This window comes from Okeania sp. SIO3I5 (genome assembly GCF_010672085.1).
Lineage (GTDB): Bacteria > Cyanobacteriota > Cyanobacteriia > Cyanobacteriales > Microcoleaceae > Trichodesmium.
On sequence record NZ_JAAHHT010000031.1, the window covers coordinates 1 to 57,671 of the forward strand.

The 57,671-nt window shown below is 37.5% G+C and carries 44 protein-coding genes and 3 pseudogenes (1 of these 47 running past the window's edge); 21 read left to right on the forward strand and 26 right to left on the reverse strand.

The features are described 5' to 3' along the window. Window positions 1-255 precede the first annotated feature (255 nt). A complete protein-coding gene (locus F6K40_RS09710) occupies window positions 256-768 on the reverse strand; it encodes a hypothetical protein (protein WP_293134764.1) in 513 nt (170 codons plus the stop codon). 996 nt (window positions 769-1,764) lie between these two features. Here F6K40_RS09710 and F6K40_RS09715 point away from each other — a divergent pair. The 5 genes from F6K40_RS09715 to F6K40_RS09735 all read left to right on the forward strand — a co-directional run bounded on the left by F6K40_RS09715 (window position 1,765) and on the right by F6K40_RS09735 (window position 10,660). Beyond that, window positions 1,765-2,829, forward strand: coding sequence for a glycoside hydrolase family 24 protein (locus F6K40_RS09715; protein WP_293134766.1), 1,065 nt, complete (start codon window positions 1,765-1,767; stop codon window positions 2,827-2,829). Between the two features lie 365 nt (window positions 2,830-3,194). Continuing rightward, complete coding sequence (locus tag F6K40_RS09720) at window positions 3,195-4,106, forward strand: GUN4 domain-containing protein (protein ID WP_293134768.1); 912 nt, start codon at window positions 3,195-3,197, stop codon at window positions 4,104-4,106. Window positions 4,107-4,239: 133 nt separating this feature from the next. Continuing rightward, window positions 4,240-5,223: a caspase family protein gene (locus tag F6K40_RS09725; RefSeq protein WP_293134770.1), complete on the forward strand. Its 984-nt coding sequence runs from the start codon at window positions 4,240-4,242 to the stop codon at window positions 5,221-5,223. Window positions 5,224-5,572: 349 nt separating this feature from the next. Next, entirely contained in the window at window positions 5,573-6,388 is an 816-nt protein-coding gene (locus F6K40_RS09730; RefSeq protein WP_293134772.1) for a hypothetical protein, read from the forward strand. Window positions 6,389-6,604: 216 nt separating this feature from the next. Beyond that, window positions 6,605-10,660, forward strand: a complete 4,056-nt coding sequence (locus F6K40_RS09735) for an nSTAND1 domain-containing NTPase (RefSeq protein WP_293134774.1) — start codon at window positions 6,605-6,607, stop codon at window positions 10,658-10,660. Window positions 10,661-10,687: 27 nt separating this feature from the next. On the opposite strand, the gene F6K40_RS09740 is transcribed toward F6K40_RS09735, so the two are convergent. Further along, window positions 10,688-10,867 (reverse strand): hypothetical protein, encoded by a 180-nt coding sequence (locus F6K40_RS09740; protein ID WP_293134776.1) that lies wholly within the window; start codon window positions 10,865-10,867, stop codon window positions 10,688-10,690. Between the two features lie 913 nt (window positions 10,868-11,780). Here F6K40_RS09740 and F6K40_RS09745 point away from each other — a divergent pair. Beyond that, window positions 11,781-11,972, forward strand: a complete 192-nt coding sequence (locus F6K40_RS09745; protein WP_293134778.1) for a hypothetical protein — start codon at window positions 11,781-11,783, stop codon at window positions 11,970-11,972. A gap of 15 nt (window positions 11,973-11,987) precedes the next feature. On the opposite strand, the gene der is transcribed toward F6K40_RS09745, so the two are convergent. Next, entirely contained in the window at window positions 11,988-13,349 is a 1,362-nt protein-coding gene (der, locus tag F6K40_RS09750) for a ribosome biogenesis GTPase Der (protein WP_293134780.1), read from the reverse strand. Between the two features lie 711 nt (window positions 13,350-14,060). After that, a complete protein-coding gene (locus F6K40_RS09755; RefSeq protein WP_293134782.1) occupies window positions 14,061-14,483 on the reverse strand; it encodes a GUN4 domain-containing protein in 423 nt (140 codons plus the stop codon). 549 nt (window positions 14,484-15,032) lie between these two features. Here F6K40_RS09755 and F6K40_RS09760 point away from each other — a divergent pair. Beyond that, window positions 15,033-16,166: a redoxin domain-containing protein gene (locus tag F6K40_RS09760; protein ID WP_293134784.1), complete on the forward strand. Its 1,134-nt coding sequence runs from the start codon at window positions 15,033-15,035 to the stop codon at window positions 16,164-16,166. Window positions 16,167-16,745: 579 nt separating this feature from the next. Beyond that, the gene (locus F6K40_RS09765; RefSeq protein ID WP_293134786.1) at window positions 16,746-16,883 is read left to right on the forward strand and encodes a hypothetical protein; all 138 of its coding nucleotides are present in this window, start codon (window positions 16,746-16,748) and stop codon (window positions 16,881-16,883) included. Between the two features lie 48 nt (window positions 16,884-16,931). Here the strand turns inward: F6K40_RS09765 and F6K40_RS09770 are convergent, their stop codons facing one another. Then, entirely contained in the window at window positions 16,932-17,267 is a 336-nt protein-coding gene (locus F6K40_RS09770) for a hypothetical protein (protein WP_293134788.1), read from the reverse strand. Window positions 17,268-17,430: 163 nt separating this feature from the next. Here F6K40_RS09770 and F6K40_RS09775 point away from each other — a divergent pair, with 163 nt between their 5' ends. After that, window positions 17,431-18,660 carry a NupC/NupG family nucleoside CNT transporter gene (locus F6K40_RS09775; protein WP_293134790.1) on the forward strand — a complete coding sequence of 410 codons (1,230 nt, stop codon included), beginning with the start codon at window positions 17,431-17,433 and terminating at the stop codon, window positions 18,658-18,660. A 607-nt stretch (window positions 18,661-19,267) separates the two neighbouring features. On the opposite strand, the gene F6K40_RS09780 is transcribed toward F6K40_RS09775, so the two are convergent. Beyond that, complete coding sequence (locus F6K40_RS09780) at window positions 19,268-19,966, reverse strand: MBL fold metallo-hydrolase (RefSeq protein WP_293134792.1); 699 nt, start codon at window positions 19,964-19,966, stop codon at window positions 19,268-19,270. Window positions 19,967-20,287: 321 nt separating this feature from the next. After that, entirely contained in the window at window positions 20,288-21,733 is a 1,446-nt protein-coding gene (locus F6K40_RS09785) for an adenylate/guanylate cyclase domain-containing protein (protein WP_293134794.1), read from the reverse strand. 1,087 nt (window positions 21,734-22,820) lie between these two features. Between F6K40_RS09785 and F6K40_RS09790 the strand changes: the two genes are divergently transcribed. Further along, entirely contained in the window at window positions 22,821-24,569 is a 1,749-nt protein-coding gene (locus tag F6K40_RS09790) for an ABC transporter ATP-binding protein/permease (protein WP_293134796.1), read from the forward strand. A 443-nt stretch (window positions 24,570-25,012) separates the two neighbouring features. Beyond that, window positions 25,013-25,270, forward strand: coding sequence for a hypothetical protein (locus F6K40_RS09795; RefSeq protein ID WP_293134798.1), 258 nt, complete (start codon window positions 25,013-25,015; stop codon window positions 25,268-25,270). Between the two features lie 156 nt (window positions 25,271-25,426). Here F6K40_RS09795 and F6K40_RS09800 read toward each other — a convergent pair whose 3' ends face one another. The 3 genes from F6K40_RS09800 to F6K40_RS09810 form a co-directional block, all read right to left on the reverse strand. Then, the gene (locus F6K40_RS09800; RefSeq protein WP_293134800.1) at window positions 25,427-25,711 is read right to left on the reverse strand and encodes a hypothetical protein; all 285 of its coding nucleotides are present in this window, start codon (window positions 25,709-25,711) and stop codon (window positions 25,427-25,429) included. 268 nt (window positions 25,712-25,979) lie between these two features. Next, window positions 25,980-26,120 (reverse strand): hypothetical protein, encoded by a 141-nt coding sequence (locus tag F6K40_RS09805; RefSeq protein ID WP_293134802.1) that lies wholly within the window; start codon window positions 26,118-26,120, stop codon window positions 25,980-25,982. Window positions 26,121-26,156: 36 nt separating this feature from the next. Continuing rightward, complete coding sequence (locus F6K40_RS09810; RefSeq protein ID WP_293134804.1) at window positions 26,157-26,414, reverse strand: hypothetical protein; 258 nt, start codon at window positions 26,412-26,414, stop codon at window positions 26,157-26,159. A gap of 214 nt (window positions 26,415-26,628) precedes the next feature. On the opposite strand from F6K40_RS09810, the gene F6K40_RS09815 reads away from it, so the two are divergent. The 3 genes from F6K40_RS09815 (at window position 26,629) to F6K40_RS09825 (ending at window position 30,244) form a co-directional block, all read left to right on the forward strand. Beyond that, window positions 26,629-27,585 carry a hypothetical protein gene (locus F6K40_RS09815; RefSeq protein WP_293134806.1) on the forward strand — a complete coding sequence of 319 codons (957 nt, stop codon included), beginning with the start codon at window positions 26,629-26,631 and terminating at the stop codon, window positions 27,583-27,585. A gap of 123 nt (window positions 27,586-27,708) precedes the next feature. Further along, window positions 27,709-29,952, forward strand: a complete 2,244-nt coding sequence (locus tag F6K40_RS09820; RefSeq protein WP_293134809.1) for a CHAT domain-containing protein — start codon at window positions 27,709-27,711, stop codon at window positions 29,950-29,952. A 16-nt stretch (window positions 29,953-29,968) separates the two neighbouring features. Beyond that, complete coding sequence (locus F6K40_RS09825) at window positions 29,969-30,244, forward strand: hypothetical protein (protein ID WP_293134812.1); 276 nt, start codon at window positions 29,969-29,971, stop codon at window positions 30,242-30,244. A gap of 780 nt (window positions 30,245-31,024) precedes the next feature. On the opposite strand, the gene F6K40_RS09830 is transcribed toward F6K40_RS09825, so the two are convergent. After that, complete coding sequence (locus tag F6K40_RS09830) at window positions 31,025-31,750, reverse strand: ComF family protein (protein WP_293134815.1); 726 nt, start codon at window positions 31,748-31,750, stop codon at window positions 31,025-31,027. A 940-nt stretch (window positions 31,751-32,690) separates the two neighbouring features. Between F6K40_RS09830 and F6K40_RS09835 the strand changes: the two genes are divergently transcribed. Beyond that, window positions 32,691-35,285: a putative PEP-binding protein gene (locus tag F6K40_RS09835; protein ID WP_293134818.1), complete on the forward strand. Its 2,595-nt coding sequence runs from the start codon at window positions 32,691-32,693 to the stop codon at window positions 35,283-35,285. A 61-nt stretch (window positions 35,286-35,346) separates the two neighbouring features. Here F6K40_RS09835 and F6K40_RS09840 read toward each other — a convergent pair. The 3 genes and pseudogenes from F6K40_RS09840 to ggt form a co-directional block, all read right to left on the reverse strand. Beyond that, window positions 35,347-35,557 (reverse strand): annotated as a pseudogene (locus tag F6K40_RS09840) (DUF433 domain-containing protein). Window positions 35,558-36,084: 527 nt separating this feature from the next. Next, a complete protein-coding gene (locus F6K40_RS09845; protein WP_293134821.1) occupies window positions 36,085-36,273 on the reverse strand; it encodes a hypothetical protein in 189 nt (62 codons plus the stop codon). 4 nt (window positions 36,274-36,277) lie between these two features. Further along, window positions 36,278-38,050 (reverse strand): gamma-glutamyltransferase, encoded by a 1,773-nt coding sequence (gene ggt / locus F6K40_RS09850; RefSeq protein ID WP_293134823.1) that lies wholly within the window; start codon window positions 38,048-38,050, stop codon window positions 36,278-36,280. A 1,102-nt stretch (window positions 38,051-39,152) separates the two neighbouring features. Here ggt and F6K40_RS09855 point away from each other — a divergent pair. Continuing rightward, complete coding sequence (locus F6K40_RS09855) at window positions 39,153-39,923, forward strand: DUF1350 family protein (RefSeq protein ID WP_293134890.1); 771 nt, start codon at window positions 39,153-39,155, stop codon at window positions 39,921-39,923. A 23-nt stretch (window positions 39,924-39,946) separates the two neighbouring features. Here F6K40_RS09855 and F6K40_RS09860 read toward each other — a convergent pair whose 3' ends face one another. Both F6K40_RS09860 and F6K40_RS09865 read right to left on the reverse strand, forming a co-directional pair. After that, the gene (locus F6K40_RS09860) at window positions 39,947-40,447 is read right to left on the reverse strand and encodes an ATP-binding protein (protein WP_365670876.1); all 501 of its coding nucleotides are present in this window, start codon (window positions 40,445-40,447) and stop codon (window positions 39,947-39,949) included. 385 nt (window positions 40,448-40,832) lie between these two features. Beyond that, window positions 40,833-41,363 carry an ATP-binding protein gene (locus tag F6K40_RS09865; protein ID WP_293134827.1) on the reverse strand — a complete coding sequence of 177 codons (531 nt, stop codon included), beginning with the start codon at window positions 41,361-41,363 and terminating at the stop codon, window positions 40,833-40,835. Between the two features lie 688 nt (window positions 41,364-42,051). On the opposite strand from F6K40_RS09865, the gene F6K40_RS09870 reads away from it, so the two are divergent. The 3 genes and pseudogenes from F6K40_RS09870 (at window position 42,052) to F6K40_RS09875 (ending at window position 44,736) form a co-directional block, all read left to right on the forward strand. After that, window positions 42,052-42,411, forward strand: a complete 360-nt coding sequence (locus F6K40_RS09870; protein WP_293134829.1) for a hypothetical protein — start codon at window positions 42,052-42,054, stop codon at window positions 42,409-42,411. Between the two features lie 402 nt (window positions 42,412-42,813). Beyond that, window positions 42,814-43,104: pseudogene (locus F6K40_RS40745) on the forward strand (zinc ribbon domain-containing protein); the annotation flags it as partial. Window positions 43,105-43,602: 498 nt separating this feature from the next. Further along, window positions 43,603-44,736: a PP2C family protein-serine/threonine phosphatase gene (locus F6K40_RS09875; RefSeq protein WP_293134893.1), complete on the forward strand. Its 1,134-nt coding sequence runs from the start codon at window positions 43,603-43,605 to the stop codon at window positions 44,734-44,736. 1,233 nt (window positions 44,737-45,969) lie between these two features. On the opposite strand, the gene F6K40_RS09880 is transcribed toward F6K40_RS09875, so the two are convergent. From F6K40_RS09880 to F6K40_RS09895, 4 genes are all read right to left on the reverse strand, one after another. Continuing rightward, complete coding sequence (locus F6K40_RS09880) at window positions 45,970-46,320, reverse strand: STAS domain-containing protein (RefSeq protein ID WP_293134831.1); 351 nt, start codon at window positions 46,318-46,320, stop codon at window positions 45,970-45,972. Between the two features lie 152 nt (window positions 46,321-46,472). Beyond that, window positions 46,473-46,676: a hypothetical protein gene (locus F6K40_RS09885; protein WP_293134833.1), complete on the reverse strand. Its 204-nt coding sequence runs from the start codon at window positions 46,674-46,676 to the stop codon at window positions 46,473-46,475. A 171-nt stretch (window positions 46,677-46,847) separates the two neighbouring features. Next, a complete protein-coding gene (grpE, locus tag F6K40_RS09890) occupies window positions 46,848-47,474 on the reverse strand; it encodes a nucleotide exchange factor GrpE (protein WP_293134836.1) in 627 nt (208 codons plus the stop codon). 623 nt (window positions 47,475-48,097) lie between these two features. After that, window positions 48,098-48,637, reverse strand: coding sequence for a thermonuclease family protein (locus F6K40_RS09895; protein WP_293134839.1), 540 nt, complete (start codon window positions 48,635-48,637; stop codon window positions 48,098-48,100). A gap of 1,250 nt (window positions 48,638-49,887) precedes the next feature. Here F6K40_RS09895 and F6K40_RS09900 point away from each other — a divergent pair. Further along, entirely contained in the window at window positions 49,888-51,513 is a 1,626-nt protein-coding gene (locus F6K40_RS09900) for a SpoIID/LytB domain-containing protein (RefSeq protein ID WP_293134842.1), read from the forward strand. Between the two features lie 111 nt (window positions 51,514-51,624). On the opposite strand, the gene F6K40_RS09905 is transcribed toward F6K40_RS09900, so the two are convergent. From F6K40_RS09905 to F6K40_RS09915, 4 genes and pseudogenes are all read right to left on the reverse strand, one after another. Beyond that, window positions 51,625-51,930 carry a 2Fe-2S iron-sulfur cluster-binding protein gene (locus tag F6K40_RS09905; RefSeq protein WP_293134845.1) on the reverse strand — a complete coding sequence of 102 codons (306 nt, stop codon included), beginning with the start codon at window positions 51,928-51,930 and terminating at the stop codon, window positions 51,625-51,627. 434 nt (window positions 51,931-52,364) lie between these two features. After that, a pseudogene (locus F6K40_RS09910) lies at window positions 52,365-52,475 on the reverse strand (2Fe-2S iron-sulfur cluster-binding family protein); the annotation flags it as partial. 431 nt (window positions 52,476-52,906) lie between these two features. Further along, window positions 52,907-53,023 carry a 2Fe-2S iron-sulfur cluster-binding protein gene (locus tag F6K40_RS40750; RefSeq protein WP_365670896.1) on the reverse strand — a complete coding sequence of 39 codons (117 nt, stop codon included), beginning with the start codon at window positions 53,021-53,023 and terminating at the stop codon, window positions 52,907-52,909. A 648-nt stretch (window positions 53,024-53,671) separates the two neighbouring features. Beyond that, window positions 53,672-53,962 carry a ferredoxin gene (locus F6K40_RS09915; RefSeq protein ID WP_293134848.1) on the reverse strand — a complete coding sequence of 97 codons (291 nt, stop codon included), beginning with the start codon at window positions 53,960-53,962 and terminating at the stop codon, window positions 53,672-53,674. Between the two features lie 308 nt (window positions 53,963-54,270). On the opposite strand from F6K40_RS09915, the gene F6K40_RS09920 reads away from it, so the two are divergent. Next, entirely contained in the window at window positions 54,271-55,254 is a 984-nt protein-coding gene (locus F6K40_RS09920) for a Gfo/Idh/MocA family protein (protein ID WP_293134851.1), read from the forward strand. Window positions 55,255-55,703: 449 nt separating this feature from the next. On the opposite strand, the gene F6K40_RS09925 is transcribed toward F6K40_RS09920, so the two are convergent. Both F6K40_RS09925 and F6K40_RS09930 read right to left on the reverse strand, forming a co-directional pair. Further along, complete coding sequence (locus F6K40_RS09925) at window positions 55,704-56,243, reverse strand: hypothetical protein (RefSeq protein ID WP_293134854.1); 540 nt, start codon at window positions 56,241-56,243, stop codon at window positions 55,704-55,706. 539 nt (window positions 56,244-56,782) lie between these two features. Next, a protein-coding gene (locus tag F6K40_RS09930) for a HEAT repeat domain-containing protein (protein ID WP_293134857.1) crosses the window boundary here: on the reverse strand, window positions 56,783-57,671 show its final stretch. 2,144 nt of this gene lie beyond the right edge of the window; only the last 889 of its 3,033 coding nucleotides appear in the window; its start codon lies off the right edge, out of view; it ends in the stop codon at window positions 56,783-56,785.

Sequence of the window (57,671 nt, forward strand, 5' to 3'; positions counted from 1 at the left end):
TGCGGAAATTTTACATCCCGAATTGTTTAATTTTGGTTATCAAGGGATAGGTTGGGAGCAGTTAATAATTAATAATTAATAATTACCTAAAAATTGAAAAATTAAGGTATAAAGTCTCCCCTTTTAAGGGGATAAAAAAAGAGAATATTCCTTACGTAAAGCCTCATTATTGCAGAGGTACTGATAACTGGGAACTGATAACTGATAACTGAAATTACCTTTTCTCCCATATATAAATTCTGATTTGGTTAAAATTTAATCCCACCAATAAGAAATAACAACAGCATCTCGTTGGTAAGGTTTATTTTCACTCATTAATCCTTCTGTTAATCGAGCTTTAAGACACCGTTGAAGTCGGAAAGCATATTCTTCATTTATACCATCAATAATATCTACAGCATCAGCACGCCATTTTTTCCCCAAGTCTAAAAGTGACGATACTATTGTTGCTTGATTTTCAGTAAGAATATAAAGTGTATCAGCAGGATAATATACAAACTGAATTATATTTTCACGTGACATAGGGCGATAGTTAGCCATTGCTAAAAGTGTATCGATTAAACCACTAAAACTCAAGCCATTTTCATCGGGAGCAAAAATCGGTTTTGTGAATAAAAAACTTGCCCATAAAGTAGAATTTTTTTGCAAATCTCTAATTACTTCTTCTCCATAAAATTGATTAAACTGACGTTGCCAAACAAGTGCAGCAAAAAGTTCTTGTGGGGAATAAGATTTGGCAATGAATTGGATTTTTTCGATTTGTAACATAAATTTTTATGAGTTAAATTACTTGGTTGAAGAACTTAATTTTTTTATTTTATCTCATATCAAAACCTTGATAAGACAATAGTTTCGGGTAATTATATCATGTCCGGTAGCATCGTTTGTGTATAGAGTTAAGTCACAACTGGAAGAAACCCTCCTGACTCCTGTACGGACGTTGCATAACAAAAATGCGTTTCATGTCGCGCAGCGAAACGTCCCTACCTCCTGACTCCTCCCTCCTTATTTATAATTATTCAACCGGACATGATATTATTTGAGATTTGAAGTTGGAAACTATTTGTGATACCAATTCTCCATGAAGTTGCGCTTAATAAAAGATAACAGATATTAGTAAAATTCAAGTCTGGGGAAGAATTATTAAGCGCATTGTTACAGAGAAATGGTATGACAACTGATAACTGATAACTGAAATGACATACCTACAGTGAATTGCTATGAGTGTGCACAGATTTCATTCTAAATTCTGTAGGTGGTAAACTTCATAGTGGTACTTAAATATTTTCTGCTCAGAAAAATGCCTCAAAGTCTATCTAAATAAGGGAATTACGTCAATGCCCTAAAAATGTCTAGAACCGTTGGTAATTCAAGATTTATGCCTTTTTGACGTAAAAGCCTCTGCCTGTCTATATTTGAGCCTGTTTTTTGGGTTGATTTTGTTTAAGTCCCGATAGTAGTTATACCATTTCTCATGCATGAATGCTATATATGATTGGGTAGAGAAGTGTGGGAGGTGTGGGAGGTGTGGGGAGAGGAAAAGTAGGAAAAGTATATACTAACTTACCTTAAATTGTCAAAAACATACTTTAAATCTTGGTAAATATTTAATTATTGAAGTGTAGCTGAAGTATAGCATTACTTTTGGTAATTGGTATTATACCCTGGATAAATTCTAAATTCTAAATTCTAAATTCTAAACTCTCTAGGTGGTAAACTTCATAGTAGTTATACCCTGGATAAATTCTAAATTCTAAATTCTGTATGTATAACCAACAAACAAAACAAAGAAGTCAACCTAGAAAAATTTCAGACCTTGAGTTAATAAATATCTGGTTACAACAAATTCCTCCTATAGAGCAATCTTCTCATTTATATATAGCTCAAATGTTTCTGAATTTTGTCAGAAAACCACTAGAAAAAGTAACTTCAGCAGATATTATAGCATTTGCAAATGTGCGGAGTGTTGATTCTCACCATAGGGAATCTGATGAACAAAAACGACTAGAAACTATTAATTCTCTACTCAAATTTTGTCAGCAAACTGGTATACTTCCTACTACTCAAAAACAACCTACTACTCAAAAAAAAACATTGTCTGTGATGACTACAAACTTTAAAAAATCAGCTTCCTCTGAAGACAAAATTAAGAATTACCGCACTACTCGAAAAATGCAGAAAAAGCCCTTAAATTGGTATAAATTATTGAACCTACAACTAGCTTCCTTCCTATTAATTATTTTCGTATTATTTATGGCAATCTCACAACTATTTCGACAAGTGGGTAGGAGTGCAAATGGCGATGAAAATGAGTCAGTAACATCAGCAGTTATGCCTAAAATCGATCCAACTAAAAATTGGGCTTATCCAGTCAATGTTCCCAGAATCAGAGCTTTTCTGGATACAATCTCTGTCACAGAAGGGACAACAGGGCCTCAAGGTTATTATCGTCAATATACAGGTAGTCATTTTTCTAGTTTTGAAGACCATCCGAGAGAACTAAAATGTGCCCTTAGCAATGGCAAGGAACTTTGTTCTGATGCGGCAGGTAGATATCAGTTTTTGAGTACCTCCTGGGATAGGTTTGCTCCTGTAGTTGAGGCTAAGAATTTTAGTCCTATCTATCAAGATCGTATAGCTATAGAATTGATTCGAGAGAAAAATGCTCTGAAAGATATTGAAGAAGGGAGAATAGAAGAAGCTTTTAGAAAGTTATATATGGTCTGGCCTTCATTTGGGGAAACGGAAATAGATGTGGAACGACTTATGCCTAAACTTGTAGCAACTTATGAAGAAAAATTGGCTCTATATAAATCAAATAGGGAGTAGGGAATAGGGAAGTTCAGCAATTAACAATTAATAATGAGCAATTAATGTAAGTATTCAGCTATTAGCAGTCAGCAAGAGCGCAAATAATGAATAATTCTTTCTCTGGTTAAAAGAGTATATTGTAGTAGTAACTTTGAGTTCTCCTTGAAGACTAATTTCTGCTTCCAAGATAATGAGATAATGAGATAATGAGTTAATAAATTATAGCTGATAGCTGATAACTTACAGCTAAATACTTACCAATTAATAATGCAAGAATTCTTTGATTATTAATTATTAATTATTCGGTAAAGTAGGGATTTTGCATACAATTTCCCTACAAGGTTATCATTTTTTTAAACTGATTTTGTATTAAGAAAAAAATTATGTTATGTCCTATTTGCGGTGCAGAATATGTTGAAACAGTGCCAGAGTATTGCTCTATTTGTGGCTGGAATTTAACGTCTGAAGCGGCTTTTTTTGCTACAGCAGAAATTTACCAACAAAAAGAACAAGCAAAATTAAACTGGGCGAGAAAAATGTGGCAAATTGTACAAGCTGCAGAAATTTCTAGTGATCAGAATAGCAATTCTGGTTTACCAACTGCACCTGCGGATGGGGTAAATGACAATCAAAATTATAGAGACTTAAAAAAGCAACTGGATGAAATACAAGCTCAGTTACATCAGGCAACAATAGAACGCTTTCAACTTAACTCTCAACTACAATGGGTACTTTATCATCTGGAACAACTTAACCCGGAGACGTTGGCAGAAACTCTATATAATATTAATGAAAAGTTGAATGCTATGCCAACTCCGGAACCACCAATGTCGGAAGTGGGAATAGATTATAATCCGCTGATTAATCTTTTGGCTGCTGGAAAATGGCGAAAAGCGGATGAACTTACCTGGGAGTTGTTGCTGCAAGTTACTCTCAGGGAGGAGGAAGGTTGGCTACAGTTGACAGATATTGAGAATTTTCCTTGCACAGACATTTGTACTATTGATTGGCTTTGGGAATATTATAGTCATGGGTTGTTTGGCTTGAATGTGCAACAACGTATATGGGAAAGTGCGAGTGGGGAATATGGAGAATTTTGCGATCGCTTGGGATGGCGAGATGGAGAAAATTGGAAATATTATGATGAATTGTCTTTTAATTTGGAAGCTCCGGAAGGTCACTTACCGATAATTATCTGGCGCCGACGTGCTTGTTATGGGGTAGGACAAATGATGGCAGCGGAAACTTTTTTGGCTTTGAAAGCGCGACTAACAATTTGTGGTGGTAGTAGATAATAGATAAATGATAGCTGAAATGATAAGGTAGATAGCTCACTCCTGGAATAAAATTATCCGGTTTTTAGAGTTAGGTCATTGTAAATATTAGGTATTGACAAACCATTACTCTATAAATTAAGGGAAAAATCAAATGTCTGAAAAATTTTCTCATGGTTATGCTTTACTCATTGGTGTGGGAGAATCTGCATATCCACGTTTATCTTTACCTGTTACTGTTAAAGATACTCAAGCTATTTATGCTGCGCTGGTTGACCCTAAATTATGTGGTTATCCAGAAGGCAATATTCGAGTATTAAATGACAAAGATGCAACACGGGACAATATTTTAGAGGGGTTAAAATGGTTAAAAGAGCAAGCAGAAGCAGATCCTAAAGCTACGATATTTATATACTACTCTGGACATGGTGATTTGAATGTGGCAGATAACCAATACTATTTGTTGCCCCATGATATTGATCCACGAGATATTCCAAATTCAGCACTTGGGGCTGACAGTTTTATTGAAGCTTTACGAAAAATTACGGCAGAAAAACTCCTAGTTGTTATTGATAGTTGTCACGCTGCAGGAATGGCTACTTCAAAAGATCCGGCAGATATTTTAAGTGCGGATAAAGCAATGTTAGAAAAGTTAAAGGGATTAAAAGCAGTTTCTCTAGAGCCAAGTTTGCTGAAAAAATTTATGGAAAGTAAAGGTCGTGTGGTATTAGCTTCTTCTCGTGGGGAACAGAAATCTTGGATACGCTCGGATAAAAAGTTAAGTATCTATACTCACCATTTTCTAGAGGCTTTGCATGGAGCTAGTAATAAACCGGGTGATACAGAAGTTACAGTCTCTAATCTTATTCAACATTTGGGTAAAGCTGTTCCTAATAGTGCAATGGAACAGTATAAACAAGAGCAAATTCCTATTGCTGATATGACCAATGCTGAAGATTTTGTAATTGCTAAACTTATGGGTGGAAAAGGTTTACCAAATAAAGGGTGGTCAGAGATTCAACCTCAAGCAACTCAAAAAATTAACAAAATTGCTGATAATATTGAGCAACATGGCAAATTTATTATCAATATTGATAAAGCAAGAAATATGCACATCGGTGATGTTATTCAAAAATAATGGTGCTGCCTATTTATATCATGTCCGCTGGTATCGTTTGTGTAAAACAAAGGGTGAATATCTACAGGAAATTTTAAGTTGTTTCGGGGTTAATACCCTTAATTCCAAGATAAATCAAGCCTTCATCCCAAATTTATGAATTCTTACCCTTTTACAATACCGATGCTACCGGACATGATATTACGGGGTGAATTATGGGTTGGAGAAAAAGAAAATAAAAGAGTTGATTTACTAACTTTTGTATAGGAATTTACCTTTTTCCAAAAAAATTTATCCCTTCATTTAGCAACACCAAAATAGTTGTTATAATTTGTCACAAAAAACTAATTAATAACAAAAAATTGATCCAATGATTACTACAGAGGAAATAAAGGCTATTCTTGGTAGAATTGCTGAAGACAAAGAAACGCCATCGGATCTGAAGCAGCTAAAAAAGGCTATTTCTAGCAATGAGAAAATGGAGTTTCAGCTAGGAGAAACCATTGTTAATGTCGGTAAAGGGCAAGGAATTCATATCGGCAATCAAGTTATTCAGCAATTTGATTTAGATACTATTCGAGAGATTCTCAAAGAGAAGAAAGCCAGTCAAACAACTAGAATGGGTTTTATTCTTATTGTTATGGTTCTATTGTTGGGTATGATCTATATTGTTTACATGGATCAAATAAAGGAACATGATCAACTTAACCCGCAACCATCTATCAATCAAACGCAGCCCAAAATCCCTAAGTATCCAAATGAATTTCCTGAGAATGCTACTTTATTAGTCACCAAACTTAATAATGCTCGACTACAAGGAGAAGAAGGCGATCGCCAAACTGGAAGCTTTTATTCCTATAACGTTTGGTTAGAAGATGTATCTCTAGAAAGTCCCCATGACTCTACTGAAAATAATCGCCATGTTCAACAATATACTATCATTGGAAAATGGAGTTCAAAAGTTTACAAAGAAATTAATACTTTTGGTTTAAGAGTCGATACACCTTGGGGAAGTAATAAAACACCGTATGGAAACTTTACAGTTAAATTTGAAATGATTAATGAACGAGTTACTAATATTCAACTTGATGTAGCTCGACATGATGATAGTGCAAATAATTATGCAGCAGAGAAAGCTAAACAGTTAATTCAGTCAAAAATAAGTGAGGTATTGCAAGTTTTTTAACTAGGACTTACGCAGAAACCGGGTTTATCAATTTCGCCGTTTGAAAGACAATGTTCGGGGCAATAAACCCGGTTTCTTATAGCAATTTGTTGAAGATCTGGAGGAGTTTAATCCCCCCAAACCCCCCTTTGAAAGGGGGGCTTAAGAATTGCTTTGTGTAGGTCTTATTAACTCTAATGATTGATGTTCTGCTAATAAATAATAGTTAGATAAAAAATGGCAATTTCTAATAATCCTAATGATATTATAAATCGCATTCAATCGGGTAATTGGAATAATTCTGACCTGGAATCTTTGCGTCAATTACTCCTAAATAATGATCAAGAAACTCTACAACAATTGGGGAAATTTAATGTTTCTATTGATGAAGGTAGAGAAATTCATATTGGCGATCGCTACTACCTCAACTGGAACAATGAAGCTATTCAAGCTGTTGTGGAAGTTCTTCGACAGGGGAAAGCTGTTGCTGTTTTTAATCCCACTGGAAAAGTTACTATCTACAACTACTACAATTATTATCGAGAGGAAACAACAACTGCCTCTGTTAATACCACAGAAGAAACTGATAATTTACCCTGTCCCTATCGAGGATTATTTAGTTTTGGTCCTGAAGATGCCGAATATTTCTTTGGGCGAGATGTATTTATTGAAGAACTTTATGAAGCTACTCAAACTAACAATTTTATTCCGGTTCTTGGTGCTTCTGGAAGTGGTAAGTCTTCTGTGATTTTTGCTGGATTAGTGCCGAGATTATTAACAGTAGGAAATTGGAAATTTACCCATTTTCGTCCGGGAACAGACCCTTTTCATGGTCTTGCTAAAGCATTAGTTCCGCTCTATGCGACAAATCTTGATGAAACTGACCGTATAGCTCAAGCTCGGAAATTAGCTGGTTATTTTCAAGATAATTCTGTTTTATTATCTGATGTTTTTGAGCAAATACAACATAATTATCCCCAAAGTCGGACTTTATTAATTGCTGACCAATTTGAGGAAATTTACTCTCTTTGTAGGGACGAACAAATCCGCCGGAATTTTCTGGATCTTCTCTTAAATACTTTTCAATCTTTACGGGAAAAATCTTCTTTATCTACTGTATTAGTTGCCACGATGCGGGCGGATTTTTTAGGGAATGTTTTGGCTTATCCACCATTAGCTGAGGTATTACGAAATGATGTTAAAATTCGTTCTATGAATTGGCAGGAATTGAGAGAAATTATTGAAAAACCAGCCGAAAAATTGGGGGTAAATTTTGAAGCAGGATTAGTTGAACGTATTCTCAAAGATGTTGATAAACAACCGGGCAATTTACCTTTATTAGAGTTTGCTTTAACTGAACTTTGGCAAAAACGTCTAGGTAAAATTTTAACCCATAATTCTTATGAGGAAATAGGAGAAGTTTCAGGGGCATTAACTCGTTATGCAGATGACAAGTTTGACAAACTTAATTCAGAAGAAAAAGAACGAGTCCGCCGAATTTTTATTCAGTTAGTGCAACCAGGGGAGGGAACAGAAGACACTCGCAGGGTTGCCACGAAGGCAGAATTAAATGAGAGCAACTGGGAGCTAGTCAGAAAATTAGCTGATGCACGGTTGGTTGTCACCAGTCGTGCTGTTATTGTCGGTGCCACGGAAAATAATTCTGAACAAGAAACGGTTGAGGTAGTCCATGAAGCTTTGGTTAAAAATTGGGGGCGGTTGAGAGAATGGATGGAAGTAGATCGAGAATTTAGGTCTTGGCAAGAACAATTGCGATCGGCGATGAGACAATGGGAAGCAAATGGTCGGGATCAGGATTTGTTGTGGCGCGGTGCAGCTCTGGCAAAAGCAGAAGAGGAGTTGCAGGAGCGATCGGAGGATTTGGGAGTTGAGAAATTATTTATTTTGGAGAGTGTTGGAGAGCGCGATCAACTTCAACAAGTGGAGGCGGAACGAAAGCGGCGAGATTTGGAAACTGCACAGCAATTAGCAAAAGCACAGGCAAAAGCTCTGGAAGAATCGAAAGCCAGGGAAGTACAACAAAAGCAAGCCAATAAAAAGCTGCTTGTAAGAGCAATATTTCTTGGTGTTGCATCTGTCATCGCGATTATTGCTGCTGGATTGGCGTGGAATCAGACAAAATTAGCCTGGAATCAGAGAAAATTAGCCCGGAATCAGAGAAAATTAGCCCGGAACCAGAAAAAAGAAGCACAACTGAATCTAGCAAATTCTCGCGCCCGAAATTCTATGTCTCTGTTGAGTCAAGGAAAAGATTTAGATGCTTTTTTGGAGGCTATTCGAGCAGGAAAAATCTTGCAAAAATACCAAGCAAAAGACCCACAGGTTTTAGGTGCCCTAATAGGCAATATTTATGAAGGCAGGGAGCGGGAGCGTTTGCAGGGACACGATAGCAAGGTCAAAAGCGTCAGTATCAGCAACGATGGCAAAACTATTGTTTCTGGCAGTTATGACAACACCATCAAAGTCTGGAATCTGGAAACGGGAGAGAAAATCCGCACTCTCACAGGACACGATGACGGGGTCAATAGCGTCAGTATCACTAAGGATGGTCAAACAATAGTTTCTGGCAGTGATGACAAAACTATCAAAGTCTGGAATCTGGAAACGGGAGAGGAAATCCGCACTCTCACAGGACACGATGCCTGGGTCAAGAGCGCCAGTATCACTAATGATGGCACAACCATTGTTTCTGGCAGTTATGACAACACCATCAAAGTCTGGAATCTGGAAACGGGAGAGAAAATCCGCACTCTCACAGGACACGATGACGGGGTCAATAGCGTCAGTATCACTAAGGATGGTCAAACAATAGTTTCTGGCAGTGATGACAAAACTATCAAAGTCTGGAATCTGGAAACGGGAGAGGAAATCCGCACTCTCACAGGACACGATGGCTGGGTCACAAGCGCCAGTATCACTAATGATGGCACAACCATTGTTTCTGGTAGTTATGACCAAACCATCAAAATCTGGAATCTGGAAACGGGAGAGGAAATCCGCACTCTCACAGGACACGATAGCTGGGTCAAGAGCGTCAGTATCAGTAATGATGGCAAAACCATTGTTTCTGGCAGTGATGACAGAAAGACCGATAATGACAGTGGGGGCCCTTTATTTGGTAAGATCATAAATTCAGACCAAACCATCAAAGTCTGGAATCTGAAAACGGGAGAGGAAATCCGCACTCTCACAGGACACGATAACAGGGTCAATAGTGTCAGTATCAGTAACGATAGCAAAACCATTGTTTCTGGCAGCGATGACAAGACCATCAAAGTCTGGAATCTGGAAATGGGAGCAGAAATCCGCACTCTCACAGGACACGATGGCAGTGTCACAAGCGTCAGTATCAGTAAGGATGGCAAAACCATTGTTTCTGGCAGCGATGACAAGACCATCAAAGTCTGGAATCTGAAAACGGGAGAGGAAATCGGCACTCTCACAGGACACGATGGCAGTGTCACAAGCGTCAGTATTAGTAACGATAGCAAAACCATTGTTTCTGGCAGTTTAGACAGAACTATCAAAGTCTGGAATCTGGAAATGGGAGCAGAAATCCGCACTCTCAAAGGACACGGTGGCAGTGTCACAAGCGTCAGTATCAGTAACGATAGCAAAACCATTGTTTCTGGCAGTAGTGACACCACCATCAAGGTCTGGAATCTCAAGGCGGGAACTGAGTTGTACACTCTCACGGGACATGATGAATTGGTCTGGGACGTCAGTATCAGCAATGATAGCAAAACCATTGTTTCTGGCAGTTTAGACAGAACTATCAAAGTCTGGAATCTGGAAACGGGAGAGAAAATCCGTACTCTCAAAGGACACGATGGCTGGGTCACAAGCGTCAGTATCAGTAAGGATGGCAAAACCATTGTTTCTGGCAGTTTAGACAGAACTATCAAAGTCTGGAATCTGGAAACGGGAGAGGAAATCCACACTCTCAAAGGACACGATAGCTTGGTCACAAGGGTCAGTATCAGTAACGATAGCAAAACCATTGTTTCTCGCAGTTTAGAAGGTGCAATCAAAGTCTGGAATCTCGAAGCGGGAGCCGAGAACCACACTCTCACAGGATACGATGGCTGGGTCACAAGCGTCAGTATCAGTAACGATAGCAAAACCATTGTTTCTGGCAGTTATGACAAAACCGTCAAAGTCTGGAATATAGACTTTGACTGGTTAATGGAACGTAGCTGCGACTGGGTGAGAAATTATTTGCAGCACAATCCCAACGTTACTGAAGAAGAGCGTCGTCTGTGTGATCTATAGCATTCAGCATTCAGCTAGGAGGAAAAATTATCCAAATTGAGGATAATTATAATCAACCACATTATCTATCTGGCGGGCTAAAGCAATACTACGAGAGCTTCTAATTATATCAAATCCGCTGGCTACGGTTCCCGATAAATCGGAGTGATATAATTCTACCATCAGTATTGGTGAAAACTCCAAGTTGGTGGAGGGTTTGGAGACCAAACCCCTACAGTCTTGAATTCTACCGAAAAACCAGCGCTCGCGAGAACTGCTGTAACTATTGTCCAATAGATAAATGAAAATCAGCGGTCGCGAAAACTGTTGTAACTATTGTCCAATAGATAAATCAAAATTAGCGCTCGCGAGAACTGCTGTAACTATTGTCCAATAGATAAATCAAAATCAATCTCGGAAAAATCAGCGCTCGCGAGAACTACTGTAACTATTGTCCAATAAATAAATCAAAATCAACGATCGCCAAAACTGCTGTAACTATTGTCCAATAGAGCCATAAAAATCAATCTCGAAAAAATCAATGATCGTGAACACTGCTGTAACTATTGTCCAATAGAGCCATAAAAATCAACCTGGGAAAAATCAATGATCGCGAAAACTGTTGTAACTATTGTCCAATAGATAAATCAAAATTAGCGCTCGCGAGAACTGCTGTAACTATTGTCCAATAGATAAATGAAAATCAGCGCTCGCGAGAACTGCTGTAACTATTGTCCAATAGATAAATAAAAATCAGCGCTCGTGAACACTGCTGTAACTATTGTCCAATAGATAAATAAAAATCAACCTGGGAAAAATCAGCGCTCGCGAACACTGCTGTAACTATTGTCCAATAGATAAATAAAAATCAATCTCGGAAAAATCAGCGCTCGCAAAAACTGCTGTAACTATTGTCCAATAGATAAATGAAAATCAGCGCTCGCGAACACTGCTGTAACTATTGTCCAATAGATAGATAAAAATCAATCTCGGAAAAATCAGCGCTCGCGAAAACTGTTGTAACTATTGTCCAATAGATAAATAAAAATCAACGCTCGCGAACACTGCTGTAACTATTGTCCAATAGAGCCATAAAAATCAATCTCGGAAAAATCAGCGATCGCCAAAACTGGTGTAACTATTGTCCAATAAAGCCATAAAAATCAATCTCGGAAAAATCAGCGATCGCGAACACTGCTGTAACTATTGTCCAATAGATCGACAGGACTTACGCAGAACCCCCATATCTAGTAAGGGCGAATGCCATTCGCCCCTACAGATCGCCTATATAGCAACCGCTATTCTTTCTTTCCTCCTGACTCCTGACTCCTGACTCCTGACTCCTTCTTCAAACACGAGTTGCTCTATTAACAGTATTTTGTTCTACTTCTCTAGCTTTTTTACCACGCCAAAGTATTCTTATTGGCGTACCTGTAAATCCTAAATGTTGACGAAATTGACTTTGGATATAACGCCGATAATTGTCAGGAAAACGTTTAGGATCGTTAACAAATAATGCCATTGTTGGTGGTTTACTTGTTACTTGAGTTCCATAATAAATTTTACCTTGACGCCCTTGACGGCTAGTCGGAGGAGAATTCCAACTAACTGCTTCTTCTAATACTTCATTAATTACTGAAGTTGTGACTCGACGTTGATATTCATTAGCTGCATTATCAATCAAATCTATAATTTTTTCTACTCGTTTTCCAGTTAATGCACTAACAAAAATCATCTCAGCCCATTCCATAAAATATAGTCGCGATTTTACTTCCTGTTCGTAAGTATAAATAGTATAAGTATCTTTTTCTACAGCATCCCATTTATTCACGACAATAACACAGGCTCTACCATCTTCAATAATCCGATTTGCTAATTTTTGGTCTTGCTCTGTTACCCCATCTAAAGCATCAATTACAAACAGCACAACTTCGGCGCGACGAATAGCTTTAAAAGCTCGATTAATCCCAAAAAATTCTGCTCCATATTCGACATTTTTCTTCTTTCTAATTCCGGCAGTATCTATCAAACGATAAGTCTTGCCATTGCGTTCAACTACAGTATCAATAGCATCTCTTGTAGTGCCAGAAATCGGACTAACAATTGCCCGTTTTTCCCCAATAAATGCGTTTAATAAACTCGATTTACCCACATTCGGACGACCAACAATTGCTATTTTAATTTCATTAGTTTCAGGTATTTCTTCTATGCTCGGTAAATAGGTAATTAAATCATCCAATAATTCCCCAGTACCATTGCCATGAATACCAGAAATAGGATAAGGTTCTCCTAAACCTAATTCCCAAAACATAGCAGCTTGAGTCAATCCTTCTTTGATAGATTCGCATTTATTAACTGCTAGGAGAGTCGGAACAGATTGTTGACGTAACCATTGGGCAATTTCTTCATCACCGCCAGTAATACCCGTTTGTCCATCTACGACAAAAATGGCCACACTTGCTTCTGCTAGAGCGGCCATAGCTTGTTCGCGGATGAGGGGTAAAAATTCCGTATTATCATCAAATACTAAACCTCCAGTATCCACAACCTGAAACTCTCGGTCTCGCCAATATGCGTCACGATACGTGCGATCGCGTGTTATACCTGGTTCGTCGTGGACAATGGCATCTTTACTTTCGGCCAAGCGATTAACAATTGTGGACTTTCCCACATTTGGCCTGCCAATAATAGCTACAATAGGTAAGGACATATTTCAGTTATAGCGCTACGCGCTAGGGAATAGGGAATAGGGAATAGGGAATAGTAAGCTGTCAGAAGGTTTCAGGATTTATAAGTTTCCTAACCTTTGCTTCGACTGCTATATCAGTTATCAGTTATCAGTATTTCCTACTGAAATAGGAGGTTTAAAATACTGAAGTTTATTCTTTTCATTTCCCTAAAAAGGGGATGCTTGAGACCTTATTTTTTGGTCAATTTTAATTAGTAAGGACTTACGCAAAGAAACCGGGTTTTTAGGATAAATTGTTGTTTTTAACAATTAACAATGAGGAAAAAACCGGTTTCTCGGTTCCCCTAGCTAAGTCCGCAAAGAAACCGGGTTTTTAGGATAAATTGTTGTTTTTAACAATTAACACTGAGGAAAAAAATCGGTTTCTCGGTTCCCCTAGGTAAGTCCGCAAAGAAACCGGGTTTTTAGGATAAATCGTTGTTTTTAACAATTAACATTGAGGAAAAAACCCGGTTTCTCGGTTCGCCTGCGTAAGTCCTGTTAGTTTAGGTAAATAAAAAATATTTCAATTTTAATTATAGCAATAATTTTAAAGAAGCGGTCACCACTCAGCAATTAGTAGGATTATTTTTTTTAAGATTTAGAAGAAGATTTAAACTTTTCCCTATCGTCCAACCCATTTTCCCTACTCTCTGATATTTGACAACTCTGAAAACGAGATAAAAGTAATTCCTAACCTACACGAGCAAAACGAGCTTGCCAGTACATCCCGAAAGTAGTCGGCACTAACCAACTCACAGGCAAATGTCCAACTGGGGCATTAATATCAAAAATTATATTGTCATAGTTTAACCAGCGATCGCCTATACGCCATCCGACTATTTCTGCTAGTTGAGCGTAGTTTCTTTGGACTTTTTGATAAATATTATTTATCATGCTAAATCCAAAACGTTTTTGACTATATTTAAGCCAAAGTCTATCAATTATAATTAAATCATTACAGGGAAATTTCTCAATATCTTTCTGAGTTAATAGCAGGTTATCTCTTTGCTCTGCACCTGCTATTTTTAACATAATTCGTCTAGTTTCCCGATCCGCTTCTTGCCAATTTTTTACTACTAATAAATTTTGCAGTTGACTGAATTTGTTGGTCATGTTCAACAATTAATAATGAATAATTACCTCTCCTTGAAAAGAAGAGGATTGACTCGAAGGAAAATTTTTATTTATTATCCCCTATCCAAGGGGAGGCTTTAAACCAAAAAATTTCGGTAACTTCTGTTATTAATTTCACAATTATAGTAATATAAAATCATTTGTGAGTCAAAATTGTAGTGGTTTGGAGACCAAACCCCTACGATAAAATCTGACAACTTATTACTGAATTTGTTATCATGGTAACTTCTGTTATTAATTTCACAATTATAGCAATATAAAATCATTTGTGAGTCAAAATTGTAGTGGTTTGGAGACCAAACCCCTACGATAAAATCTGACAACTTATTACTGAATTTGTTAGTCATGGTAACTTCTGTTATTAATTTCACAACTATAGTAATATAAAATCATTCGTGAGAAAAAATTGTAGTGGTTTGGAGACCAAACCCCTACGATAAAATCTGACAACTTATTTAGGATTGCTATACATATTGTCTATCTAAATTTAGAATAGACTTAACCGTTAAAGAAAATTACAATTCTCAGATGATTAAATCCACAAAAACTTTAACTTTAGGAGATCATGCTATTCCTTTTGTTTTGCTCGACCAATCGGAGGAATTATTCTATTTCAGAGATGAAGCTGGTAAGCCAACAATTCTAATTTTTTATGCCTCTGATGAAATTCCTGGTTGTCAAGATATAGCTTTTGCATTTCGAGACTTAATATCTACTTTTAATAAGTTTGATTCACAAGTTTATATAGTTAGCTCTGATTCACCAAAAGTTCATCAAAAATTTGCTGAAGAATATAATATTCCTTTTCCATTGCTGTCAGATTCTCAGAATAAAATTAGTCGTCAATATGGTGTTTGTTTTCCTGGAGATAATGACCAGGAAAATATGCCATATAGGCGGACAGCTTTTTTGCTCGATCCTAACCAAAGAATAGTTAAAATTTATCATCTCAAGTATTTATCAAGTAGTATTGAAGCAATTTTAAAAGATATTAAAAATATACTGCCTAAAGAGGAACCGCGTCATATTCAGGTGCAGGCTCCGGTACTCTTAATTCCTAATGTTTTTTCTCTAGAATATTGTAATTCTTTGATTGATATTTGGCGTACAAAAGGTAATGATGAATCAGGTTTTATGCGTAAACAAGGTGAGCAAACTGTTGGATATATCGACCACACTCATAAGATTAGAAGAGACCATTTTGTGAGAGATGAAAAAACTATTAACAGTTTAAATAAAGTGATGAACTCAAGGGTATTTCCGGAGATTAAAAAAGCTTTTAATTTTAATGTTACTAGACAAGAAAGGTATAGAATAGCTTGTTATGATGGCAGTCTTGGTGGTTTTTTTAATAGACACCGAGACAATACTACGCCGGGTACGATACATCGCATATTTGCTATGACATTAAATTTGAATGTAGAGGAATATGAGGGAGGGTTTTTAACGTTTCCAGAATACGGACCTCATTTGTACAAACCTGATACTGGTAGTGCGGTGATTTTTTCTTCTTCTTTGATGCACGAAGCTACTCCCGTGACATCTGGTTTAAGGTTTGCACTTTTGAATTTTTTCTATGGAGATAAAGAGTCAGAAGCGAGGAATAATTATGAAAATAGAGCGCAGAATGATTATAATGCGGTGGTGAAACTGAATAGTTAGAATTTAGAATTTAAAATTCAGAATTGAGAAGTAATTCCTGATGCTCGTTTGAGAATTTATAGGCGTTATTTAAAATTCAGAATTGAGAAGTAATTCCTGATGCTCGTTTGAGAATTTATAGGCATTATTTAAAATTCAGAATTGAGAATTCAGAATTGAGAAGTAATTCCTGATGCTCGTTTGAGAATTTATAGGCGTTATTTAAAATTCAGAATTGAGAATTCAGAATTGAGAAGTAATTCCTGATGCTCGTTTGAGAATTTATAGGCGTTATTTAAAATTCAGAATTGAGAAGTAATTCCTGATGCTCGTTTGAGAATTTATAGGCGTTATTTAGAATTCAGAATTGAGAATTGAGAATTTAGAAGTAATTCCTGATGCTCGTTTGAGAATTTATAGGCGTTATTTAGAATTCAGAATCGAGAATTGAGAATTGAGAATTTAGAAGTAATTCCTGATGCTCGTTTGAGAATTTATAGGCGTTACTTAGAATTGAGAATTGAGAATTGAGAATTGAGAATTGAGAATTCAAAATTTAGAAGTAATTCCTGAGTGAGTTTGAGAATTTATAGGCGTTATGTGAAGGAAAAAACTTCTAAACAAGATTTGCTATTACAAGAAAGTCAAGAACAACTAGAAAAACAGAAAAATCAAACCAAAATTTTCTATCTCACTCCTGATGATAATTGTTTATGCAAATCTAGAGTAAAAATTTAATCTGATATATAGCAATTCCCATAGTTATGAGGTACATTCACAATCCCCCTAAATCCCCCTTTGTAAGGGGGACTTTGAAGGTTCCCCCCTTATCAAGCTATCCCTTATAAAGAACTCCTGAAAACCTTGTGGGGAGGAGGGGGAGGATGGGGAGGAGGGGGAGGATGGGGAGGAGGGGGAGGATGGGGAGGATGGGGAGGATGGGGAGGAGGGGGAGGATGGGGATACGGAAGTTACATGAATAAAAGCGGATTTTTCTGCCACACCTGTGACACCTGTGACACCTCCCACACTTCCCACACCTCCCACACCTCCCACACTTCCTACACCTCCCACACTTCCCACACGAACCCACCCTCTCCTACTTTTTTCTAGGCGTGACAATAAATTGACCCTGCCTTTGTAAGGGGGACTTTGAAGGTTCCCCCCTTATCAAGGGGGGTTAGGGGGGATCTAAAACTGTACTTCTTATTTTAAATAACTGCTATACTTTCTCAAGATTAATTTCAGAAAATAGTCGAATAAATTAGAGGAAATTTAACTAATTGTGGAAAGATTAATATCAGCACTAGGATTAATAGTTTTTGTGGGTTTAGCTATTCTGTTATCTGCAAAAAGAAAGGCAATTAAGTGGCAACCTGTTTTCTGGGGAATAAGTTTACAACTATTATTTGCATTGCTAATTTTAAAAAGCACAACAGGTTTAGCAGTGTTTAAATTTATTGCCGATCTTGTTAGTCAGTTACTCAAATTTTCAGATGCAGGAGCAAAATTTGTCTTTGGAGAAAGCTATCTCGACCACTTTTTTGCCTTCCAAATACTACCAACAATTATCTTTTTCTCTTCATTAATTACTATTTTGTATCACTATGGAATTTTGCAACAGGTAGTCAAAGTATTTGCATGGATAATGCTGAAAACGATGAAAACTTCCGGCGCCGAATCTCTCGCTTGTTCCGCTAATATTTTTGTGGGTTCAACCGAATCACCGTTGCTCATTAAACCTTATGTGGAAACTATGACTCTTTCAGAATTACACGCGGTGATGACAGGTGGTTTTGCTACAGTTGCTGGAGGAGTATTGGCAGCTTATATTTCTTTTGGAGTACCTGCCGAACATTTGATTGCTGCATCGGTAATGTCGGCACCCGCAGCATTGGCAATATCAAAAATCTTGTTGCCAGAAACAGAAGAGTCTCCGACTGCGGGAACGGTAAAGGTAGAGGTAAACCAAACTTATGCAAATGTTATTGATGCAGCAACAGTAGGTGCTAAAGAAGGAGTAAAATTAGCAGTCAATGTGGCAGCAATGTTGATTGCTTTTATAGGGTTGATTGCAATGGTAAATGGACTATTGGGATGGATAGGTGCTGGTGTGGGGTTGCCTCAGTTATCCTTGGAGTGGATTTTTTCCATATTATTTGCACCTGTTGCTTGGTTGATGGGAGTACCTTGGGTCGACTGTCCTGAAGTGGGGGTTTTGCTAGGAAAGAAAACGATCTTGAATGAATTTATCGCTTATTTGGATTTAAAGACACTGATTGAAAATGCTCAAAAAGGGGAAACAGTAAACGTTATTTCTGAGCGATCGCAAATTATTGCAACTTATGCTTTATGTGGGTTTTCTCATATTAGTGCCATTGCGGTACAGATAGGTGGAATTAGTTCTATTGCACCATCCCGACAGCACGATCTAGCAAAATTAGGAGTTAGGGCAATGATTGGTGGATCTATTGCTTGTTTTATGACTGCTTGTATCGCAGGAATCTTGTTGTAGAGATTTACAGCATATTTGGGGTGATGTACAAGATAAATGGCGAAAATCTTGTAGTGCGGGGATATTACCCGCTCCGGGGTTTACCTCATAACAGTGGGAAGTGATGTATATCATGTCCGGATCAGAGCGTGATAGAACTCCGTTCCGCTTACGCGACCAAAAAACTTTCTCCCTTTCAACCTGTTCTTTCCTTCTGCCTTACTTCCTCCAAAGTGTAATATCATGTCCGCATAATCAGTGATCAAAAAACCTTTTCCCTTCTAACCTTTTCTTTCCTTCTGCCTCCTGCATTCTGCCTTCTGCCTTACCTCCTCCAAAGAGTAAGTATTAAACCGGACATGATATAAGTATTCAAACAGACATGATATTAGATAGGGCTTGCTGATTAAATCTAAAAGCATTTACAGATAAAGCTTTTAGCCTTTTTAGGTCGAAAAAAGTACCAGCTTTTCGGTGGATAGAGCTGCAAAAAGTTAGTATTTTAGGCTGATTATGGCAGAAAAATTAAGGGATAATTTTTCCGACTGTCTCCTCTATAATTCGCATTTATCCTGACTCCTGACTCCTGACTCCTCCCCAAACCCCAAGCATACTTTTTCAGCAAGTCCTAGATAGTAGTTGCCACTTGACCACAACCTTGGTTAGCAGGGACCGCCTCTGCTATTTTTTTGGGATTGGGTAAGTTAAGATTATTCATAAGTTCAATGAAACTAGCCCGATTATGTCCGGCAAAGCGAGGGTTAAACTGCTTTTCTTCCTCAATGGTAGAGACTGTTTTGCCTTTGTAATCGTGACCAGGATAAACTAAAGTAGCATTTGGTAGAGTAAACAGTTTCTGAGTAATGTAGTCATAAAGTGTTCCCGCATCTCCATTTTGAAAATCTGTACGACCGCAACCTCGAATTAACAGAGAATCTCCTGTCAAAACACTAATATTATTTACGAGATAGGACATATGACTATCTGTATGACCAAGGGTTAAGATCGCTTGTATATCAACTTCTCCTATTTTTAAGACTTCTCCATCTCGAATGAACCGATCTGCACAATCAACTTTGGCATTTTTGGGGAGTATTCCTTCACAACCTGTTAATTCTCTCAATTTCCCTGTTCCTGTCACATGGTCAGCATGAATATGGGTTTCTAAACAATAGCGCAGTATGAGTCCCAGTTCTTTAATGAGTTGAAAATCCCGTTCCACCTGTTCTAAAACTGGATCGACTAAAACTGCTTCTTTGGTACTCAAGTCAGCAATTAAGTAAGTATAAGTGCTGCTTTCTCGATCAAATAATTGACGTAATAGCATTTTTTTCCTTGGTTAAAATTGATTTCAATATTTAACATTCAAAATTTGTGTTGTTGTATATCAGATAGTTTGACTGCTATACATTATTGTCTAGTATACAGCTAAATTAACAATATAGTCAATCTTGAATTTGACTTTAGAGAGTAGGGAGTAGGGAGTAGAGAGTAGGGAGTAGGGAGCGAAAAATATTCTCGCGCGCGAGAGAAGAAGATTTTTATTATGGCTAATTAATGAGACTTGATATAAAACGCAGTCGGAAGTGGATTGAAGCAATAATTTAAAAATACTTCGATACGCTCAATCCCCAAATCTCGCTAATCCCTACTCCCTATTTCCTATTTTTCTCCCAACCAATAAATAAGTCTTCATTTCCCCTTTTCCTTTAACAGATATAACACCACGCTCCTGAAAAATATACTTATTCTGTAATAAATTATAAGTGCTAGTGGTAACCTGAATCGCACCAGGAATTCCATGAGATTCCATACGACTAGCAGTATTAACAGCATCACCCCACAAATCGTAAATGAACTTTTTCGTGCCAATAACTCCAGCAATAACAGGTCCGGAATTAATCCCAATGCGGATACTCAGTTCACAATTATTCTCTAGATTAAAATTAGCGATCGCTTCCTGCATATCAAGCGCCATTTCTGCTACTGCCTCAACATGATCTGTGCGTGGAATAGGTAAACCACTAGCAACCATGTAAGCATCTCCGATAGTTTTAATTTTTTCTAGTCCGTAGCGATCGCTCAAACAATCGAATTCTGAAAATATTTTATTGAGTAATATGACTAAATCTTTAGGGGGAATTTTTTCTGAGAGTAAAGTAAAACCGACAATATCAGCAAACAGAATTGTCACATCTGCAAACCCCTCAGCAATTTGATGATGTCCTTCCTTTAATCTGTCTGCTATTTGTTCTGGTAAAATATTCAGTAGTAGAGACTCTGACTTTTCCTTTTCCTCCGCCAGTTCAGCAGTACGTTCAATAACACGTCGCTCTAATTCTGTTGAAGTCTGTCGGAGTTTCGAAATCACCAAAGTTATTCCGGCAACTCCGAGAACAGATAATCCTACTAATGTCAAAAATGTATCTCGTAATCCTGCATGGGTTGTCTCAATAACAGCATCGAGTGGTTGAGTAATTTCCAAAACACCTCGTAGATCCCCAACTTTCCAATCTTTTTTTGGACTATCTGGGTGATTATTATGACAACTAATACAACTAGGTCTCATAATGTCTGCTTCAGCATATCGGAACGAGGGACGACCCTGAAAATCAACAAACTGATAGAATGGTACATCTGGGTTTTTTTCCAAATGGCGGATAGCTTTGTATTCAAAATTGTCTCTAGGACCACCTTCTGCTTGACGCGAAGGAAAAGGATAGTTACTGTAAAGACGGACTGACATTTCTGGATTTTTTAACCGGATACGCTCACCTAGTTCAATCAAAAATGTTGCTGGTATCGGAATTGCTCCTTCTGTCGTTCTGTAGTCGTGAGTCATACTAATACCTTCAACTTTCATAGCATTAGGGACTACTTCTGAACTGTATAGTGTACGAGCTTCTTTGATACTCTCAGCATAGTGACTGGCACTTTGAAGTGCCTGTGATTTAATCAGGTCAGATGAGAGACGATAAGTATTCCATAAGCTAGCTGTAATACCTATGCAGAACATTAAGCTTAATACTAACGCTGTACGTTTGTAGAGTTGGTGGATGAATAAGGTTGTCACCCTGTAAATGAGTTTATCCATAATACTTCAAACTAAAAAAAATAATTTATTGCTTCATCTTAGCTAACACTATTCAAGTATTGCATATTATCTAATTATAGCTTTGTTTGAGTGGTGTCCAATAGACATCTCCAGAAAAGAGGGAGCAAGGAGTATAGATTAGGGGGAAATAATTGATGATTTCTGTACGATAATTTATTTTTTTTATTATTGGAGGTGTCTAAATAATTAATATAGTAATCCTAAATAGGTTGTAATATTTTATCGTAGGGATTTGGAGACTAAACCCCTTTGCGTTTAGGTTTGGAGACCAAACCCCTACAGTTTTTTTCTCACAAATGATTTCATATTGCTATAATTAAATAATTCAAGGATTCAGGTTTAAATCCTGCTATTTTTAAGCTGAAAACATTGAATTTTTCCGAATAGTTTCAATCCTCTCACTCAAAGGCAGAAGTAATTATTGGTAGTCATGTAGATGTCGTGATTTATTGTAGAGAAAGGGAACACTTAACTCTTAACTGGGAACAGTAAACCACCTTCAATTATTAGTTTCAAAGAAATCATATTTCCGGGAAAATTTGACTTTTTTTATAATCTCACTACTTGTACACCACTACCTAATTATTAATTGTTAATTGTTAATTGCTGAAAACCCAAAATATAGATTGAAAGTTGAGTTATTGGTTAAGTAATTTTAATTCTGCTCGCCTCTTTCCTAAAATCCTCAACTTCTCTATCTTACGAATTTTATTAAACAAGCAGTTAGCACGTAAGGATTCAGTTTGATTATTTTTTTAACCTGAACGAAGGAGATTTTAAGCAGAGCTATAGCAATCCGCGCATAGGTTGTCAGATTTTATCTAACGGGGTTTGGTCTCCAAATCCCTTTGCGTTTAGCTTTGGAGACCAAACCCCTACAGTTTTTTCTCACAAATCATTTTAGATTGCTATATAAAAGCTGTTAACGAAGTTACCACTCAGGAGCCTAACTGAATGCTAAAAGCTGATAGCTAGTTAACAGTATATTGATTGACAATCAATTAATAGTCTGCTACATTATCTATGGAAAATAAAGGTAAAAATTAAATTAGTAATAGTTAAAAATATGCCGAAGAAAAAAAGATTTAACTTAGATTTATTAAATGATTTTTGGTCAATTGCTAAAGTTTATTGGTTCTCAGAACAAAAATGGCGAGCTAGGGGTTTATTATTACTGGTAATTGTTTTACTGGGAACATTTACTGTATTTAATTTATTACTCACGAATCAAAGAGCAGAATTTATTTCTGCACTATCTGCTCAAGATTCTGATAGATTCTGGCAGTCAATTCTACAATTTTTTGGTACAGTTGTAATTGCTGTACCTTTTGTGTCTTCCTACTCTTTTATCCGACAAAAACTTAGTATATTTTGGCGCAGGTGGATGACTGATAGTTTTATGAAAAGCTATTTAGGCGATCGCTCTTTCTATAAAATTAGTTACAACCAAGAAATTGATAATCCTGACCAACGTATTGCTCAGGATATTAAAAGTTTCACAGACCAATCTCTGAGTTTTCTTGTAATTATTCTCAATGCCATATTTCAGTTATTTGGTTTTAGCGCTTTGTTATGGTCAATTTCTAAACCATTAGTATTTTTTGTAGTTGCTTATGCTATTGCTGGTACAGTAATCACGACAGGAGTATTTGGTAAAGTTTTAATAGGAATTAATTTTGAACAACTGAAGCGAGAAGCTAACTTTCGTTTTGGTTTAATTAGAATTCGAGAAAATGCTGAATCTATAGCTTTTTATGGAGGCGAAAAACAAGAATTACAACAAGCAAATAACCTATTTACCGATGTTTTTGATAATTTTAATCGGTTAATTCAATGGCAACTATATTTAGATATTTTTAGAAATAGTTATGAATTTATTACTTTCGCATTACCATCTATAATTATTGGTCGGCGTGTACTTTCTGGTGAATTAGAAATAGGGGTAATTACTCAAGCAGGAACAGCTTTTATTATTATCTTAAGTTCCTTAACACTTATTGTTAGTCAATTGGATAGACTTACAGAATTTGCTGCTGGAATTAATCGTTTATCTACTTTTTCTGCCATTATTGAATCATCTCCTGAAGTTCCTGAAGGTGAATCAACTATTGATACATTTGCTATTGAATCATCTCTTGAAGTTCCTGAAGGTAAATCAACTATTGATACAGTAGCAAAGTCTCGTCTAACTTTAGAACATTTGACATTAAAAACTCCTAATTATAAAAGAACTTTAGTCAGAGATATTTCTGTGGAAATACCATCAGGAAATGGATTATTAATTATGGGAGCTAGTGGCAGTGGCAAAAGTTCAATTTTAAGAGCGATCGCTGGTTTATGGAACTCTGGGACAGGGGCTATTTATCGACCTAAATTGAATGAAATATTATTCTTACCTCAGAAACCTTATATGGTTTTAGGATCTCTGCGTCAACAACTTTTATATCCCCAGACTAATCTAGATATTTCTGATGTAGAAATACAACAAGTATTAGAAAAAGTAAATCTTCCCGAATTAGCAGAAAGATTTGGTGGTTTAGATGCAGTAGAAAATTGGAGTCAAGTTTTGTCAGTGGGAGAACAACAAAGGGTTGCTTTTGCCAGATTATTTTTAACTAAACCTAACTATGTAATTCTTGATGAAGCTACCAGTGCTTTAGATGTGCCAAGTGAGGAAATTTTATATCAAGAATTGCAAGAAACATCCACAACATTTATTAGTGTTGGGCATCGTCCGACTTTAAAAAATTATCATCAACAATTACTAGAAATTACTGCTGATGAATCCTGGCAACTTCAATCTATTACAACTTAAAATAAGTATAGGAATCCTAAATAAGTTGTAAGATTTTATCGTAGGGGTTTGGTCTCCTTTCCCCAAGCTAAGGCGTTGCATAATTAGGAATGATGAAACCCGAAAGTAGGTATTTTTGGATAACCATTTCTTCAATATATGTACAGTTGAAAATATATTATCATTCTTTAATGTGCAACCCCCAAGCTAAGATGGGATTGGGAAACCAAACCCCTACATTTTTTTTCACAAATCATTTAAGATTAGTATATCTAAGTATAGGATGACTTTTGGTAATTAGTATAGATTAGGTTTTAATAATTATTCGCGAGGTAAGGTAAGTATTTCCTGCGGGATGCTTACTTCGCCGAAATAAAAGGTGACAATTTATAATTTGTCTACCGATATTTGAACAAATACGTCTATTAATGGGGTTGGTGATTAGGTAATGTTCTTCAATATTTATGAACTGTACAACTATAGTTTTTTCAGAGATATTTAAGACAAAAGCATTACGCATTTACCAACGCCCTATTAATTGCAAGTTTGTGTGTGTCAAATTTAGTTCTGGTATTTTTATTGATTATAAATACGGAAACAAAATTGTTAAGTTTGAAGAATTAGGTAGGAAACAAAACACTCCGCTAAAACACGCAAAGAAAGACAAAAATATGAATATCAAAGCTATTGCTCTTGCAATCGTTACACTAGGTAAGATTTAACTCTTACCTAGTGCCTAAAACTAAACATAAATATACTCTACACTTTGCCGAAATTGCTCCCAAAACCCCTCAATAAATCCTTCTGCTAAATTTTCCAACTTATCATCATCAAGATTCTCAATCTTTTGCTCAACAACACCTTGAATACTCCAAGGCTTATTTATTCCCCGGTTTACCCCAATTCTTAATCGCCTGATCCAATTCGGGAAACTTTGAGCGAGCATCATCAGGCAATCCAGCCCAAAAACGTTTAATCCCATCCCGCCCCCGCATAAATGCCTGCTTAATAGCAATATTCCTGAATGCCGTCATCCCCAAAATAGCAAGCGACCACACCTCATTTAATAAATCATCCCTAATCTCCGGATTAAGATTCCATGCCAACGATAACGCCCTGACATTAATTTGCACTTTGGGAGGATTAAACAACCCCCCAACCAAAATCCCCGCAATCCCCTTTCCCCAAAATTCTCCAGCTGGACCAGACAGCGCTGTATTAGTAACTGCTCCGAAAGATTGGGAATATTCTAGTTTTCATTGTTATGTAAAAGCGGGAATTTATGAGCAAGTGTGGGGTGCTTCAGAAAGACTTATTTTTGATAGTAACATTGGCAGAGAATAAAACGTAGGTTGGGTTAAGCGACAGCGCAACCCAACAAACCAAGATATTGTTGACAAACCAAGATGGTGTTGGGTTGAGTCACGAAACCTAACCTACTTTGAGAGCGATCGCCCAACCCAACAAACCAAGATATTGTTGACAAACCAAGATGGTGTTGGGTTGAGTCACGAAACCCAATCTACTTTGAGAGCGATCGCCTAACCCAACAAACCAAGATATTGTTGACAAACCAAGATGGTGTTGGGTTGAGTCACGAAACCCAATCTACTTTGAGAGCGATCGCCCAACCCAACAAACCAAGATATTGTTGACTATATCCATCCGTGTATTCGTGGCAAAATCCGTGTCTTGCCCTGACTTCATTTCAATTTGTAATGTTACTTCGATGATGTTGGGTTGGAAAATAAGTTGAATTATCAGAGGACTATAATTGCCATTTTCTACAGACATTAATCTGAATAAGTTGACTAATATAATAGTTACAAAGGCGATTTTTTTGGCAAGAGTTTTAATCTTCTTCATTGTTGTATCCTGAATTTAATTTTACTTGATTCTATTGTGACTAACTGAAATTAATTTTGAAAATATAAATAGATGTCAAATCTTTGGGAGTAAAGGCAAATATTCGGGGCTAAATAGAGCAGAAATAATGGCAATTTTTCCCAAATAATTTCAAATAGCAGCAAATAACGTTAAATAACAAAATCAATTAAATTGTTGTTTTTTCCTGCGGGGAATGGCTAAAATGGGAATATCTCAATTAAACATTCCTGGGAGGGAAAAGATTATGATAGAGACAGAATTTTTGGAGGATTTTAGTCGTTCTCTATTTCTAGAAAAGGTAAGTGGAGATGCTGAAGAATATAGATGTTTTGTTGGATTACGTTTGGACCCGAAAAACTATTTTTTAGAGAATAAAAGAAGCAGGCGATATGAGAATACGGAACACGAGCGAGACTGCCAAGATATTGCTACTTTGATGACAGCTAGAAATTTTCCTCAAGGCGATATCCAGAAAACTCAAAAAACTGTTATTGAGGAAATAGTTAATCTATACAAAGTTGAACTTGAAAGCGATAAACAAGATAGTCAAAGTTGGATAAATGTAAAGCGGGGGCAAAGAGGAATTTGGCAGCAAGTTTATGATTGGTTGTGGAAGTATAAGTTTCCTCGGTGGGAACTCGATCACCTATTTTGGGAACCTTTAAAGCATAAAACTTCTGGTTTAGATTGGATAAAAATCAGGAGTAATACCAAGGTGAGAAACTGGGAAATACCTGTTATTGAACCTGAACTTTTGCCTGTAGGGGAACCACTTTGGATTTCGATTCAACTACCACCAGAACATGATTATTTGTTGTTACTTTATCGGGGTTTGACTCAACAGTGTTTTTTGTGCCCTTCCTATATTTTTGCTCCCGAATATAAACTTTCAGATAATAAGATTTTAATGCCACAAAGGGAGTCTTTTTGGTATCAGAAAAATCAAGATGGCATGAAGTTGACTACGCCAGGAACTCAGGAGTTTGTGGCGATCGCTCTCAAAGAAGTTCTAGATTTGGATTGGTTAAAACCGAGGCGAGAGGAACCTGTTGTTGCTTGGACGAGCGATCGCTTGACTCAGCTTTCGCAGTGGTTAGATGATAACCCCAATAGTTGGCAGGGTTGTTATCAGCAGTTTACGGTAGCGTAGGTTGGGTTGAGGGTAGCTCACACGGATTATGGCACGGATAGCTCACACAGATTATGGCACGGATAGCTCACACAGATTATGCCACGGATACACGGATTATGGCACGGATAGCTCACACAGATTATGCCACGGATACACGGATTATGGCACGGAGAAGCTAATTCCCTAGGTGGTTTGGGCAATTCCTACCACTTCCTAGGGCAGTACGAGCGGGCTATTGAATATCACCAACAGTATTTAACCATTGCTAGGGAAATCAAAGACCGCCAAGGAGAAAGTGTTTCTCTGGGCAACTTGGGCAGCGACTACCACTCCCTAGGTCAGTACGAGCGGGCCATTGAATATCACCAACAGCATTTAACCATTGCCAGGGAAATCAAAGACCGCCAAGGAGAAGCTAATTCCCTCAACAGTTTGGGCCTTGCGCACCAAGAGTTAGGTCAGACTAAAGAAGCTATTCAAGCTTTCCAAGCTAGCCTGACAATAGCAACTCCCGAAACTATGCCCGATAGTTGCATCGCAGCCGGAAACAACTTAGGCAAAACCCACTGTACTCAGGGTAACTGGGAACTCGCCATTACAGGTTATCAACCTGCCATTGAAGCTATCGAACTCACTCACAATTCCTCCCTCACCGACGATCGCTGTAAACAAATCCTCGAAAACTACCTGGGTGTCTATGATAAAACTGTGCAATGCTACATCAAGTTGGAACAATACGAAAAAGCCCTCGAATATGCCGATCGCTCTCGTTCCCGTTTCCTTGCCGACCTCTTCCACAACAAAGACCTCCACTCCAAAGGCGACATCTCGCCCCAGGTTCAAGAGTATCTCGACTTACAACAGCAAATTGATGGCCTCCGGTTTGTCTCCCCTTCTGATGGCATGATGGGAGAACGTTTATCTACTATCGCCTCCCCCGAAGCTAAACGAGAAAAAATCAGACAGTTAGGAGCCACAAAACAGCAAATTTTGGAAAATATTCGTCGTGAAAATCCAGAATTAGCGGCACAACTCCAACCCACTCCTTTGAGTTTCCAGAAGATACAGCGGTTAATTCCTGATCGCAAAACTGCCTTGCTCAACTTCTACAGCACTAATGAAGATACCTTTATTTTTATCCTGCGCTATCCTAATACTGGGGAGAGGTCAGTCGCCTGCTATATCTGCAAAGGGGAAGGTTACAAAAACCTACAAAAATGGATTTGGCAAACCTGGCTCAACTCCTACATTAATATCAAAAACTCCAAATTCATAGTCATCGCCCCACTTCTCAACTGCAAACCAGAAGATATCGAAACCATTGAAACTACCAACACTGCTGCTTTAGTCACATTAACCGATGGTTCTCAAAAAACTATTAATATAAGCCAAGAATTCCTCAAACAAACTCGCAAAAAACGCGACCAACTCCAGAAAGAATGGCAAAACCAAATGGAACCCACCCTCGCCGAACTCTCCCAACGTCTCCAACTCCAGCAACTCATCGACAACCATCTCCAAGACATCGAAGAGTTAATCATTGTACCGCACCTAAACCTACACCAAATTCCATTCGCCGCCCTTCCCATCTCCCCAAAAGTGGCAGAAAACCCAGAAACCACTGCCCCAGTTCTCCAAACTGCCGGACAAACCCGCGACTACCGAAATATTGCTGGTATAGATGATACCTCGGACACCAAACCAACCCCACCTAAATATATAGATAACAATGAATATCTGAGCGATCGCTTCCGCATCCGAGTAGTACCCAGTTGCCAAATACTCGACTTCTGCCACCAACGAGAAGCGATCGCCACCAAAACCGTCGGCATTGTCGAAAACACCACAGGAGACCTACACTTCACCCCAGAAGAATGTCGTAAACTTGCCGAACTCTACAAAGTTCCCCCAGAGCGCCACTTAAAAGAAGAAAAAGCCACCATTGCCAACTACCTCAAACTTGCGCAACAAGTAAACGTTCTCCACTCTAGTCATCACGCCAGCTCAAACCTCAGCAACGCCCTAGAGTCTGGGTTGCGACTATCTGACGGCACATTAGACTTAGCGAACCTATACATTCAGAGTTTTCCTCAACTTTCAGAAGTCTTTCTTTCCTGCTGCGAAACGAATTTCACCCTCTCTGAAATCACCGATGATGTACTAACATTAGCGGGAGGTTTCCTGACAGCAGGAGCGCGGAGTGTAGTCAGTACATTGTGGTCAGTGCAAGACGACTCCACGGCAGAGTTTTGCGAGTTATATTATCAATTCCGCAACCAGGGAGAAACCAGCCCGGAAGCATTAAGAAAAGCACAATTTGAACTCCGGAAAATTCCACGTTTCAACCATCCCTATTATTGGGCGGCATTTGTTTCCCAGGGTTAGTTAAGGTGTGGGAGGTGTGGGAGGTGTGGGGAGTGTGGGAAGTGTGGGAAGTGTGGGAGGTGTGGGAGGTGTGGGAGGTGTGGGAGGTGTGGGAGGTGTGGGAGGTGTGGGAGAAGTAGGTTGGGTTAAGCGACAGCGCAACCAAACACGAACCCAAATAATCAGGCAAGAAGTAGTGGACCGACACACCTTAAATGGTGCATTAGATGCGAAGTGTGGGGAGGGTGGGAAGTGTGGTCCGGGTGGGGAGAAAAAGACACCTGGAAACAAAAATAAGAGTGCACAGTTTTAGCTGTGTCAGTCTAGTAGGTTGAGTATAATTTAGAATTCAGAATTTAGAAGTGAGTAGGTTGGGTTAAGCGACAGCGCAACCCAACACAAACCCAAATAATCAGGCAAGAAGTAGGTTGAGTATAATTTGGAATTCAGAATTCATATCATGTCCGGTAGCATCGTTTGTGTATAGAGTTAAGTCACAACTGGAAGAAACCCTCCTGACTCCTGTACGGACGTTGCATAACAAAAATGCGAACGTCCCTACCTCCTGACTCCTCCATTTTTATTTATAACTATTCAACCGGACATGATATCAGAAGTGATATAGAATCCGGTTATATAGTATATGTTCATTATTAAATCGGACAATCGGACCATCTCCCCCAACAATACACTCTTGTATTCAACTGGATTTGATATTACTCCTTACTCCTTACTCCTTACTCCTTACTCATTACTCATTACTCATTACTCATTACTCCTCAGTAATACGATAACTAATTACCCGGATTCTATATGAGTAGGTTGGGTTAAGCGACAGCGCAACCCAACACAAACCCAAATAATCAGGCAAGAAGTAGGTTGAGTATAATTTAGAATTCAGAATTCAGAATTCTAAATTCTGAATTCAGTGAGTAGTGGACTGTTTCAGCTAAAATAGTGCATTAGAGAGTAGGAGAGTAGGGGAGAAAGATTGTTGTTGGGTTACCGTTCCCTACCGGACGCTACCCGAACGGGATCTTGCTACGTTATACTTCTTAATCCGTATATCTGTGGCATAATCCGTGTGAGCAAATCAACCCAACCTACTTCTTTTTAACTGTGGTTTCTTAGCAGGAGGTTTTTTTGTAGTCGCGATCGCCAATACTCCCACTACCCTAATACCTCCTTTGCGCAAAACCTCTATGGCAGAATTCACTGTTGCACCAGTTGTATAAATATCATCTACCAACAAAACGGAAACGCGGGGACGACGGTTACGCAAATCTTTCCCCACTACAAAAGCATCCTTTACCGTTTCCAACCTCTCCCCACGAGACAAACCAAATAATGCCTGGGTTTGCTTCACCCTTGCCAAACCATTTCGCCGTATCTGCAAACCTGTTGCTTCACAAAAACTATTGGCCAATAGTTCCGCCTGATTAAAACCTCGTTCCCTCTGCTTTTTTTTGTGCATGGGAATGGGTACAACTACCACTTTGTCAAGGTTTGCTACAGAGGAAGCTAACCACCCATCCGCTAACCAATATCCCAGAGGTCTTGCTATTTGGGGGTTATCTTCATATTTCATGGCAGCGATCGCTCGTTTGAGAGTATCTTTATATTGACCCCAAATGAATACGGGTATTTCTCCTGGAAATATTTCTCCTCCATTAGGAAATTGACAGCGCCAAACTTGTTTTTCGCAATATTGACAAAGCTCTCTGTCTGCCGATCGCTGACAAAGAGGACAGTTAGGTTTAAGAAATATATTTAGAAACGGTTTAAGGATTTTTTTCCAGATAAATTTAATAATTTTCATTTCAGTTTTTAGAGAGGGAACAGGGAGTCATTTCAGTTATCAGTTAGCCTCATAAGGTCGTAACTGCGTTAACAGTTATCAGTTATCAGTGAACCTCCGACTAAACTCGGAGGCTTGAAATACTGAATTAAATATTTTTTTCATCCCCTTGAAAGGGAAGGCTAATAACCTCATTTTTTGGTAAATAAGATGTATAATTAATGCCTGCTTATAAACTTATGATTTATCAGTTTTCAGTACCTCAAATCTGAATTAGGAGGCTACTAAAATATATTTTTTTTCAAGATTGACTTGTTTTTATCTGATAAAAATAAGCTTTTTATTTAAAGCTAAATTTAAAAAAGTAGTTATTGACAAATCTGTTATTCTTGCCTTTAGGCTCAGATTTTATAACACACATAAATTTAAAAAAATCAGCTTTTTTATATACTGCTATTGACCTATTTTTTTGTTGTATTCCATGACTTTAGCAATATTTTATGAAATTAGTATAGCATGAGAAGACTATTTAGTGATAAAATCAGAGTTAAGCTAAAAAATCAGGTCTCAAGCATCCTGTTTTTAGGGCATTAAAAAAGTAAATTTCAGTATTTCAACCCTCTAGGTTAAGCCAGAGGTAATGAGAACTGATAACTGATAACTGAAAAAGAGTTAAGCTAAAAAATCAGGTCTCAAGCATCCTGTTTTTAGGGCATTAAAAAAGTAAACTTCAATATTTCAACCCTCTAGGTTAAGCCAGAGGTAATGAGAACTGATAACTGATAACGGAAAAAGAGTTAAGCCAAAAAATCAGGTCTCAAGCATCCCCTTTTAAGGGAATAAAAAAAGTAAATTTCAGTATTTCAAGCCTCTCAATTCAACCAGAGGTACTGATAACTGATGTAGTGACACAACGCGCGTTGTGTCACTACTAACTGATAACTGAAAAAGTAATAGTTTTGTGTATAATTTTTACTGGCTAAATCAACTTCAATCATCAGACTGGAAGACAGTGGGAGAAAAAGCTTTTTATTTAGCTAACCTCATGGATAAAGGTTATCCAATTAATCCTGGTTTTGTCATTCCAGCAAATAGCTTTTGGCAATTTTTGCAACATATTGATTGGTCAGATCCTTTATTAGCTGATTTCCCTCATTCTTCTTTACATTTTAATATTAATGACTATCAACAATTACAACAAATTTCTCAATCAATCAACTATTATATCCTTGATACTGACTTACCATTCGAGTTAGTCTCATCTTTGGAATCTGCAATTAATAATTTTAATGCTGAAGTATTAATTTTTCAGCCTTATTTAGCTTCTCCTAATTTCGAAACTTTTGGGATATTAGAACCAATAATTTGTGAAGCTATATCGGTAGAATTTCTCCAAGGAATTAAACAAGTATGGTCAGAAATATTTAAAGCTAAAAGTTTATTCTATTGGCATAGCCACCAAATTGATATTCAACAACTTCAACCAGTAGTTTTAGTACAACCTTTACAGTCGGCGATCGCTTCAGGAACTATTCAAATCTTTGCAGATAGTTGGGAAATTCAAGTAACTTATGGTTTAGGAATATCTATTGAGCTGGGGCAAATTATCCCCGACTCTTATCTAATTTCTCCTGAAAATTGCACTATACAAGACAAAAAATTAGGTAATAAAATCATAGCTTATAATCTTGATACAACTATTACAAAAGTCAGCTATACCAATACATGGCAAGAAGTTTATCATACTCAAATGCCTATTCCCGATACCTTACCAGCACTGCAAGCTTTTTTATTGCCAGAAGATGTACAAAAAGAATTTGCTTTACCAGATAAACACCTACAATTATTAATTGAATTAACTCAGAAAATAACAAAGAATTTACCGACTAATTTTTGTTTTAAATGGAGTTTATTTAAAAGTGACAGTGACGCTGAACCTCAACTATTAATTACCGATTTTAAGAAGCTACCAAAAGACTATCAAAATTTAGAAAAGTTACCTAGTTCGACAACAGAAGAAAAACAATCTATAGGACTTACGCAGAAATATGATTTATCCACAAAATTTCCTGATATGAAAAACAATAATCAGGGCAAGAAACCCGGTTTTTTGTTTGAATCTATTGAAAATATTGATGTTCCTATCATTAAAGGTATAGCAGCATCAGCAGGAAAAGTAACAGCTAAAGCTGTAGTTATTCAGGGTTTAACTCCACAATTAGAAGAATTTCCTGAAGGAGCAATTTTAGTTGTATCGGCAATTATTTCTAGTTATTTGCCATTACTAAAAAATGCTTCTGGAATTATTTCTGAACAAGGTGGTATTACAAGTCATGCTGCAATTTTAGCTAGAGAACTTGGGATTCCTGCTATTGTCGGAGCTACCAATTCTACTCAGATAATTGAAACAGGTAACTATTTATTAGTTAATGGCAATAATGGAGAAGTACATCTGGTGAAAGAACAGACAAATAATCCCAAAAAACCGGATATAGAAGTAACAGAAAATTCTCTTCATTCTCAAAACTTCTTTCCCATTGGTACTAAATTATTTGTGAATATTAGTCAAATTAATTCAATTAAAAAAGCTCAAGGTTTACCTATAGATGGAGTAGGATTATTACGCTCGGAATTAATGGCAATTGAACTGTTAGAAAATCATCATCCTTTATGGTGGATAAAACAAGGTCGTCAATCAGAATTAATAAATTTAATGGTGCAGCGTCTAACTCAATTTGCTGCTGCTTTTGCTCCTAAACCAGTTTTTTACCGTTCCCTTGATTTGGGGTTATTTAATTCTAGTTATCAAGAAAAAACTTTAACTGAAGAAATGGAACAATTACCGCTAAATTCTTCTAGCGATCGAGGTAATCAGTATAGTCAAAATATTCATCCTCAAAATCTAGGTCAAGAATTAAATTTTTCCCATCAAACTAATTCTGATCATCCCATCTTAGGACAACATGGCACATTTAGTTATATGTTAGAACCGAGTTTACTAGATTTAGAAATAAATATCTTATCTGAAGTACATAAATTAGGTTACAGTAACGTTCATTCAATCTTGCCGTTTGTACGCTCTGTAGAAGAATTTCAATTTTGTCGGAGTCGAATAGAAACAAAATGGCAGAATAAACCAAATCATTTTCAAATTTGGATTATGGCAGAAGTACCATCAGTTATATTCTTATTACCTGAATATGTAAAAGCAGGCGTACAAGGTATTGCTATTGGCACTAATGATTTAACTCAATTATTGTTAGGTGTAGACCGAGAAAAAGCAGAAATGAAAAATGTTTTTAATGCTCGTCATCCAGCAGTAATGAAAGCAATTCAGCAATTAATTTCTCAGGCTAAAATTGCTGGAATTCCTTGTTCTATTTGTGGAGATGCTCCTGCTTTATACCCAGAAATAATAGATGATTTAATTCGGTGGGGTATTACTTCCATTTCTGTTAATGTGAATGCTGTTGAACAGACTTATCAAGCGATCGCTCGTGCCGAACAACGTTTGATATTAGAAGTAGCTCGTAGTGGAGTGGGGAAGCAGGAATAAAGTATTAGTAGGTTGGGTTGAGGTAACGAAACCCAACATCAACTATGGTCGAATAAAAGTTTCATTTTGGTACTATTAAAGTTTGTTTTTTCCGTTCAGCAGCATAGCTTATACAAGCCAAAATATCCTGCGCGTGTTAAATAGGGGAAATCTTCTAATAATTCTTCATAAGTCATTCCCGCAGCTAGATAAGAAAGTACATCATAAACAGTTATTATCATACCTCGAATACAAGGTTTACCACTGCGTTTTCCTGGTTCAATAGTAATAATATTTTATTCTAACATGACATATTTATTTGACAGATTAGGATAATTTTATTTTACACAAATTCAAGGATTTTCTAACTATTTTAATTTCTCAGGACTTACGCAGTACCGCTATATATGGTGTATATATCCAGAATAATCAGGACTTACGCTTCCCCGCTATATATGGCGTATTGTTTGGTCAATATTCCCAATATCCCCACTATAATTAGTGCCCTTGCGTAAGTCCTGATAATGCTAGATATTCCCACTACAATTAGTACAGTTGCGTAAGTCCTGTTTCTCTTTTTCTTGAGGGTGATTCCTTCAAAGCGATCGCTCGTGCTGAACAACGTTTGATTTTAGAAGCAGCTCAACTCAATAATGGATAATGGATAATTGATAATGGATAATGAAAACTACAACAGTATTAGTAGGTTGGGTTTCGTTACCTCAACCCAACATCAAATGAAGCAGCTCGTATGAGAGTGGGGGAATCGGGGAGTTGGGGAGCTAGGGAGTAATTTTTTTGCTCTTGTTTGCCCAAAATGTTAACTTTTGAGCAAGGATTTACAGGTAAAGGTTTTAGCCTTTTTAGGTCGAAAAAAACCAACTTTTCCGTCTAAAAAGCTCAAAATCCTCACTTTTTGAGCAGACAAAATTTGATTTTTCCACCCTTCCCACCCTTCCCACACTTCCCACACCTCCCACACTTCCCACACCCCCCACACTCCCCACACTCCCCTACTCTCCACTCCCTATTGCCTCCCCTTCCCCGCGAGGATCTGCCGCTCCTTCCAACATCCCACTCTCATCCACCACAACTATATTTGCATTACCCCAACCACGTCGCATTACCACATCATGTCCGCGCCGTTTCAACTCATTCACAGTTGCCTCACTAAACCCCCCTGTTTCCAACCTCAACTTATCTGGCAACCATTGATGATGAAAACGTGGAGCAGATACAGCTTCCGCAGCATTCATTTTATATTCCAACACATTCAAGACAACCTGCAAAACCGTCGTAATAATTGTACTTCCCCCAGGAGAACCAGTCGCCATAATTAACCTGCCATTCTCTGTCACAATAGTAGGAGTCATACTAGACAAAGGAGTTTTTCTCGGAGCTATAGCATTCGCCTCACCCCCCACCAAACCATACAAATTTGGCACCCCAGGAGCAGCAGCAAAATCATCCATCTCATTATTTAACAATATTCCTGTACCAGCAGCTACCACTCCAGCACCAAAACTACCATTAATCGTATACGTCATACTAATAACATTCCGCTCTTTATCCACTACAGTCAAATGAGTAGTATCAGGAGACTCCAAAACATTACTCCTCAGAACTTCCGGTGATGCTGGTTCTACTTCACTCGAACGTCTGACTTTTTCAAGATTAATTTCCTCACGTCGTTTTTGCGCATAACTCAAGCTAGTCAACTCCTTGACTGGCACCTCCACAAAATCTGGGTCTCCCAAATATTTAGAGCGATCGGCATAAGCAACCCGCATTGCCTCAGTCAGTAAATGAATAGTATCAGGATTTTCCCTCCCCCACTGTTGCAAGTTAGTCTCTCCCACAATATTTAATATTTGCAGTAGATGTACCCCTCCAGAAGATGGGGGTGGCATCGCACAAACCTTTGCTTCCCGAAACTTGCCACAAATAGGTTCACGCCATATTGGTTTATAATCTTTCAAATCTTCTAAAGTAATTAGACCTCCTGCTTTAGCCATATCAGTAGCGATCGCTTCAGCAATTTTACCCGTATAAAAGCTTTGAGGATTTTCAGCAATGATTTCTAAAGTTTGAGCTTTATCCGTTTGAATCAACAGATCGCCCGGTTGATATGCTTGGCCATTCTTAGTAAATATATCCCTAGCTGCCGGATTTTTATTAATTACCTCCAACCGTCTTTCTAACCTAGAAACGAAGCGATCGCTCACCTCAAACCCATCACGAGCATAACGAATAGATGGCTGTAGCAATTCTGACCATGGCAACTTGCCATAGGATTTGTGAACAGTATACAATCCTGCCACAGTTCCCGGCACCCCCACTGCTAAATGTCCATCTAAACTTGCTCTTTTCTCTACTTCTCCCTGTTCATTAAGGTACATATTTCGGGTTGCTGCTTTAGGCGCTCTTTCCCGAAAATCTAGCGATCGAATTTTATACTGTTGAGTCTCAGAACTTTCTGGAGGAGTTCCCAATAACAAAAAACCTCCCCCTCCAATACCCGCCGAAAATGCTTCTACTACTGAAATGGCAAAAGCAGTAGCAACCGCTGCGTCTACGGCATTGCCCCCTTTTTCTAGCATTAACTTTCCTGCTTCACTAGCTAGGGGATGAGCAGAAACTACTATACCTTCCTTACTCCGTTTTAATTCTGCTAGAGGTAGAGATTTTGGAGAGTTGGGAGTACAACCAAACAGAAATAGGGAAACAGCTACACAACTAAATATTAGTATTTGGCTTTTAGTCTTAGGGAATTGAATCTGAGGCATTTAGCAACTACTGAGATTAACTTTGATATTTTTAACTTCCTTAAATTTATCAAAATTAATCAATTCAAAATTCCAGATAATTACTGGGAGTAAGTAAGCGCCAGGATAACAATTCAAAATTCAAAATTATTAATTCAAAATTATCTTTTCCTCATGCCTGCATTTTGCATTTTTAATTTTGAATTCAAAAAATGGTCATGGAACCTCGCCTTTTCAACTAACCCTTGTTCCTTACTCCCTGCTCCCTACTCCCAAAAAATTGAAAAATAGATTACAAATATTTCTGAGATAAATTATTGGCCTATAAACCATTTAATTTATCAAAATTACAAATTTGTCTTAAAATTTTATTAATGACTATTACAACTTTATTGACATACTCCCGACGTTGCCCTTCTATTCCCCCCTTTCAAAGGGGGGTTAGGGGGGATGGAAAAATAGGGATTCTTCAGTCTGGGAAACCCTGACCGCTGCGCATGACAGAGGTGATGTCCTCCCCCTGTGTTGACATTGATAATAACAAAATGCTCCTAGCTTGTGTCTTGGGCCTATGAACGTTTAGCTTATGAAAGTATCCGAATCCTGGCCCTGGCTTTCATCCCGACGCTCCCCCTCCCCCCTTTCCAAGGGGGGTTAGGGGGGATGGAGAGCGCGGGACTTCCCGCCAGGAAAGTTAAAAACGAATACTGTTCTAGATTTTTGTAATTAGGGCTTGCTGATTCAATCTAAAAGCATTGATCTATAAAAGCTTTCGCCTGTGGGTTTGGGAAAAAAGTGCAAGCAAAGTGCTAACTATAGCTTAAAATGTGAGGATTTTGACCAGACAAGAGAAGAAAAATTAAGGGACTTTAATATCCGACTACATCCTCTGTAATTATCCTGTCTCCTGTCTCCTGTTTCCTGTCTCCTGTCTCTAGTCTCTAGTCTCCTGAGGACTACCCTTCCCCATAAGACTTTTTCAGCAAGCCCTAATTAATTTAAGCTTTTTTTAAACACAAAACAATTTTTAAACTGTATTGAAAGTCCAATACTTTTGGATTACCACTAAATTTTGTAATTGTCAATAAAAAAACCTTTACCTTTATAGTTTTAAATAATTATGATGGAATGGCAAGAAAATTCTGGTAATTGGGTATTAATACCTTCTCACCCCAAAGCAGTCATACATTTTTTAGGTGGAGCATTTGTCGCAACTGCACCCCATATCACATATCGTTGGTTATTGGAGATTCTAGCAAATCAAGGCTATGCAGTAATAGCTACTCCTTTTATTAATACTTTAGATCATTTAGTAATGGCTAAAAATGTTCTCAGCACTTTTGAGAATTGTCTTAATAATTTATATGCTAGTCGAATGCTCAGAAAAAAATCTTTACCCATATATGGAATTGGGCATAGTATGGGATCTAAGTTACATTTACTTATCGGTAGTTTATTTTCCATAAAAAGGGCTGGCAATATTCTTATATCTTTCAATAACTTTGCAGCTCGTGATGCCATCCCCCTAGTCGAACAAATATCTCCTGTAGTGAAAGTAGAGTTTACTCCTTCGCCACAAATGACAAACCGCCTGATTCAAAAGCGTTATCGAATTCCACGGAATTTATTGATTAAATTTAATGATGATAATTTAGACCAAACTCTTCGTTTGAGCGATATATTACGACTAAATTTTCCCAGTATGGTAACAGTTCAGAAATTAAACGGAAACCATTTAACACCCTTAGGTCAAGATTTAAGTTGGTCTGTAGGACAAGTATATACACCTGTAGATGCCCTAGCTCAATGGCTGAAACAAGAGATTTATCGGGACTTAAATCAACTTAAACGTGAAATCCTACTTTGGCTGAATCCTCTAGCAAAAATATCATAACTTTATCCCGATCAATTCCAGATTTAGGTATTACCATCAGAAGTATTATTTTCTTCTTGGGTAGGTGGCCAATATTTTTTGACAATTAACAAACAATTACGATGATCAGATGTACGGGTATAACTAATATTGTCTGCGATCGCATACATTAATTTTATACCCCATCCACCACCAGCCCAGATATCTGTTTGAGTGGGTTGCTGTTTTAGCCATTCAAGCAATTCAAAAGGTTGACCATAATCCCAAATTGTAATTTCCACTTGTTCAGTATAGATTTGAACTTCAATATCTATAGGTGTTTCTCTAGGTAAATATTTATGGGCATGGCGGACAACATTAGTAAAACCCTCAACTAAAGCTAGCTCACACTCTAACCAAACTTTTTTGGGAATTGGTGTTTGGTGCAACTGCTCAAACCAAGATAAAACCTTGTCGTTTTCTTCCAGGTCTGAAAAAACCTGTAAATCAGCTTGCTCAAACTTTGGTAATTTATCAGAATCTTTTACTTTAGTCACACTTCGCATCTTAAGTAATTGACATACTCCCGACGTTGCCCTTACGGGAATTATAGGGATTCTTCAGTCTGGGAAACCCTGACCGCTGTTTAGACAGAGGTGATGTCCTCCCCCTGTTTTGACATTGATAATAACAAAATGCTCCTAAAAGTGTCAAGGGCATATAAACGTTTAGCTTATGAAGGTATCCGAATCCAGGCCCAGGCTTTCATCCCGACGCTCCCCTCCCCCCTTCCAAAGGGGGGTTAGGGGGGATGGAGAGCGCGGGACTTCCCGCCAGGAAAGTTAAATAATATTTCACATACTATGATTTTAGAGTATCTGTCGATTACAAGTATAAAAATTTCTTAACCAAACCTAAAGATACAATATTATAACCTTACACTGACAAAATTCAGATTTTATCAAAATTAAAGTTGTCATTTTCAGTTTTGGGATATAACCAATAATGTTTAGTAATAAACAAACAGTTACGATTATCAGATGTATGGGTATAACTAATATTGTCTGCTATTGCACACATTATTCTTATACCCCGTCCACCAGGATCAAACATATCTGGCTCTGGTTGTACTTTTAACCATTCCTTCAAGTCAAAAGGCTGACCATAATCCCAAATTCTAATTTCCAGGTAGTCAGTATACATTGTAACTTCAATATCTATAGGTGTTTCTCTAGGCAAATATTTATGGGCATGGCGAGTTGCATTAGTAAAACCTTCAGCCACAGCCAATTCACATTGTATCCAAACTGTTTTTGGAATTGGTGCTTGATGCAAATGCTCAAACCATGCCAAAACTTTGTCATTTTCTCCCAAGTCTGAATGAACTTGCAAATCAGCTTTGCGAAACTTTGGTAATTGATCGGAACCTTTCACGTTAGTCACACTTCGCTTCTTAAGTAATTTAGATAATAATTCTTTCATTTATATTTTAACTCCCCCGGCGGGAAGTCCCGCGCTCTCCAGTTGGCGGAGCCTAGCGGCAGCTATTAGGGGAGCGGAGGGATGGAAAAGCCGGGCGTTATCTGTGTGGTTTATCCTGATTTCCTAAGCTATTGACAATTATATATATATAGTCATTATTATATTATAATAACAGGTATATAAAAATAAGGTCAATTCTCTATGCTATTGAAATACAAGGTCCTTGCTAAAGCCCCATAAAATTAAAACAGTTATTATTGTCAATTGGTTAGAATTAGCTAGAAAACAATATAATTACCGTTTAGCTGAAAGGCTGAATTGGTTCGAAGCAACCCGCACACTACTTAACGCTTGTCCTCTTAATGTTTCAGTAGTAGGGACGTTGCATAACAAAAATGCGTTTTCCGTTCCGGAATGCTCCGCAAACATGTCGCGCAGCGTTAACGAACTTGTGCTTTAGCTAAACATCCGTACAACGGATTTATCACGCATCTTCCCGAATTTAGAACACAAACACGTGACGGCAGGAAAAAGGACAGCAATGATAATCCGATAACCAAGAAAGGAGATAAGCATCCGAATATAATTAACGGATATGTTGTTTGGGAAACTGTTCAATTAGCAGACTTAGCACAAACTAAAAAACTTTTCCCTGAGTACAAGTCTATCCATTCCCAAGTTTTCCAAGATGTTATCCAACGTGTACAAACAACAATGGATAATTTGTGCCTTGCCTGACAAAAATGGTAAAACAAGTGGTAGACCTAAATTCAAAGGAAAACGCTATTATAATTCGTTCAGTTATCCTCAGTTATCAAATACCAATATTGTCAAAAATGCTAACGGTCGTTATTGTGTGAATCTACCAAAAATTGGTTTAGTCCCCTTTGTCTACAATCGCCCAATACCGATAGGTTTCAAGGTTAAGGCAGGTACAGTAATCCGCTTCGCGGATGGCTGGTATCTTAGCTTCACAATAGAAGATCAAGACGTCCGTGTAGAGGTTGCAGAAATTCAACCCACCGAAGATAACTCATGCATGTACTGACTTGGGATTATTATATTATGCTGTTACCAGTGATGGTGAGTTTATAGAAGTACCATTATTTTTGAGGCTCTGTGAACATCGCTTGTCTAAACTACAAGTAAGATTGGCCAAAAAGTCCAAGAATTCTAAGGCTTGGAAAATTCTCAAAAGGTAAGATCGCCAAACTACATCAACTAATAGCTAGACAGCGTTTAGACTGGCAATTCAAACTTGCTTATCATCTGTTTTCAGACGTAAGTATAATATTCTAGGAAGACTTACAGATAGGAAACTTAGTTGGGCGCTGCAAAGCTAAGTTAGGCAGTAACGGTCAGTTTTTACCCAACGGTCAATCAGCAAAATCAGGATTGAATAAGTCTTTGCAAGATGCAGCTACTGTCAATTTCTTGATTCTTAAAGTATGTTGCCTGGAAGCTTGGTAAAAAAATCATCAAAGTAAACCCAAAAGGCACATCTCAATATTGCTGGGAATGCTTAAATAAAGTCTCTAAAAGCTTATCAGAGCGTTTCGCTGCCCGACATGAAAGGCATTCATGTCCCAGATGTGGACAAGAATTAGATAGAGATTATAACTCAGCACTCCTAATACAAAAAATAGGATTGTTGTCAATACAGGAGGAGGACATCACTTCTGTTAAAACTGCAGTCAGAGCTGATCTGACTGAAGAATCCCGCGCTCTCCATCCCCCCTAACCCCCCGATGATGCGCTATCCCTGATCAGGAACTCCTGAAACCCTTGTGGGAGGGTGGGGAAGATGGGGAGGAGGGGGAGGAGGGGGAGGAAGAATTCTGTCTACAGTTATCAAAAAAAATGTATTTTTAAACACATTTTTCTCCCAAAAAAAGCCTTTGAGGAGCTTGCGCATAACTTGTCTATGTTGTCAAGTTTTATGAAAAGAGAAAGATGTTTATAAAGCATAGCTTGGAAATGGGGGAGGGGAGCGTCGGGAGTATGTCAAGTTATATTATCAAAATAATTGGGTCTCGCAACCCCACCTTGATCGGCAAAATGTTTTTGGAGGGTTACTCGCGTATCCCCGTTACAAAAACAACTTCTGAATTCTGACTTCTGACTTCGTTAAGGAGTATCTGTCTAAAATTCATGTAAATAAAAATGACAAACTTTTGGTGGTCTACTCACTTTTATGTCGGCTTTAGCTGAAATGGTGAATTGTTTAACTAAGTCCATGATATATAAAATTTTGGTGATTGATGATGATACTGCCATTCAAGAATTGCTCAAAAGGGTTCTGCGGAAACAGGGTTATGAGGTGACAGTAGCAAGTAACGGTGAAGAAGGTTTTGAACAGGCCAAGATCCTACAACCTGCTTTGATTATCTGTGACTGGATTATGCCACGACTCACGGGAATAGAAGTATGCCGTAGGGTTAAAGCTAGTTCTGAGTTGTCTACTACTTTCTTCATTCTCTTAACTTCTTTAGGAACAACTAAAGATCGAGTCGAAGGTCTGGATGGTGGTGCTGATGACTTTATTTCTAAACCCATAGAAATGAATGAACTGAAGGCTAGAGTTAGAGCTGGACTGCGACTACATCAGCTTTCTCAAGACTTACAGACTCAAAAGCAACTAATAGAAGCAGAATTAGCTGAAGCTGCTGACTATGTACGTTCCCTCCTACCAGAACCTTTAACTAAACCAGTAAAAATTGAATCAGAGTTTATTCCTTCTCGCAAGTTAGGGGGAGACTGTTTTGATTATTATTGGTTAGATGAAAATTACTTAGCTGTATATTTACTTGATGTAGCTGGCCATGGTTTACGGGCAGCACTTCCTTCAGTTTCAGTTTTAAATTTGTTAAGGTCAAAGGCCATACCTAATTTAGATTACCATCAACCTAGTGATGTACTTAGAGCTTTAAATAACACTTACCAGATAACCTACCAAAATGATAAATATTTTACTATTTGGTATGGCGTGTATAATTTTTCCCAAGATGAACTGGTTTATGCAAGTGCTGGTCATCCTCCAGCTATTTTAATCTCAGGTGATGGTCAGCAAACTCAGGCGAATAAATTGAAAACTCCAGGAATGCCTATTGGTATGTTTCCAGAAGCTACTTATGTAGACAATTCTTGTTTAGTAGAAAAGTCTAGCTCCCTTTATATATTTAGTGATGGTGTCTACGAAATTTCTTTATCTGAGGAAGAAATCTGGGGAATAGATAATTTTATTAATATAATTTTAGAATATCATAGATATGGTTCTTGCGATCTAAACAAAATATTAGACTATGTGCGAGAGTTAAATTGTAGTGATGTATTTAGTGATGATTTTTCTTTGTTAAAAGTTGTCTTTGGTTAGGCTATTTATGTATCCTGAATTTATATAGTATTTTCAAATGAGATGTAAATCTATATTGAGTTTTTTTCTAATAAAAAAATGCTGTATTAAGTAGAAATTATCTTGTGTTTTTGACAATTAAATACTGTTTTTTATCCTTGCCTATTGCAAGAGTGCTTATTGCCTATTCGCTTTTTCAGAGGACTCAGTTTCCGTATCTCAAATAAAAACGCTATATCATCTCTGCTTGAATACTTTGGTGGCAGGAAGGAAGAAGGCAGGAGGCAGGAGAATTGCTTCCCATTATGACTTAGATTGTATAAACGCTCCAATGCTACCGGACATGATATAATTTAACCCTTAATCCTTAAATCAAATACAAAATAAAAAAGTTAAGCCTAAATAGATTAAACATTAGTCTGTCTAATTTTAATTATATATAGCAATTTTCATACTGGTGAGATATAGAATTCGTTTGTTTTAGGGATTATATAGTTTTTTTTATTATATATTCCCTCTTTTTTCAAAATAAAATATAGAAATTATTGAAGTTAGAATATCATAGGCTTCAGATAACTATAAGTTTACTTACAAAGTTTTTATTTAATTTTTTTCTGAGTATCCATCAGATAGTTAATATCATCTCAAATCAAAAATTTATTCCTACCCAATTTTTTTTTTAATGCAGCCCTTTTTAGTCATAAAATATTTCAGGTTTTGTTTTAATTAACCAAGAATTTATATAGCAATCCTAGATGATTTGTAATAAATCAAAAAATGGATAAAAATTCCTAACTTCCCCTCTGTTACCTATTAAATTTTGCCTTTTGCCTTAAAACAACAAACATTTTTGACACAACTCAAATAGGATTGTCATAGATGAAGATTGAATCTATTAGTTACCGAATAATTAATAATTAATAATTAAATAATTCACCTTTAAAGCCTCCCCAATAAACAGGGAAAAAGCGGTAGAGGGATGCCGAATTCTCCCGCTCTTGCAGAGCCACTCTGCAATTTAAGTCGCTCCACATTTTTCATGTCGCTCTGTCGCCGATATGAAAACCGGAGCTTTGGGCTAGCAAAACTTCGTTTTGCGTTAGCTAAACGCCATATCCAATCTACGAAGAGAAAATAAATTTTTTCCTTTTAGTGAATCCTCTCCCTAAAAGGGAGAAATAATTATTAATTATCCATTATTAATTATCCATTAATGAAATACTTTCTAAAATCTAAGATACTGATTGATAAATTTTAGGATTTGCTTTGAGCTTGAAGATTTGTATTAGATTTAATAGTGACTTTTTCAAACTCTTCTTTGTTAGGAAATATTTCAAAAACTCGATCCATACTTGTTAGTTCAAACAGAATTTTAATTTGCTCATTAATAGAACATACAACCAATTGACATCCAGCAGCACGAACAGTTTTAAGTGCTAAAACTAAAGCACCTAAACCAGAGCTGTCCATAAAACTTACTGCTTTAAAATCTATCAAAACAATATCAGCTCCAGCATCAACTTGTTCACTAATTTCTTGACGAAATGCAGTAGCTTTAGTACCGTCTAAAATACCAGAAGGTTCAATATATTTAACAGTGGTCATATTTTCTAGAAGCTATAATTCTAAATATTAGGAAATCTAGTCTAGTATAGCTTATTACTGAAATTAACTCCAAATATGTCCAAATAGATTCCTCAGTTTGAAGAACAGACAATTGACATCCTTAACCATAGGGAATTCAAAAAGTTAGGATTTTAGGTTGGCAAGGGCCTAAAAATCACCAGAGAATATTTAGGGAGAGGATGGGGAGGATGGGGAGGATGGGGAGGATGGGGAGGATGGGGAGGATGGGGAGGAGCAAGCTGTATGAATAAAAGCGGACTTTTCTGCCACACAGACCACACGGACCACACGGACCACACGGACCACACGGACCACACGGACCACACGGACCACACCTCCTCACCTCCTCACCCTCTCCTATTTTTTTCTCTGATGATAATAAATTGACCCTGGCCTCCAGGGAGGGATTAGGGATGGGTTGACTCCTGACTCCTGACTCCTGACTCCGACCCTCACCCATAAGACTTTTTCAGCAGACCCTAATTATTAATTATTGAAATTAAGCTTCAAATTGTGGGACTAACTTTGGCACGGAATAGCAGTTTATCCCCTTGCTTATAGCCAGTGTAACGAACTTTTACCATTTCTCCTTTCTGTACAGACCCCTCCATCAGTTGATGCAATTTGGGGTCAAAAGGAACTTCTGCTCCAACAGTAGCAATAGATTCTACATTCCACACTTCCATAAGTTTTTCTACTGGACGTAACAGAGGTAATATTTTGACAGCTGCTAAACGAGGGTTTTGTTTAACTTTTTGTACAACAGTGGGCCATTGTTGTAGCCAAGATTCTAAAATTTGTAAACTAGACTGCTGAAACTCTTGCATTAAAAATTGTTTTTGTTGCTCTAATTCTTTCTGGAGATTGTTATATTCTTGTTCTAGTGCTGAGGTGGAAGTTTCTGGTAATTTTCTGATAAGTTCAGGTGCAAAATTAGTCAATAGTTCTGTTAAAGTTATTCCTAATCCTTGACTAATTTTGAGTAAAATATCTACTCGCATTCGTGATGCTAGTCCACGTTGCAACCGCATAACCTGTAGCTCAGAAACTCCAGCTTTTTGACTTAATTCTTTCAAGCTGGAAATACTTCCTTGATCCATGAATTTTTTTAACAGAAGAGCATAATTTTTCATATCAGTTAAGTATTTTTTGAAGAAGCAATAAGGAAGAAATTCATTAATGGATAATTGATAATTGATAATTGATAATTACCTCTCCCTAAAAAGGAGAGGATTAGTTAAAAGGAAAAAATTTATTTCTCTTGGTTGATTGGATATGGCGCCGGTCACCTATCCATCCCATCCTAAGGGACTGAGACCCTTGCCAACCGCTTTTTTTCCCTTTATTGGGGAGGCTTTAAACCTGAATTATTTAATTATTTAATAGACATCTCCAAAAATTAAAAATAAAATCAATTATTATCCAGAAATTATGAATTGCTTCTCCCTATTGCCCATTGCCTATTTCCCATTCCCTCTTTTCAGGAGAAGTCTAATTGTTTAATTATTAATTATTTCGGAAATAGTATTAGCTAATGTATTGTTAATAATTTCTGTTATTTAGGAACGTTTTTTCTGGTAAATATATCCGAGATTTGTAAGTATGTTTCTTGAAATATTCCAGTTTCATTTTTACTTATTGATGACTTTTACTACTTTTACTAAAGGATAATCATGGAAAAATTAACTAGCTATAGCAATGAGATGTGAGAAAAAGCTGAGAGCTGAAAACTAACAGCTGAATGCTTACTTCAATTCTAATTACAAATGCGGGATTTTTCCCAAGATTGTTGAGAATTCCACACACCTAAATCTCTTTGTATAGCAGAATTTTGAGCATTTAAGTAAGTAGTTTTTGAATTAGGACAAGTATCATTTAGATGTTTACAGAAAAGAGAAGCTTTTCCTTCACTAACCAATTGTAAGTTAATAGAAGTATTATCTTTAAATACTTCTGCCACTATCCGTTGACGACTACTTTTTCCTGTGTCACTAACTAATACTATTGTACCTCTAGGAATTAATGTTTCAAGTCTATTTTTGGCGGCCTCAAAAAAAGGGCTATCTCCATAATCTGGTCCATCAATACAGGCAAGTTGTAGCCGACATAATTGTGAATTTCCTTCCCAAGGAATTCGACATTGTGACATGGTAACTTCTAAAGTATCTCCATCAATAATTCGAGAAATTCTTGCCTGTTGAGTAGCTAAAGACTGGGGAGTTTTTAATAGAGATAATATTATTAAAATTCCACAGGATATAATAGCTAAAATTAGACTGATTTTACGTGTTTTCATTTTTATTATAAAAAATATCTAAGGTAGTCGTGCAAAATTAATTTCCTATATAGCAATCCTCTAATATATTTGTGTATAAAAATCTTACCGCTTTTAGGGAACAGGGAACATTTAACTGGGAAAAGATAGGAATTTCGGCTTTTTTATCTACTTTTTGATTACCCACAACCTATTTAGGATTGCTATATAGCATTTTCATTTAAGATGCAGCAACACAGTCCTTTCATTAATGGATAATGGATAATTACCTCATAGATTTACATCTCATTTGAAAACGCTATATATTGCCTTTTAGCATTTAGCTATTAACAGTATAAGTAGATCAGTGTTAAAATTTGTGGGTATGTAACAAGATGTAAAGTTACCCTCAAGTCAACTTTAGCTTGGAGCTTCAAGTTAGTCTACAAAACTTAATTTACTTAAGCTTTCTCGTGCTTACCAGAAGCCCGAAGGGCTTAAGTAAGAAGTTATGAGTTATGAGTTATGAGTTAGGAGTTATGAGTTATGAGTTAGGAGTTATGATACCATTTCTCCATGAAGTTGCGCTTAATAAAAGATAACAGTTATTAGTAAAGTTAAGGTCTGGGTAATAATTATTAAGCGCATTGTTACAGAGAAATGGTATGAGTAAAATCAAGCCCGTTGATGTTGGTTTAAAGCCTCTTCATTCATAAAGAAAAATTATTGCGTATTCATCATTTTTTGAATCCTCTGACTTGACTGCGGAATGCGGAGCAAACAGGCAGAGGTATTACTTATTACTCCTTACTTATTACTCATTACTCCTTACTCATTACTCATTATTTATTACTCATTATTTATTACTTGTGAACTACTTAGCACTAAAAAAAAGAATGTTACAAACAAGAAGGTATATCTCAATCAGAGATGCTAAAAAATAGCTGCTCCAATTCATTTGAGACAGCTATCTAAATCATTTTTCCATTCTTTTTCAAAATTTATCCTTCTTTTCTAAATAACTAAAGCTTTCTTATTAGCAAATCCTCTTTTGCTCAGAAGAGGTAATTATTAATTGTTAATTATTAATTATTAATTATTGAAACTTGGTATAGCATTTCTCAGCAATCGTGAGGTACACCTATCTTTATTTTTTCCTATTCCCTATTCCCTATTCCCTGTTCCCTGTTCCCTGTTCCCTGTTCCCTAAAACCAAGGAATTTTTTACCTCACCAGCATGGGAATTGCTATACAATAATTAATTAAACTGCAAACTTCAGAGGTGAACAAAATTGTCGGCTAAAAAATATCAAAAATATTTACCTAATAAATTAATCCGTAATACAATCTTCATAACAACTTTGCTACTAGGATTAAATATAATGCCAGTCAAAGCTGTTGAACAATATAACAGATTACTAAAAATAGGAATTATACAAAGATTCGGCACTAAACCAACAGATAAAATTATTATTAAAGCTACTCCAGGAGATCGATTAACTTTGCGGTTTAAAACTCCAGCAGGAGAAGAAACTCTAACTACTGAAAAAGTCGAACTAAAAATTAAAATGAAACCCCTAGAAAAGCCTCTCTTAAAAGAGCGGTTAATTCTTAGTAGTCACCGTAGTTATGAGAATGCTGAAGAAGATGCCCAGTTATGGAAAAATAAAGGAATAGAAGTAGAAGTAGCTCAACCTGGTAGATGGAACGTTTGGGCAAAAAGAAAAGTTTATAAAACTCCTTTATTACGACGCTGGCTATTAGAAAGTATACAAGCTAATAGTAATACAAATGTCTATCTCGATCTGGAACCTATAAAACAACGGCCTACAGCTTACTGGAATATGAATGGCTATACTTATCATCGCCATGAACTACATATTACTGCGGGGAAAAATGAAATTATTATCAATAATCAATTTAACCAAGACATAGCAATACCAGAAGAACGACGTTATGCTGGTTCATTAAAACTACAACCTAATGCTTATGGTACTTATACATTGGTGAATAATGTACCAATAGAAACTTATATTCGAGGAGTTGTACCCCATGAATTAGGAGCTTGGCCACCAAAAGCATCCCTAGAAGCTCAGTCAATTTTAGCTAGAACTTATGCACTCAGAAATTTACATCGGTTCGTAGCAGATAATTATGAGTTGTGTGCTGATACTCACTGTCAAGTTTATAAAGGATTAGATGTTTACCCAGAAACGGATGCAGCAGTAGCAGCAACTAGGGGAAAAGTTCTGACTTATGAAGATGAGTTAATAGATGCAGTTTATTTTGCTGTTAGTGGTGGTGTTACGGCAGATTTTAATGATTTGTGGAATGGTACTGAGCGTCCATATTTACGACCTGTTGTTGATGCGGCTAATAATATCTGGGATTTATCTACAAATAGTTTAGCTTCTGAACAAAATTTCCGTAGGTTTATGAGTCTTCAAAAAGGATTTAATGAGGATGGTTGGATAGAATTTCGCTGGCGAGAGGTGGTTAGTTTGCCTGGTATAGTTGGTTATTTAAAGAGTTATTTTCGACAGAAAAAAAGTCCTTTTGTTCAGTTGGAAACAATCAAAAAAGTAGAGGTGACGGAGCGATCGCTAGCTGGTCGTGTTTTGAAAATGACTGTGGAAACAGATAGAGGAATTGTAGAGTTAAATAAGGATGAGGTACAAAATGCTTTTTGGGTGCCTTGGAGTACACTATTTTATCTAGATCCTATATACAAACCAGATCAAACTTTGTGGGGTTATGCTTTTGTTGGCGGTGGGTTTGGACATGGAGTTGGTTTTAGTCAAAAAGGTTCTATTAACTTAGCTGAATTAGGTTGGAGTAGCGATCGTATTCTCAGTTTTTATTTTCCAGGAACCGAAGTCCAACCTCTCAGCGAGTTAGTTACTTTTGGACAAAAATAGTTATAACGATCAAGGTGAAATAGGTTGGTTGCTTATAGTTAATTTCAATAAACTATAAACAATCAAAAAATTATCAATCATCTTACATTCTAAGATGATTGATAACTAACTTTATAGATTATTTTCTTGGTGAGTGGTAATAGTGCAGTCTTTTTTCGGATAGGCAACACAAGTTAGTACCCATCCTGCTTCGATCTGATCGTCATCTAAGAATGACTGATCGCTTTGATCTAAACAATCATCTGCCTTACCTTCTAGTTTTCCTGCACAACTTGAGCAAGCACCAGCGCGACAGGAGTAGGGTAGGTCTAAACCTGCTTCTTCAGCAGCATCAAGAATATATGTATCATCCTCGCAATCAATAGTTTGATTAATTCCCTCTAGTTCATTAATCAGAGTAACTTTATATTTAGCCATGTAATTTTCCCCTCAAAATTAGTATATAAATCTTGATCATTCTTGATTGACTTGAAGTTGTCAACCTAAGCTGCTTCATAAAACCGATATCAAACGTCTCTCTTGGTGCGCGTTCCCTCACAGGAGTGCGCATTCCCTCACAGGAGTGCGCATTCCCTTGCGACTATCGTCGTCGCGGGGTCGCACCGCTTGCGCCTGTCGGCGACGCGGGGTCGCACCGCATCACAAGTGACATTTTAATGTGTACGGACGTTGCATAACAAAAATGCGTTTTCTTATAGGGAATGCTACGCAAACATGTCGCGCAGCGTTAGCGGAGCTTTGCGTCAGCAAAACGTCCCTATCTGCTTCCACCGGAACTGTAGGCAGCAGGACCTCCACAGGCATTGAGGGTCTTGCCCGACCGCATCTCTTAAATTTATACTTGCGTTTAAATCTCTTTGGTGAGTTGTGACAGTACAATCAGAGGTAGGATAAGCTACACAAGTTAGTACATATCCTGCTGCCATCTGGTCGTCATCTAAGAAAGATTGGTCTAACTGGTCTACTTTGTCTGCTTCTATTTTACCAAAAAATGAGGGTATGCGCCTCCCCTTTTTAAGGGGATAAAAAAGCGGTCGTTTCGCTTTCCTACGGAATGCTAAAGCAAACGCGACATGGAATAGGAGCATTCCCTATACGAAAAAGCCGAGCTGTCCGTAGAATGGGATGGCGTTTAGCTAGCGCAAAACTTTCATATAGGGAATGCTCCGCAAACGTTAACGCTACGCGACATGTTTGCGGAGCATTCCGTCAGGAAAAAGTGTTCGCGGCTCTGAAAGAGCGGGTTTCCTTTCCCTCCGGGACGCTAGGCGTTTTGCTAGCGCAAAGCTTTGCTAACCGCTGTCGCGACATGGAATAGGAGCATTCCCTATACGAAAAAGCGGAGCTTTGCGCTAGCAAACGCCATATCCAATCGACCAAGAGAATATTTAATTCAGTATTTCAAGTCTCCGACTTTAGTCGGAGGTTCACTCTCTACTGATAACTGATAACTGAAATGACCAGCACAGGTAGAACAACCACCTGCACGACAGGAGTAGGGTAGTTCTATAGTCTATAAAAATATAGTCACATAAGACATATTTATCTTGCAAGTCCTGCCGTTCTACTAAACTTACCCAAACTTACCCAAAATGGTATTTTGAGTTTTGGAGCTAGCTTCCTGTTTTGCTAACGCAAAGCTGCGCTAACACTGAAGACCACTGACCCCAGTCTGTGTACGGACGTTCGCATTTTTGTTATGCAACGCCCCTTCTTCTCCACAGGCTTAAAATCGGCGGAAACTCCACCTACTGATGCACATAGTTTTCTAGATTGAGCCTAAAGTATTAGCATTTTGAGGCTACAATAGCCAAAAACCTTGCACTTTTTTAGCAATATTTAACCCTAGCAGCCTTTACAGATATTGATTACAATTTTATTAACCAAGCCCTAATTAGCAATTCTCACACGCTAATAAGTATAGATGTGAGAATTACTTTCTTACTGGCTTCCACTGTTTGAATGTCTGAGAATTTGCTCAGTCCTTACTACTATACTTCCGTCGAGGGTTTTGCCCTTGGTAATGCTGCCCATTTCATGTCACATAAGGTTTCATATCGGGGACAGCCGAAAACTTGGGATGTTAAGGCTGACAAATTATTTTTTAGACTCTTGTAGATATCAACCAGGTTTGACAATTTTCTAAAGTAGTTAATAACTACAGATTATCTTCCTGATGAGTTACAATTTTACAATCAGATGTTGGTTTAGCTACACAAGTTAGTACCCATCCCTCTTCTATTTGCTCGTCCTCTAAGAAAGTTTGCTCACTTTGATCTACTGTGCCTGACTCAAGTTTACCTGCACAACTCGAGCAAGCACCAGCGCGACAGGAAGAAGGTAAATCTAATCCTTGCTCTTCAGCAGCATCAAGGATCATGTCATCCTCAGGGCAATCAATTACTTTCTCACCTTCTGGTGTAACTAGAGTAACTTTGTAGGTAGCCATTTAATTTTCCTCTCCAGAATTTAGTATATTTATAAGTTAGACTTATACAAATTACTTGGCTTGGTTAGCCAGTTCATTTGTACTTGTTTTGTTTCCATCTCTGATATTAAGGGAAAAAAGCAAACTTGTAAAACAAATTAGGCAAAAAATTACTATAGAATTTGTTATAAATAATTCTAATTTAATTCTGATTACTTATATCTAATTGGCCATTTTTTGGACTATATAGATTAAAAAAAGTTAACTATATCACAGATTTTATATTTTACTATATAAAATAGTAATTTTGTGTAATTCTATGTGTTGCTATGAGTCAGATAAATATCTCTTCCCCTTTCTGCTCTATTCCGATCAAGGTTGGTATTGTTGGCACTGGTTATGCTGCTAAAGCTAGAGCTGAAACATTAAAAGGAGATGAGCAAGCGCTTCTAGTTACAGTTGCAGGTCATACCCCAGAAACAACTGAAGCATTTAGTCAAACCTTCCAAGTCCAGAGTACAAGTTCTTGGCAACAACTGGTGGAACGAGAAGATTTGGATCTAGTAATCATTTCTACTATTAATAGAGATCATGGAGCGATCGCTCGCGCTGCTCTGGAAAATGACAAACATATTATAGTTGAATATCCTCTCTCCCTAGATCCAACTGAAGCGGAGTCATTAATTTCTCTGGCAGCTCAAAAAAATAAACTATTACACGTTGAACATATAGAACTGCTGGGTGGTCTCCACAATACTATTAAACAATTTTTGTCAAATATTGGTAAAGTTTTCTACGCTCGTTACGTCACAATTAATTCTAAGCAACCTGCACCTCAAAAGTGGACTTATAGATCGTCATTGTTTGGCTTTCCTTTTGTGGGAGCGCTTTCTCGTTTGCATCGGTTTACGGATCTATTTGGTCAGGTTGATACTATTAATTGCCAAAGTCAGTTTTGGTATACTGATGTCGATCTTTATAAAGCTTGTTTATGTACTGCTCAGTTAAGGTTTAATAATGATGTAATTGGGGAAGTTGTTTATGGCAAAGGTGAAACTTTTTGGCAGTCAGAAAATATCTTTAGTCTTTACGGTGAAAAAGGTACATTAATTTTTACTCCCCAACAAGGTCAACTATTGCAGGGAGAAAAAATACAAACTATAGAAGTGCCTGCTAGGCGTGGTTTATTTGCTAAAGATACGAAAATGGTAATTGAACATTTGTTAGCGGGAACTCCTTTATATGTAACTCCAGAAGCAAGTTTGTATACTTTAAAAGTTGCTGATTCTACTAGGAGAGCATCAGATTTGTAGATAGGGAGATGGGGTGATAGGGACTGTGGGAAGTGTGGGAAGTGTGAGGGGAAAGAAAAAAAAGTAATTAACCAGGCTAGGGAGTGAAAATTTTCCTTCTGTTGCGTATAGAGCAATAGTCGATACATTTTCTGAAGCACCCAAGCACGGGAGATGAGTGGTGAAATTTTCCTTCTATTGCGTATAGAGCAATAGTCGATACATTTTCTGAAGTATCCAAGCACGGGAGATGAGTGGTGAAATTTTCCTTCTATTGCGTATAGAGCAATAGTCGATACATTTTCTGAAGCATCCAAGCACGGGAGATGAGTGGTGAAATTTTCCTTCTATTGCGTATAGAGCAATAGTCGATACATTTTCTGAAGCACCCAAGCACGGGAGATGGGTAGTGAAATTTTCCTTCTATTGCGTATAGAACCCATTTGGTATTTATTTTAGAAGTTACAAGTCTAATACCCATCTGGGGAAAGATGATTCTGGCAGTCATTTTTCATAATTTTTCGGTCTCCTGAACCCTTATAGTTATTAGGCTCCTTAAAACAGCTTTCCTGAAGGCTTTGTATTTCAAGAAAAGATACGTTTAGGGGTTCTATAGAGCAAGAGTCGATACATTTTCTGAAGCACCCAGGCGCGGGAGATGAGTGGTGAAATTTTCCTTCTGTTGCGTATAGAGCAATAGTCGATACATTTTCTGAAGCACTCGGCGCGAGAGATGAGTGGTGAAATTTTCCTTCTGTTGCGTATAGAGCAAGAGTCGATACATTTTCTGAAGCACTCGGCGCGAGAGATGAGTGGTGAAATTTTCCTTCTGTTGCGTATAGAGCAAGAGTCGATACATTTTCTGAAGCACCCGGCGCGGGAGATGAATGGTGAAATTTTCCTTCTATTGCGTATAGAGCAAGAGTCGATACATTTTCTGAAGCACCCAAGCACGGGAGATGAGTGGTGCAATTTTCCTTCTGTTGCGTATAGAGCAAGAGTCGATACATTTTCTGAAGCACTCAAGCGCGGGAGATGAGTGGTGCAATTTTCCTTCTGTTGCGTATAGAGCAATAGTCGATACATTTTCTGAAGCACTCAGGCGCGAGGGATAAATAGTGAAAAATTCCTACTAAACCCATTTAAATGTTAGAATAGGAATTTTTTAAGAGTGCCTTAGATTTTAGGGTGAGTTTATTTCATCTAATAGTTAAACTCGTTGACATACTCCCGACGTTGCCCTTACGGGAAAAATAGGGATTCTTCAGCCTGGGGAAACCCTGACCGCTGCGCATGACAGAGGTGATGTCCTCCCCCTGTGTTCATTGAGCATAAGTTCAATGATAAGTATTGTAATAAAATATCTCCTATTTGTCAAGGGGAGCATAACGTTTAGCTGATGGAGGTATCTAACCGTTGACCTTGGCTTTCCCATCCCTCCGCTCCCCACCCCCCTTTCCAAGGGGGGTAAGGTATGATGGAGAGCTTTGACTTCCCCGAAGGGAAGTTAAGCTTGACGCGCCACTACTGAACCTGATAGCTAGTTAACCTAACCAATACCAAATTCAACAATCATTTGCTCAACCTGAGCAGCTACCAGAGGGTTTGGGTCATTTCTCAAATTAGGCAATAATTCAACCAATGCACGTTGAGATGCCATCTGTAAGTAAGCTAGAGCTGCCTCCCGCACAAAACCAGTAGGGTGGCGTAAACAAACTAAAGTTTGCTCTGCAGTTAAACTCCAACGAGCCGCACGAGCCATCTGTAAACAGCAAGCTAATGCCCAGTCAGAAAGAAAATGACGAAAATCTAGCAAGTGTCGTAAGCGATCGCTAGGAGCCATTGGTTGATAAACAACCATCTCAGATAAACTACCTAATTTTTCCTCATAACTCTTTTGATCTAAAATCTCAATCAGCGATCGCTTACAAGAAATATCTACAGTATTATCCAAAATTTCCAAACCACGAGCCACATTTGAACGGGAGTCTGACTTAATATTAAAAGCTGCTGCCTGAATAGAACTCAATGGATAAAGAAACTGCATTAACAAAAAACATTGTTCCATAGCATCTAACTCCAACAACTCTAAAGACCGCAACAAAATTTCTGTATAATCAGTTGTCAGTTTTCCATTACCTTCCTCTAAAGGAGCAGAGTCAGAATTATTTGAATTAATATCTACCCCAGACAGGTCTACTATGCCGGCATAAACCTGTCCTAAAAACATTAACTCTTGCTCTACTAAAATTTCAACTCCACTGCGACCTACTCGTTCGAGTACCCCTTCTATTCCTACTTCTCCTGGCATTTTCAATAATCTACGGAGAATATTACGACGGGTTATACCCCAAGACGTCATCATTCTATTTACCAGAGAATCTAGTGCTTCTATTGTACCGATTTCACCAATGGCAGTCCATGCTTGTAATCGCACT

What these genes read in the sequence shown, in the direction of transcription:
- F6K40_RS09795 (WP_293134798.1), top strand. Translation starts at nt 25,013, where the DNA reads ATGAACTGTACAACTATAGTTTTTTCAGAGATATTTAAGACAAAAGCA.
- F6K40_RS09855 (WP_293134890.1), top strand. Translation starts at nt 39,153, where the DNA reads ATGGAATGGCAAGAAAATTCTGGTAATTGGGTATTAATACCTTCTCAC.
- F6K40_RS09915 (WP_293134848.1), bottom strand. Translation starts at nt 53,962, where the DNA reads ATGGCTACCTACAAAGTTACTCTAGTTACACCAGAAGGTGAGAAAGTA.
- F6K40_RS09920 (WP_293134851.1), top strand. Translation starts at nt 54,271, where the DNA reads ATGAGTCAGATAAATATCTCTTCCCCTTTCTGCTCTATTCCGATCAAG.
- F6K40_RS09880 (WP_293134831.1), bottom strand. Translation starts at nt 46,320, where the DNA reads ATGACCACTGTTAAATATATTGAACCTTCTGGTATTTTAGACGGTACT.
- F6K40_RS09720 (WP_293134768.1), top strand. Translation starts at nt 3,195, where the DNA reads ATGTTATGTCCTATTTGCGGTGCAGAATATGTTGAAACAGTGCCAGAG.
- grpE (WP_293134836.1), bottom strand. Translation starts at nt 47,474, where the DNA reads ATGAAAAATTATGCTCTTCTGTTAAAAAAATTCATGGATCAAGGAAGT.
- F6K40_RS09715 (WP_293134766.1), top strand. Translation starts at nt 1,765, where the DNA reads ATGTATAACCAACAAACAAAACAAAGAAGTCAACCTAGAAAAATTTCA.
- F6K40_RS09725 (WP_293134770.1), top strand. Translation starts at nt 4,240, where the DNA reads ATGTCTGAAAAATTTTCTCATGGTTATGCTTTACTCATTGGTGTGGGA.
- ggt (WP_293134823.1), bottom strand. Translation starts at nt 38,050, where the DNA reads ATGCCTCAGATTCAATTCCCTAAGACTAAAAGCCAAATACTAATATTT.
- F6K40_RS09710 (WP_293134764.1), bottom strand. Translation starts at nt 768, where the DNA reads ATGTTACAAATCGAAAAAATCCAATTCATTGCCAAATCTTATTCCCCA.
- F6K40_RS09865 (WP_293134827.1), bottom strand. Translation starts at nt 41,363, where the DNA reads ATGAAAGAATTATTATCTAAATTACTTAAGAAGCGAAGTGTGACTAAC.
- F6K40_RS09925 (WP_293134854.1), bottom strand. Translation starts at nt 56,243, where the DNA reads ATGTATCGACTCTTGCTCTATACGCAACAGAAGGAAAATTGCACCACT.
- F6K40_RS09810 (WP_293134804.1), bottom strand. Translation starts at nt 26,414, where the DNA reads ATGAAGAAGATTAAAACTCTTGCCAAAAAAATCGCCTTTGTAACTATT.
- F6K40_RS09820 (WP_293134809.1), top strand. Translation starts at nt 27,709, where the DNA reads ATGCCACGGATACACGGATTATGGCACGGAGAAGCTAATTCCCTAGGT.
- F6K40_RS09860 (WP_365670876.1), bottom strand. Translation starts at nt 40,447, where the DNA reads ATGCGAAGTGTGACTAAAGTAAAAGATTCTGATAAATTACCAAAGTTT.
- der (WP_293134780.1), bottom strand. Translation starts at nt 13,349, where the DNA reads ATGTCCTTACCTATTGTAGCTATTATTGGCAGGCCAAATGTGGGAAAG.
- F6K40_RS09830 (WP_293134815.1), bottom strand. Translation starts at nt 31,750, where the DNA reads ATGAAAATTATTAAATTTATCTGGAAAAAAATCCTTAAACCGTTTCTA.
- F6K40_RS09905 (WP_293134845.1), bottom strand. Translation starts at nt 51,930, where the DNA reads ATGGCTAAATATAAAGTTACTCTGATTAATGAACTAGAGGGAATTAAT.
- F6K40_RS09730 (WP_293134772.1), top strand. Translation starts at nt 5,573, where the DNA reads ATGATTACTACAGAGGAAATAAAGGCTATTCTTGGTAGAATTGCTGAA.
- F6K40_RS09735 (WP_293134774.1), top strand. Translation starts at nt 6,605, where the DNA reads ATGGCAATTTCTAATAATCCTAATGATATTATAAATCGCATTCAATCG.
- F6K40_RS09785 (WP_293134794.1), bottom strand. Translation starts at nt 21,733, where the DNA reads ATGGATAAACTCATTTACAGGGTGACAACCTTATTCATCCACCAACTC.
- F6K40_RS09790 (WP_293134796.1), top strand. Translation starts at nt 22,821, where the DNA reads ATGCCGAAGAAAAAAAGATTTAACTTAGATTTATTAAATGATTTTTGG.
- F6K40_RS09870 (WP_293134829.1), top strand. Translation starts at nt 42,052, where the DNA reads ATGTTATCCAACGTGTACAAACAACAATGGATAATTTGTGCCTTGCCT.
- F6K40_RS09815 (WP_293134806.1), top strand. Translation starts at nt 26,629, where the DNA reads ATGGCTAAAATGGGAATATCTCAATTAAACATTCCTGGGAGGGAAAAG.
- F6K40_RS09755 (WP_293134782.1), bottom strand. Translation starts at nt 14,483, where the DNA reads ATGACCAACAAATTCAGTCAACTGCAAAATTTATTAGTAGTAAAAAAT.
- F6K40_RS09780 (WP_293134792.1), bottom strand. Translation starts at nt 19,966, where the DNA reads ATGCTATTACGTCAATTATTTGATCGAGAAAGCAGCACTTATACTTAC.
- F6K40_RS09760 (WP_293134784.1), top strand. Translation starts at nt 15,033, where the DNA reads ATGATTAAATCCACAAAAACTTTAACTTTAGGAGATCATGCTATTCCT.
- F6K40_RS09895 (WP_293134839.1), bottom strand. Translation starts at nt 48,637, where the DNA reads ATGAAAACACGTAAAATCAGTCTAATTTTAGCTATTATATCCTGTGGA.